43 protein-coding genes, 1 pseudogene and 1 riboswitch (1 of these 45 running past the window's edge) are annotated in these 43,639 nt (G+C 74.4%); of the genes and pseudogenes, 22 read left to right on the forward strand and 22 right to left on the reverse strand.

Annotation, left to right across the window (positions count from 1 at the left end; translation table 11 throughout):
- A protein-coding gene (locus tag V8J39_RS01650; RefSeq protein WP_336459129.1) for a CbiX/SirB N-terminal domain-containing protein crosses the window boundary here: on the forward strand, positions 1-200 show its 3' portion. It extends 550 nt beyond the left edge of the window; only the last 200 of its 750 coding nucleotides appear in the window; its start codon lies beyond the left edge, outside the window; its stop codon occupies positions 198-200.
- Between the two features lie 383 nt (positions 201-583).
- On the opposite strand, the gene arsC is transcribed toward V8J39_RS01650, so the two are convergent.
- From arsC to V8J39_RS01665, 3 genes are all read right to left on the reverse strand, one after another.
- Positions 584-1,006, reverse strand: a complete 423-nt coding sequence (arsC, locus tag V8J39_RS01655; RefSeq protein WP_336459130.1) for an arsenate reductase (glutaredoxin) — start codon at positions 1,004-1,006, stop codon at positions 584-586.
- Positions 1,003-1,701, reverse strand: a complete 699-nt coding sequence (locus V8J39_RS01660; RefSeq protein WP_336459131.1) for an MIP/aquaporin family protein — start codon at positions 1,699-1,701, stop codon at positions 1,003-1,005. Before V8J39_RS01660 ends, arsC begins: the two co-directional genes overlap by 4 nt.
- Positions 1,702-1,777: 76 nt before the next feature.
- Positions 1,778-2,125 (reverse strand): ArsR/SmtB family transcription factor, encoded by a 348-nt coding sequence (locus tag V8J39_RS01665; RefSeq protein WP_336460168.1) that lies wholly within the window; start codon positions 2,123-2,125, stop codon positions 1,778-1,780.
- Positions 2,126-2,431: 306 nt separating this feature from the next.
- Here V8J39_RS01665 and murD point away from each other — a divergent pair, with 306 nt between their 5' ends.
- Positions 2,432-3,844: a UDP-N-acetylmuramoyl-L-alanine--D-glutamate ligase gene (gene murD, locus V8J39_RS01670; RefSeq protein ID WP_336459132.1), complete on the forward strand. Its 1,413-nt coding sequence runs from the start codon at positions 2,432-2,434 to the stop codon at positions 3,842-3,844.
- 166 nt (positions 3,845-4,010) lie between these two features.
- On the opposite strand, the gene V8J39_RS01675 is transcribed toward murD, so the two are convergent.
- Entirely contained in the window at positions 4,011-4,886 is an 876-nt protein-coding gene (locus tag V8J39_RS01675) for a LysR family transcriptional regulator ArgP (RefSeq protein WP_336459133.1), read from the reverse strand.
- A 185-nt stretch (positions 4,887-5,071) separates the two neighbouring features.
- Here V8J39_RS01675 and V8J39_RS01680 point away from each other — a divergent pair, with 185 nt between their 5' ends.
- Both V8J39_RS01680 and V8J39_RS01685 read left to right on the forward strand, forming a co-directional pair.
- Positions 5,072-5,674 carry a LysE/ArgO family amino acid transporter gene (locus V8J39_RS01680; protein WP_336459134.1) on the forward strand — a complete coding sequence of 201 codons (603 nt, stop codon included), beginning with the start codon at positions 5,072-5,074 and terminating at the stop codon, positions 5,672-5,674.
- Between the two features lie 257 nt (positions 5,675-5,931).
- Positions 5,932-6,786, forward strand: coding sequence for a DMT family transporter (locus V8J39_RS01685; protein WP_442902558.1), 855 nt, complete (start codon positions 5,932-5,934; stop codon positions 6,784-6,786).
- On the opposite strand, the gene V8J39_RS01690 is transcribed toward V8J39_RS01685, so the two are convergent.
- The 10 genes and pseudogenes from V8J39_RS01690 to thiD all read right to left on the reverse strand — a co-directional run bounded on the left by V8J39_RS01690 (position 6,734) and on the right by thiD (position 14,777).
- Positions 6,734-7,534, reverse strand: coding sequence for an ABC transporter permease (locus V8J39_RS01690; RefSeq protein ID WP_336459136.1), 801 nt, complete (start codon positions 7,532-7,534; stop codon positions 6,734-6,736). The two genes, V8J39_RS01685 and V8J39_RS01690, sit on opposite strands and share 53 nt — an antisense overlap.
- Before the next feature lie 391 nt (positions 7,535-7,925).
- Positions 7,926-8,651, reverse strand: a complete 726-nt coding sequence (locus V8J39_RS01695; protein ID WP_336459137.1) for an ABC transporter ATP-binding protein — start codon at positions 8,649-8,651, stop codon at positions 7,926-7,928.
- Complete coding sequence (gene tenA, locus V8J39_RS01700) at positions 8,648-9,331, reverse strand: thiaminase II (protein WP_336459138.1); 684 nt, start codon at positions 9,329-9,331, stop codon at positions 8,648-8,650. Before tenA ends, V8J39_RS01695 begins: the two co-directional genes overlap by 4 nt.
- Complete coding sequence (locus tag V8J39_RS01705; RefSeq protein ID WP_336459139.1) at positions 9,328-10,299, reverse strand: ABC transporter substrate-binding protein; 972 nt, start codon at positions 10,297-10,299, stop codon at positions 9,328-9,330. The genes tenA and V8J39_RS01705 overlap by 4 nt, the downstream gene beginning before the upstream one ends.
- Positions 10,296-11,276, reverse strand: coding sequence for a HesA/MoeB/ThiF family protein (locus tag V8J39_RS01710; protein ID WP_336459140.1), 981 nt, complete (start codon positions 11,274-11,276; stop codon positions 10,296-10,298). The genes V8J39_RS01705 and V8J39_RS01710 overlap by 4 nt, the downstream gene beginning before the upstream one ends.
- 125 nt (positions 11,277-11,401) lie before the next feature.
- A pseudogene (locus tag V8J39_RS01715) lies at positions 11,402-11,995 on the reverse strand (thiamine phosphate synthase); the annotation flags it as partial.
- Positions 11,992-12,774, reverse strand: coding sequence for a thiazole synthase (locus V8J39_RS01720; protein ID WP_336459141.1), 783 nt, complete (start codon positions 12,772-12,774; stop codon positions 11,992-11,994). The pseudogene V8J39_RS01715 and the gene V8J39_RS01720, both read right to left, overlap by 4 nt.
- A gap of 1 nt (position 12,775) precedes the next feature.
- Complete coding sequence (gene thiS / locus V8J39_RS01725; RefSeq protein WP_336459142.1) at positions 12,776-12,973, reverse strand: sulfur carrier protein ThiS; 198 nt, start codon at positions 12,971-12,973, stop codon at positions 12,776-12,778.
- On the reverse strand, positions 12,970-13,932 hold the full coding sequence (locus tag V8J39_RS01730; RefSeq protein WP_336459143.1) for an FAD-dependent oxidoreductase: 963 nt from the start codon (positions 13,930-13,932) through the stop codon (positions 12,970-12,972). The genes thiS and V8J39_RS01730 overlap by 4 nt, the downstream gene beginning before the upstream one ends.
- Positions 13,929-14,777: a bifunctional hydroxymethylpyrimidine kinase/phosphomethylpyrimidine kinase gene (gene thiD, locus V8J39_RS01735; protein WP_336459144.1), complete on the reverse strand. Its 849-nt coding sequence runs from the start codon at positions 14,775-14,777 to the stop codon at positions 13,929-13,931. The genes V8J39_RS01730 and thiD overlap by 4 nt, the downstream gene beginning before the upstream one ends.
- Before the next feature lie 67 nt (positions 14,778-14,844).
- A riboswitch (TPP riboswitch) is annotated at positions 14,845-14,954 on the reverse strand.
- A 396-nt stretch (positions 14,955-15,350) separates the two neighbouring features.
- Here thiD and V8J39_RS01740 point away from each other — a divergent pair.
- The 3 genes from V8J39_RS01740 to V8J39_RS01750 all read left to right on the forward strand — a co-directional run bounded on the left by V8J39_RS01740 (position 15,351) and on the right by V8J39_RS01750 (position 18,823).
- Positions 15,351-17,336, forward strand: coding sequence for an oxidoreductase (locus V8J39_RS01740; protein ID WP_336459145.1), 1,986 nt, complete (start codon positions 15,351-15,353; stop codon positions 17,334-17,336).
- 509 nt (positions 17,337-17,845) lie between these two features.
- Complete coding sequence (locus V8J39_RS01745; protein WP_336459146.1) at positions 17,846-18,052, forward strand: cold-shock protein; 207 nt, start codon at positions 17,846-17,848, stop codon at positions 18,050-18,052.
- Positions 18,053-18,178: 126 nt separating this feature from the next.
- Positions 18,179-18,823, forward strand: coding sequence for an exopolysaccharide biosynthesis protein (locus V8J39_RS01750; RefSeq protein ID WP_336459147.1), 645 nt, complete (start codon positions 18,179-18,181; stop codon positions 18,821-18,823).
- A 60-nt stretch (positions 18,824-18,883) separates the two neighbouring features.
- Here V8J39_RS01750 and metG read toward each other — a convergent pair whose 3' ends face one another.
- From metG to V8J39_RS01770, 4 genes are all read right to left on the reverse strand, one after another.
- Positions 18,884-20,602 (reverse strand): methionine--tRNA ligase, encoded by a 1,719-nt coding sequence (gene metG, locus V8J39_RS01755; protein ID WP_336459148.1) that lies wholly within the window; start codon positions 20,600-20,602, stop codon positions 18,884-18,886.
- 193 nt (positions 20,603-20,795) lie between these two features.
- Positions 20,796-21,305 carry a VPLPA-CTERM sorting domain-containing protein gene (locus V8J39_RS01760; RefSeq protein ID WP_336459149.1) on the reverse strand — a complete coding sequence of 170 codons (510 nt, stop codon included), beginning with the start codon at positions 21,303-21,305 and terminating at the stop codon, positions 20,796-20,798.
- A gap of 389 nt (positions 21,306-21,694) precedes the next feature.
- Positions 21,695-22,918 carry an MFS transporter gene (locus V8J39_RS01765; protein ID WP_336459150.1) on the reverse strand — a complete coding sequence of 408 codons (1,224 nt, stop codon included), beginning with the start codon at positions 22,916-22,918 and terminating at the stop codon, positions 21,695-21,697.
- A gap of 645 nt (positions 22,919-23,563) precedes the next feature.
- Positions 23,564-24,490 carry a LysR family transcriptional regulator gene (locus tag V8J39_RS01770; protein WP_336459151.1) on the reverse strand — a complete coding sequence of 309 codons (927 nt, stop codon included), beginning with the start codon at positions 24,488-24,490 and terminating at the stop codon, positions 23,564-23,566.
- A 106-nt stretch (positions 24,491-24,596) separates the two neighbouring features.
- Here V8J39_RS01770 and V8J39_RS01775 point away from each other — a divergent pair, with 106 nt between their 5' ends.
- From V8J39_RS01775 to V8J39_RS01790, 4 genes are all read left to right on the forward strand, one after another.
- Entirely contained in the window at positions 24,597-25,106 is a 510-nt protein-coding gene (locus V8J39_RS01775; RefSeq protein ID WP_336459152.1) for a cupin domain-containing protein, read from the forward strand.
- A gap of 301 nt (positions 25,107-25,407) precedes the next feature.
- A complete protein-coding gene (locus V8J39_RS01780) occupies positions 25,408-26,448 on the forward strand; it encodes an aldo/keto reductase (protein ID WP_336459153.1) in 1,041 nt (346 codons plus the stop codon).
- Between the two features lie 395 nt (positions 26,449-26,843).
- Positions 26,844-27,158, forward strand: a complete 315-nt coding sequence (locus tag V8J39_RS01785) for a hypothetical protein (protein ID WP_336459154.1) — start codon at positions 26,844-26,846, stop codon at positions 27,156-27,158.
- Complete coding sequence (locus V8J39_RS01790) at positions 27,155-27,709, forward strand: lipocalin (protein ID WP_336459155.1); 555 nt, start codon at positions 27,155-27,157, stop codon at positions 27,707-27,709. The genes V8J39_RS01785 and V8J39_RS01790 overlap by 4 nt, the downstream gene beginning before the upstream one ends.
- Positions 27,710-28,413: 704 nt before the next feature.
- On the opposite strand, the gene V8J39_RS01795 is transcribed toward V8J39_RS01790, so the two are convergent.
- Positions 28,414-28,866 (reverse strand): VOC family protein, encoded by a 453-nt coding sequence (locus V8J39_RS01795; RefSeq protein ID WP_336459156.1) that lies wholly within the window; start codon positions 28,864-28,866, stop codon positions 28,414-28,416.
- A 534-nt stretch (positions 28,867-29,400) separates the two neighbouring features.
- On the opposite strand from V8J39_RS01795, the gene V8J39_RS01800 reads away from it, so the two are divergent.
- From V8J39_RS01800 to V8J39_RS01810, 3 genes are all read left to right on the forward strand, one after another.
- On the forward strand, positions 29,401-30,270 hold the full coding sequence (locus V8J39_RS01800; protein WP_336460169.1) for a fatty acid desaturase: 870 nt from the start codon (positions 29,401-29,403) through the stop codon (positions 30,268-30,270).
- Positions 30,271-30,580: 310 nt separating this feature from the next.
- A complete protein-coding gene (locus V8J39_RS01805) occupies positions 30,581-31,432 on the forward strand; it encodes an alpha/beta fold hydrolase (protein ID WP_336459157.1) in 852 nt (283 codons plus the stop codon).
- A 42-nt stretch (positions 31,433-31,474) separates the two neighbouring features.
- Positions 31,475-32,413 carry an EamA family transporter gene (locus tag V8J39_RS01810; protein WP_336459158.1) on the forward strand — a complete coding sequence of 313 codons (939 nt, stop codon included), beginning with the start codon at positions 31,475-31,477 and terminating at the stop codon, positions 32,411-32,413.
- On the opposite strand, the gene V8J39_RS01815 is transcribed toward V8J39_RS01810, so the two are convergent.
- Both V8J39_RS01815 and V8J39_RS01820 read right to left on the reverse strand, forming a co-directional pair.
- A complete protein-coding gene (locus V8J39_RS01815) occupies positions 32,410-33,159 on the reverse strand; it encodes an NUDIX hydrolase (RefSeq protein WP_336459159.1) in 750 nt (249 codons plus the stop codon). The two genes, V8J39_RS01810 and V8J39_RS01815, sit on opposite strands and share 4 nt — an antisense overlap.
- 2 nt (positions 33,160-33,161) lie before the next feature.
- Complete coding sequence (locus V8J39_RS01820) at positions 33,162-33,515, reverse strand: DUF983 domain-containing protein (RefSeq protein WP_336460170.1); 354 nt, start codon at positions 33,513-33,515, stop codon at positions 33,162-33,164.
- 532 nt (positions 33,516-34,047) lie between these two features.
- Here V8J39_RS01820 and V8J39_RS01825 point away from each other — a divergent pair.
- The 4 genes from V8J39_RS01825 (at position 34,048) to V8J39_RS01840 (ending at position 36,504) form a co-directional block, all read left to right on the forward strand.
- On the forward strand, positions 34,048-34,821 hold the full coding sequence (locus V8J39_RS01825; protein ID WP_336459160.1) for an EF-hand domain-containing protein: 774 nt from the start codon (positions 34,048-34,050) through the stop codon (positions 34,819-34,821).
- Positions 34,822-34,890: 69 nt separating this feature from the next.
- On the forward strand, positions 34,891-35,478 hold the full coding sequence (locus V8J39_RS01830; RefSeq protein ID WP_336459161.1) for an RNA polymerase sigma factor: 588 nt from the start codon (positions 34,891-34,893) through the stop codon (positions 35,476-35,478).
- Entirely contained in the window at positions 35,471-36,010 is a 540-nt protein-coding gene (locus V8J39_RS01835) for a hypothetical protein (RefSeq protein ID WP_336459162.1), read from the forward strand. The genes V8J39_RS01830 and V8J39_RS01835 overlap by 8 nt, the downstream gene beginning before the upstream one ends.
- The gene (locus V8J39_RS01840; RefSeq protein WP_336459163.1) at positions 36,007-36,504 is read left to right on the forward strand and encodes a periplasmic heavy metal sensor; all 498 of its coding nucleotides are present in this window, start codon (positions 36,007-36,009) and stop codon (positions 36,502-36,504) included. Before V8J39_RS01835 ends, V8J39_RS01840 begins: the two co-directional genes overlap by 4 nt.
- 1,283 nt (positions 36,505-37,787) lie before the next feature.
- Here V8J39_RS01840 and V8J39_RS01845 read toward each other — a convergent pair.
- On the reverse strand, positions 37,788-39,593 hold the full coding sequence (locus V8J39_RS01845) for a diguanylate cyclase (protein ID WP_336459164.1): 1,806 nt from the start codon (positions 39,591-39,593) through the stop codon (positions 37,788-37,790).
- Between the two features lie 340 nt (positions 39,594-39,933).
- On the opposite strand from V8J39_RS01845, the gene V8J39_RS01850 reads away from it, so the two are divergent.
- The 4 genes from V8J39_RS01850 to V8J39_RS01865 form a co-directional block, all read left to right on the forward strand.
- Positions 39,934-40,248 carry a DUF3572 domain-containing protein gene (locus V8J39_RS01850; RefSeq protein WP_336459165.1) on the forward strand — a complete coding sequence of 105 codons (315 nt, stop codon included), beginning with the start codon at positions 39,934-39,936 and terminating at the stop codon, positions 40,246-40,248.
- Positions 40,249-40,325: 77 nt separating this feature from the next.
- On the forward strand, positions 40,326-41,057 hold the full coding sequence (locus V8J39_RS01855; protein ID WP_336459166.1) for an HAD family hydrolase: 732 nt from the start codon (positions 40,326-40,328) through the stop codon (positions 41,055-41,057).
- A gap of 495 nt (positions 41,058-41,552) precedes the next feature.
- Positions 41,553-43,127, forward strand: coding sequence for a trimethylamine methyltransferase family protein (locus tag V8J39_RS01860; RefSeq protein WP_336459167.1), 1,575 nt, complete (start codon positions 41,553-41,555; stop codon positions 43,125-43,127).
- Positions 43,128-43,200: 73 nt separating this feature from the next.
- The coding region (locus V8J39_RS01865; RefSeq protein WP_336459168.1) for a heme NO-binding domain-containing protein at positions 43,201-43,639 on the forward strand (439 nt) is incomplete at its 3' end.

A 43,639-nucleotide genomic window follows, 5' to 3' on the forward strand; every position in this document is an offset into this window, starting at 1 on the left:
CGCAGATCTCGGGCGCCCGTGGCTGGCCCGAGCGCAGCCTGTGCCTGCCGTTCTTCGCCGCGAGCGGCGGCCATGTCGAGCAGGACCTGCCGCGCGCCCTGGCCGAGGCGCGCTTCCCCGGGCCCTGCCTTGCCCCGGTCGGGATCTCGTCCGAGGCGCCGGCGCTGGTGGCCGCGACCCTGCTGCGCGCGGCGGCCTGACCCGGCACGGCCCGCGGCTTTCGGCTCCTGCGCCGCGCCAGTACCGCTGGTCCAAGGGCCGCCCGCGGGAGGCAAGGAACCCGCCAATTCATCCTGCGGCCTTTCACCCGCCTGACCCCGCGCAAGCGCAAAGGCCGCACGGCGCCGGCAGCGCGCCGATCCCCCGATGCAAGGGAAGCGCCGGCCCCTGTCGATGGCACGGCGCTGCCGACGCGCCGGCGGCGGGGGGCGCGGCCGGTCCGGGACTTGGGCGGCCGGGCGGCGCTGGGCCTGACAGTCGTCACCTCGCCCGGCCGGGCCAGATCCGCGGCGCGACGGCCGTCCGGGCCGGCCGACCACCTAGCCGACTGCTCAAACGACCGACCTTTCAGCCGACGGGCCTCTCAGCCGACGGGCCGTCCCTCGGCGTCGAGGATCATCTCGCCGTCTTCCTTGTAGAGCGGCCCCTTCGGCGGCGTCTCGAGCAGGTCGAGCACCCGCTCGGAGGGGCGGCACAGCCGCACGCCCTTCGGGCTGCACACGATCGGCCGGTTCACCAGCACCGGGTGCGCGACCATCGCGTCGATCAGCGCATCCTCGGTGACGCCCGGCGCCGTCAGACCCAGCGCCTCGGCGGGGGATTTCGACACCCGCAGCGCCTCGTGCGCCGTCAGCCCGGCGGCGGCGAACAGGCCCAGAAGCTGCGGCCGGGTCCAGCCGGTCTGCAGGTACTCGACGATCACCGGCTCGGTGCCGCTCGCGCGGACGATCTCGACCACGTTGCGCGAGGTGCCGCAGGCCGGGTTGTGGTGGATGACGATGGTCATGCTCTCTCCGTCGGTGGCGCCGCGGCGGTCCCGGGCGCGAGAAGCCAGCCCGCGACGCCAAGGCCCAGCAGGGCCCCCGCGATCTCGGACAGGATGAAGGCGGGGACATCGGCGGGGCGGATGCCCGCGAAGGTGTCGGTGAAGGCGCGCGCGATCGCCACGGCGGGGTTGGCGAAGCTGGTCGAGGCGGTGAACCAGTAGGCGGCGGTGATGTAGAGCCCGACCAGCATCGGGATCTGCGCCGGCCGGTGCCGCAGCCCCGCGAGGATCACCGCGACCAGCCCGAAGCTTGCCACCCCCTCGGCCAGCCACTGCGCGCCGCCGGTGCGCAGCTTCTGCGAGATCTGCAGCATCGGCAGGTCGAACATCGCATGCGCGAGCAGGCTGCCGCAGATCCCGCCCGCGACCTGCGCGACGACATAGCCAAGCGCCAGCCGCCAGCCGATCTCGCCCCTGAGCGCGAAGACCCCGGTCACGGCGGGGTTGAAATGCGCCCCCGACAGCGGCCCGAGGCAGGTGATCAGCACCACGAGGATCGCCCCCGTCGGGATCGTGTTGCCCAGAAGCGCCACCGCGTCGTCGGGCGAAAGCGCATCGGCCATGATCCCCGAGCCGACGACCGTCGCCACCAGCGCCGCGGTGCCGATCGCCTCGGCGGCCAGCCGGCGGCAGGGCGTGACCACGGGCGCGGTCATCGCGCGCCCCCGGCGTCCGCGGCGGGGCAGGCAGACGGGCCCGCGCGCCGCGCGGCGCGGCCGGTCGCGGCGGCGCTCATGTCGCAGCCCCGGGGCAGCAGGGCGTCAGCTCGGCCAGCAGCGGCCGGCACTGCTCGGGCCGCCCGCCGCAGCAATCCTCGACCAGATAGGCGACGAGCGCCGCCATGCCCTCGACGGCGGCGAAATAGCGGATGCCGCGGCCCTCGCGCGCGCGGCGGATCATGCCGGCGTCGGCGAGGATCGCGAGATTGGTCGACAGCGTGTTCTGCAGCACGCCCATCTCGGCCGCGATCTCGCCGGCGAGCAGCCCCTCGGGGCCGGCACGCATCAGCAGCCGGAACACGTCCAGACGGCCCGCGTGGCCCAGCGCCGACAACGCGGCCAGTGCCGCCGCCTTGCCCATCGCGCCGCAGCCCTCCGCCCCGCTGCCGGGGGGCGCCCCGGTCAGCGTGCCGGTGTCCATCGCCGGGGCGGTCCCGGTCGTCTCCGTGCCTGGCCTTTGCACCCGCGCCTCCCGTCGTCACGTCGCGTCCCGCCCTGCGGCGGCTCGTCGAACTTCTGGATCAGTCGATCATACTTCTGGATTAGTCGATATGTTTTCCCGCGGCAATCCCCTGCAGGCTGCGGCCGCGCCACGCGCGAGGGCCGTGGACCTTTGCGCCCCGGCGGCGGTAAGACGGGGCCGGAACAAGCGACGGGGACTGCGCGGATGATACCGGTGAAGGGCGTCGAGGGGCGCAAGGTGGCGGTGCTGGGGCTGGGGCGGTCGGGCCTTGCGGCGGCGCGGGCGCTGGCGGCGGGCGGGGCCGAGACGGTGCTGTGGGACGACAGCCCCGAAAGCCGCGCGAAGGCCGAGGCCGAGGGCTTCGCCACCACCGACCTCGGGCGCGACGCGGCCTGGACGGGGATCGAGCTTCTGGTGACCTCGCCCGGGATCCCGCATCTCTACCCGCAGCCGAACCGCCACATCCTGAAGGCGCTCGAGCTTGGCGTGCCGGTCGACAACGACATCGGCCTGTTCTTCCGCAGCTGGGCCGACCGCGCCTGGGACGGGTTCGACGTGATGCCGAAGGTCGTCGCCGTCACCGGCTCGAACGGCAAGTCGACGACCACGGCGCTGATCCACCACATCCTCGAACAGGCGGGCCGCCCGACGCAGATGGCGGGCAACATCGGCCGCGGGGTGCTCGACATCGAGCCGGCGCAGGACGGCGAGGTGGTGGTGCTGGAACTCTCGAGCTACCAGACCGACCTCGCCCGCGCGCTCACGCCCGACATCGCGGTCTTCACCAACCTCTCGCCCGATCATCTCGACCGCCACGGCGGCATGGGCGGCTATTTCGCCGCCAAGCGCCGGCTGTTCGCCGAGGGCGGGCCCGACCGCGCGGTCGTGGGCATCGACGAGACCGAGGGGCTGTACCTCGCGGGGCAGCTGTCGATGGGGCCGGCCGACGACCGGGTGATCCGGGTGTCCTCGGCCCGCCGGATCGAGGGCGAGGGCTGGTCGGTCTTCGCGCGGAAGGGCTTCCTCGCGGAATGGCGCAAGGGGCGGCAGGTGGCCTCGATCGACCTGCGGCCGATCGCGGGGCTGCCGGGGGCGCACAACCACCAGAATGCCTGCGCCGCCTATGCCGCGACCCGGGCGCTGGGGCTGGCGCCGAAGGTGATCGAGGCGGCGCTCGCCTCGTTCGCGGGGCTGCCGCACCGCTCGCAGACCGTGGGCACCCGCGCGGGCGTGCGCTTCGTCAACGACAGCAAGGCCACCAATGTCGACAGTGCCGCCAAGGCGCTGCAGGCCTTCCCGAAGATCCGCTGGATCGCGGGGGGCTTGGGCAAGGACGGCGGGATCGCGGCGCTGTGGGAACACCTGGGCACCGTGTCGAAGGCCTATCTGATCGGGCATTCCGCGCGCGACTTCGCGCTGCAGCTCGGCGACACCCCGCACGAGATCTGCGAGACGCTCGACGTCGCGGTCGCGCGCGCGGCGGCCGAGGCGAAGGAGGGCGAGGTGGTGCTGCTCGCGCCCGCGGCGGCCAGCTTCGACCAGTTCCCGAACTTCGAGAAACGCGGCGAGGCGTTCATGGATCTCGTGCGCGCGCTGCCGGGGATCGCGCTGCCCTGAACGGCCGCGGCGCCGCCGGGGGGGCGGGGGCGGGCCCACGTCCCCTCGCCGCCGCGCGCGCCCGCCGAACCGCCGTTTCGGTGCCGGCGGGGATCGGTCTCTTCACCCGGCCTCCCGGCTCCCGGCCTCCCCGCTCCCGGCCTCCCGCTCCCTGCGCGGGGCCGACCTAGTCGGCAAGCAGCACCCGCGCGGCGGCGGCCCGCACCGCGCGGGTCAGCGGCGCCAGCGGCCCGGCCGCGCGGCGCGACCACTGCCAGTGCAGCGCGGTGTCGAACGACAGCTCGGGGCGCAGCGCGACCAGCCGCCCCTCGGCCAGCGCCGCCCGCACCAGGCACTCCGGGTTCAGCGCCCAGCCAAGCCCCAGCTCGGTCGCGCTGACGAAGGCCTCGGACGAGGCGATGCGATGCGCGGGCAGCGCGATCGCCTGCCCGGTCGCGGCGCGCGCCCAGTCGGCCTGCATCCGGTCCTTGCGGTCGAAGACCAGCGTCGGCGCGCGCGCCAGCGCCTCGGCGGTGACGCCCCCGGCGAACCAGCGCGCGGCAAAGCCCGGACTGGCGGTCGCGACATAGCGCAGCCGGCCGAGCGCGCGGGTGTCGCAGCCCTGCACCGCCCGCGCGTGCCCGCTCACCGCCGCCAGCACCTCGCCGCGCCGCAGCCAGTCGGCGGAATGGTCCTGGTCGTCGATCACCAGATCGAACAGCCGCTCGCCGGTCGCCGCCAGCGCCGGCAGGAACCAGGTGGCCAGGCTGTCGGCATTGACCGCGATCCGGATCACCGGCCAGTCGCCCCGCGGCGCCGCCGGGCCCAGCACCTCGGCCTCGAGAAGCCGCACCGTCTCGGCATGGGCGGCAAGCCGCGCGCCCTCGGGCGTCGCCGCCACCGGCGGGCCGCGTTCGATCAGCACCGTGCCCACCCGCTCCTCGAGCGCGCGGATCCGCTGCGACACCGCCGAGGGCGTGACCCCCAGCCGCCCGGCGGCGGCCTCGAAGCTGCCCAGCCGCAGCACCGCCGACAAGGTTTCCAGCTGCGCCGAGTCGAGCATGAAGATTTCCTTCACCGGGATAAGCAGGATGAGCTTTCCTAATCCGCCCCCAGGCCCTAGTCCACGCCCGGCCGCCCTCGACTTTGCCGAAATATCCCGGGGGAGCGGCGCAGCCGCGGGGGCGGAGCCCCCATCACCCGTCACCCGTCACCCGCCCCCCGTCACCTGCCAAGGACTGCCCCCCGATGTGGACCTCCGCCTTCTCCGGCCTCGGCCTCGGCCTCGGGCTCATCGTCGCGATCGGGGCGCAGAATGCCTTCGTGCTGCGCCAGGGCCTGCGGCGCGAGCATGTCTTCGCCACCGCCGCCTTCTGCGCGCTCGCCGATGTGGCGCTGATCACGCTCGGGCTGGCGGGGCTGTCGGGGGTGATCGCGGCGCAGCCCGGCCTCGGGCCGCTGCTGCGCTGGGCCGGGGCCGCCTTCCTCGCCGCCTATGCGCTGGTTGCGGCGCGGCGCGCGCTGCGGGGCGGCGAGACGCTCGATCCCGCCGGGGGGCCGCGCCGCAGCCTGCGCTCGGTGCTGGGGGTGCTGGCGGGGATCACCTTCCTCAACCCGCATGTCTGGCTCGACACCGTGGTGCTGCTCGGCGCGGTGGGCGCGCAGCACGCGGGGCACCGGCTGGCCTTCGGCCTCGGCGCGGCCAGCGGCTCGGTGCTGTTCTTCTTCGGCCTCGCCTATGGCGCGCGGGCGCTCGCGCCGCTCTTCGCGCGGCCCGGCGCCTGGCGGGTGCTCGACGCGCTGATCGCGCTTGTCATGGCCACGATCGCGGCCGGGCTCGTCACCGGCTGAGCGCGCGACGTGGCGCGGCGTCTTGCCTTCCCGCGCCGGGCGGGCGAGGTAACGCCATGAGCCCCGCGCGCGCCTCCCTCGCCCCGTCCGACGTTCCGGCAGCCCTGCCGCCCGTGATGCCACCCGTGATGCCTTCCGGCAGCCCGCCCGGCAGCCCGCCCGGCAGCCCGCCCGGCAGCCCGCCCGGCAGCCCGCCCGGTGGGCCGTCCGGTCAGTCCCCCGGGGGCGCGCTGCCGCCGGCGAACCCGTTGCGCGGGGTGCTGTGGATGCTGGCCTCGGGCCTTGCCTTCATCGGGGTGAACGGGCTGGTGCGGCACATGGGCACGGCGCTGCCCGCGACCGAAAGCGCCTTCCTGCGCTTCGCCTTCGGCCTTGCGCTGCTGCTGCCCGCCTTCGCGGCGCTGCGCCGCCAGCGGCTGCCGCGGCTGGCCTGGGGGCTGTTTCTCGGGCGCGGCGCGATCCATTCGGCGGCGGTGGTGCTGTGGTTCTTCGCCATGGCGCGGATCCCGGTCGCCGAGGCGACGGCCATCGGCTATCTCAACCCGATCGCGATGACGATCGGCGCGGCGCTGATCTTCGGCGAGCGCCTCGCCGCCCGCCGCATCGCCGCGATCGGGGTCGCGGTGCTGGGCGCGGCGGTGATCCTGCGCCCCGGCCTGCGCGAGCTGTCGCCCGGGCACCTGTCGCAGCTGGGGGCCGCGATCTGCTTCGCGGGCAGCTACCTCTGCGCCAAGCGGCTGACCGGGCTTGCGCCGGCCGGGCTGGTGGTGGCGATGATGTCGCTCGTCGTCTCCGTCATGCTCGCGCCCTTCGCCCTCGCGGTCTGGGTGGCGCCGGACGCGGGCCAGTACCTGTCGCTCGCGGCGACGGCGGCGCTGGCGACGCTGGCGCATTACTGCATGACCCGCGCCTTCCTCGCGGCGCCGGTCACGGTGACCCAGCCGGTGGTGTTCCTGCAGCTGGTCTGGGCCGCCGCCCTCGGCCGCGTCGTCTTCGGCGAGCCGATCGACCCCTTCGTGATCCTCGGCGGCACGATGATCATCGCCGCGATCAGCTACATCACCTTCCGCGAGGCGCAGCTGAAGCGGATCGCGGCCGCGCGCGGGCGCTGAGCCGCCGCTCGCCGCGCATCCGCGCCGCCGCCCGCCCCGCCAGCGCATCCACCGCCCGGTGCAGCGCCAGCGTCATCGCCGCCAGCACCAGAAGCGCCGCGAACATCAGGTCGGTCTTGGCCCGGCCGTTGGCCAGCAGCATCAGATAGCCCAGCCCGCCGGACGAGCCGACCCATTCGCCGATCACCGCCCCGATCGGGGCATAGACCGCCGCCAGCCGCAGCCCCGAGGCAAGCCCGGGCAGCGCCGCGGGCAGGCGCACGTGCCACAGGATCCGGCCCGGCGAGGCGCCCATCAGCCGCGCCGTCTCGATCCAGCCGCGCGGCGTGGCGAGGATCGCGTCGTGGAAGGCCGAGGTGACGGGGAAGAAGATCACCAGTACCGCCATCACGATCTTGGCGCCCATGCCATAGCCCAGCCACAGCGTCAGCAGCGGCGCCAGCGCGAAGACCGGGATCGTCTGGGTGAACACCAGCACCGGGCGCACCGCGCGCGCCAGCCGCGGCCAGCCGGCCATCGCGATGGCCAGCACCACCCCGCACCCGGTCCCGAGCACGAGGCCAAGCCCGATCTCGGCCGCGGTGATCGCGGCATGTTCGGCCACCAGCCCCCGCGAGGTCCAGAGCGTCCCGAGCACGCGCCCGGGCGGCGGCAGCAGGAAGGCGGGCAGCGCCAACGCCCACACGAGGCCCTGCCAGAGCGCGACGGCCAGCGCGAGCCCGAGGATCAGCCGCAGGATGCCCCTCATGCCGTCCCCGCCCATGCTGTCCGCCGGCCCGCCCGCGCCCGTGTCGCCGCCCGGGGCGGCGCGATCGCCGCTCCCGGCCGGGCGCCGCGTGGCGACGGCCCGCGGTCGGCCCGCGCGCCCGCGCGGGCGGCAGGCGGGGCCACCGCGCGCGAGCCCGCCGTATGCGAACCTGCCCCGCGCAAGCCCGCTGCGCCCGAGCGCGCTGCGACCGGCTCCGCCCCGCGCAAGCCCGCCGGATGCGCGCAAGCTGCGATGCCGCGCCACGGCGCCGGCCTGCGGGCGAGGGGGGAAGCCCTCCGCTCTCGGGGGACGGCGCCATAGCTCGGCCGGTCCCGGTCCGGTCGCGCCGGGGGCCGGGGCGCGGCGGCGTGCAGGGCCTTCGCGGATGTCATCAGGCCTCCTCCGCCATCAGCGCGCGCAAGAGGCGTGCCTGCGTCGCCAGCACCTCGGGGGCGTCGGGGGCGCGGGGCAGGGGCGTCGTGGGCGCCCCGAGATCCTCAAGCCCGCCCGCCGTCAGGTGCCAGATCCGCTCGCCCATCCGCGCGGCCTCGGCGGCGTCATGCGTCACCAGAAGCACGGTGCGCCCGGTCAGCACCTCGGCCGCCAGCGCCTGCATCCGCGCCCGCGTGCCCGCGTCGAGCGCCGAGAACGGCTCGTCAAGCAGCACCACGGGGCGGTCCTCCATCAGCACGCGCGCCAGCGCGAGGCGCTGGCGCTGGCCGCCCGACAGCTCGGAGGGCAGCCGCGCCTCGGCCCCGGCCAGCCCGACGCGCGCGAGCGTGTCGCGCGCGCGGTCGCGGTCGGGCCGGCCGCCGCGCAGCCGCGCGCCAAGCCCGAGGTTGCCCATCGCGTCAAGCCAGGGCAGCAGCAGGTCGTCCTGCGCCATCATCGCGAGCCGCCCCGCCAGCGCCCGCCCGTCGTCGGCCGCGACCGTGCCGTCGAACTCGGCCCCGGTCTCAAGCCCCGCGAACAGCCGCAGGATCGTCGACTTGCCGACGCCCGAGGGCCCGAGCAGGCAGGTCCAGCGCCCGGCGGGGGCGCTGAAGTCCAGCGGCGGGAACAGCGGCGCCGCGCCGAAGCGGGCCTGGCCCGTCAGGCGCAGCCCCGGCGCGGTCACGCGCCCGCCCCGCGCAGGCCCATGTCCCAGAACCGCGCCTCGAGCCGGGTGGCGGTGGTGAAGATCCCCGACAGAGCGGCCCAGCGCGGCGCGGCCGCGGGCGTCGCGCCGATGCGGGCCGCGACCGTGCGGTCGAGCAGCGCGCCCATCTCGGCGCACAGGCCCTGGTACTCGGCCCCGCCATAGGTCGCGATCCAGTCGCCGTAGGCGTCCGAGCCGGCGCGCGCCGCAAGGTCCGCGCCGATCTCGCCATAGCCCAGCACGCAGGGCGCCAGCGCCGCCAGCAGGTCGAGGAAATCGCCCGAATGCCCGCAATCCAGCACGAAGCGGGTATAGGCCACGCATTCGACCTCTTCCTCGGTCGCGGCGAGCGCGGCGGCATCGATGCCGGCCGCGGCGCAGGTCGCGACATGCAGCGACATCTCGTGCTCGACCAGCGCCTGCACCGTCGCCGCGCAGGCCCGCATCGCGGCCAGGTCCGGTGCCTTGGTCACCGCGAGCGCCCAGGCGCGGGCGAACTGCACCAGGAACAGGTAGTCCTGGCGCAGGTAGTGCAGGAAGGCCGCGCGCGGCAGGCTGCCGTCGCCCAGCCCCTCGACGAAGGCATGGCGGGCATAGGCCGGCCAGTGCGCCCCCGCCGCGGCGCGCAGGGCGGGGAAGGTGGCGCCGTAGCCGCTCACTCCGCCGTCTCCGCGCCAAGGTCGATGGCGATGTCGGACACCGGCCTGACCTCGGGGATCAGGCCCGCGTCGTGCAGGAAGGCCTCGAACCGGGCATAGCGGCCCTGGTCGAGCGCGGCGGGGCTTTGCGAGAACCGCGGCAGCGTGTCGGCCCAGGCCTTCTCGTTCAGCGCGTCCTTCAGCTCCGGCGCGGTGGAGGCGAACACCTCCCAGCCCTCCTGCGGGTGGTTCACGATCCACTGCGCCGCCCGTTCGGTGGCATGCAGGAACTTCGCGATCGCGGGGCGGTCCATCGTGTCGGGATTGGCGATGTAGATCAGCTCGTCATAGGTCGGAACGCCGTTCTCCTCGGGGTAGAGGCAGGTGCCCTCGACCCCCTCGAGCGCCATCTGGTTCAGCTCGAAATTGCGGTAGGCGCCGATGACCGCGTCGACCTGGCCCGACATCACCGCGGGCGACAGCGACCAGTTGACGTTGACCATCTCGATGTCGTCGAGCGTCAGGCCCGCGGGGGCGAGCATCGCGGTCAGAAGCGCCTCCTCGACCCCGGCGACCGAGAAGCCGACCTTGCGGCCCTTGAGGTCGGCGACCGACTGCACCGGCCCGTCCTTCATCGTCAGCAGGCAGTTCAGCGGCGTCGCGACCAGCGTGCCGACGCGCACCAGCGGCATTCCCTCGGCCACCTGCAGGTGCAGCTGCGGCTGGTAGGCGATGCCGATGTCGGCGCGGCCCGCGGCGACCATCTTCGGCGGGTCGGACGGGTCGGCGGGGGCGATCACCTCGACCTCCAGCCCCTCGTCGGCGAAGAAGCCCTTTTCCTGCGCGACGATGATCGGGCCGTGATCGGGGTTCACGAACCAGTCGAGCATCAGGCTCAGGTGCCGGGGCTCCTGCGCCGCGGCGGGGCCCGCGATCGCGCAGGCGACAAGGGCGGACAGCGTCAGCGAGGTCGGGCGGGTGGCAGTCATTCTTCGGTCTCTCCCATGAAATCGCCCATGGCCACGAGCGCGATGTCGCCCGGCCAGTGGGAATGCAGTCGTTCGGCGGCGGCCCAGGCGCGCTGGCCCGAGCGGCAGATCATCACGGCGCGCTGGCCGGGCGCGGGGTGCGGCCCGCCGGCGCCGAAATCGGCGACGCCCAGCCGCCGCGCGGCGGGATGGGCAAGGGGCGCCTCGTCGGCGCCGCGCAGGTCGACCAGGAAATCGCGCGGATCGAGCGTCGCGGGGTCGAGGAACCGCGGCGCGTGGCCGGGCTCGGGCGCGCGATCGAAGCGGAAGCCGCCGGTGCGGAAGCTCGCGCCGTCGAAGCTGACCACCCGGCCCAGCGGCGAGGGGGCCGCGCCCGTGGCCACCGCCAGCGCCATCTGCGCCTGCAGCGCCCCGATCACGCCCACGACCGGCCCCAGCACGCCGTCGGTGGCGCAGGAGCCCAGGCGCTGCGGCAGGTCCGGGAACACCGCCCGCAGCGAGGGCGCGCCGCCGCAGAACCCGCCCGCATAGCCGTCGGTGCCCACGACCGAGGCCGACAGGAACGCCAGCCCGCGCGCCAGGCACAGGTCCGACAGGATGTAGCTGACCGCGAAGCTGTCGGCGCAGTCCAGCACCAGCGTCACCCCCTCGGCCAGCGCCGCCGCATTGCCCGGGGTCAGCGCCGCGCGCACCGGCTCGATCGCGGTCGCGGGGTTCAGCGCCGCCATCCGCGCCGCCGCCGCCGCGACCTTGGGCTGGCCGACATCGGCTTCGGTGAAGATCGTCTGGCGGTGCAGGTTCGACAGGTCGACCACGTCGGGATCGACCAGCCGCACCCGGCCGATCCCGGCGCCCACGAGGTACTGCAGCACCGGCGCCGCCAGCCCGCCCGCGCCGACGACCAGCGCATGGGCCGCGGCCAGCCGCTCCTGCGCCGCGGGGCCGGTGACGGCGATCTGGCGGGCGTAGCGGCTCATCGCTTGCCCGACAGCCATTCGTCGGCCATGTCGGGGCCGTCGTCGTCCTCGTCGCCGCGGCGCCCCTCGTAGCCGGTGATCTCCTCCAGCGCCTCGGCCCCGTCGCGGTCCCCGCCCTCGGGGCCGCGGGTCGCGGCCAGCCAGTCGAGCACCTTCTGCTCGGGGTCCTCGTGCAGCGTGATGTCGGTCACGACCGAGCAGACATCGGCCCCGGCGGCGAAGGCCTCGGCCGCGCGCGGGATCGTCAGCCCGCCGATCGCCACCAGCGGCACCGCGCCGATGATCTGCTTCCACTCGGTGACGCGCTCCAGGCCCTGCTGCTCCCAGCGCATCTTCTTGAGCTTCGTGGGCCAGACCGGCCCCAGCGCGACATAGTCGGGATGCAGCGCCAGCACCCGGTCCAGCTCCAGCTCGTCATGGGTCGACACGCCAAGCCGCAGCCCCGCGCCGCGGATCTGGTCGAGATCGGCATCGTCGAGATCCTCCTGCCCCAGGTGCACCCAGTCGCAGCCAAGCTCGATCGCGATGCGCCAGTAGTCGTTGACCACCAGCGTGCAGCCATAGTCGGAACAGACCGCCTGCGCGCGCTCGATCTCGGCGCGCACCGCGGCCTCGTCGCGGTTCTTCACCCGCAGCTGCACCAGACGCAGGCCCAGCGGCACCATCGCCTCGATCCAGTCGGCATCTTCGAAGATCGGGTAGAAACGGTCGAGTGTCATGCGAGGAACGCCTTTCCAAGGACGGGGGTCGAGGGCGCGGCCATGTCGCGCGGCTCCATCGGGTCGGCCAGGTGGGCAAGCCGGCCCGCCTTCAGCGCCAGGGCGAACCCCTCGGCCATCGCCACCGGGTCGCCGGCGCGGGCGACGGCGGTGTTCAGAAGCACGGCGTCAAAGCCCAGCTCCATCGCGTCGGCGGCCTGGCTGGGCAGGCCGAGCCCGGCGTCGATCACCATCGGCACCTCGGGGAAATGCGCGCGCAGGCTGCGCAGGCCATAACGGTTGTTCAGCCCCAGCCCGGTGCCGATCGGCGCGCCCCAGGGCATCAGCACCTCGCAGCCCGCCGCCAGCAGCCGCTCGGCCAGGATCAGGTCCTCGGTCATGTAGGGAAAGACCTTGAAGCCCTCGGCCACCAGCGCCTTCGCCGCCTCGAGCAGCGCGAAGGGATCGGGCTGCAGCGTGTCGGCATCGCCGATCACCTCGAGCTTGATCCAGTCGGTGCCGAACAGCTCGCGCGCCATCTGCGCGGTCGTGATCGCCTCGCGCGCGGAATGGCAGCCGGCGGTGTTGGGCAGCACCCTGACGCCCAGATCGCCGATCAGCCGCCAGAACTCGGCGCCCGCCTGGCCGCCGCCGGCCTCGCGCCGGACCGAGACGGTGGCGATGCCCGCGCCCGAGCGGCGGAACGCCTCGGCCAGCACCTTGGGCGAGGGGTATTGCGAGGTGCCGAGCATCAGCCGCGAGCCGACCTCGGTGCCGTAGAAGGTGACGGGATCGGACATCTCAGCCTCCTTGCCGTGCGGTGACGACCTCGATGCGGTCGCCGGGAGAGAGGGGGGTGGCGGCGCGGGCGCCGGCGGGGACGAACTCCTCGTTCACCGCGGTCGCGACCCTGGCCTCGCCATAGCCGGCGGCGGCCAGCGCCTCGGCCAGGGTGGCGCCGTCGAATTCGAGCGCCTCGCCGTTGAGGAAGACTTTCACAGCATCAGCTCCGGTTTGCGGGTTCCGGTCAGGTGATCGGCGGCCATGCCCGCGATCACCGGCGCCATCAGGTAGCCGTGGCGGTGCAGCCCGTTGAGGTACAGCACCCCGTCACGCTCCACGAGATGGGGAATGTTGTCGGGGAAGGCCGGCCGCGCGTCGCAGCCGATCTCGACGATCTCGGCCTCGCCGAAGGCGGGGTCGAGCGCATAGGCGCTGCTCAGCAGCTCCATCACCGAGCGCACGCTGGCGGGGCCGCGGGCATCGCTTTCGATCATCGTCGCGCCCAGCATGAAATGGTTGTCGCCCCGCGGCACCAGGTAGACCGGGATCCGCGGATGCAGCAGCCGGATCGGCCGGGCATAGTCGATGTCGGGCGCGTGCAGCGTCACCGCCTCGCCGCGCACCCCGCGCAGCGAGGGCAGCGCGTCGCGGGCGGCCAGCCCGCGGCAGTCGATCGCCCGCGCGTCGCGCGGCGCGGCCCCGGTGAAGGCGACGCCCATCTCGGCCGCGCGCCGGCGCAGCCGCGCCAGCGCCTTGCGCGGGGTCAGGTGCGCCTCGGTCGGGAAGAACAGCGCGCGGTCGTGGCGCCCGGCCAGCCCGGGCTCCAGCTGCGCGAGGCCCGCGCCGTCGCGCCATTCGTGCCCCTCGGTGCGGCGGGCGAAGCGCGCCAGCTCCTGCCGGTCGCGCCCGAGCGCGAGCACCAGCGTGCCGCCCTGCGTGACCTCGACGCCCGCGTCCCGCCACCAGCCGGCGGCGCGCTGGCCAAGGCGCACGACCGGCTCCTCGGCGGTCTCGCCCTCGCAGAACGGGGCGAGCATGCCGCCCGCCCACCAGCTGCAGGCATGGGGGCCGGGGGCGGGGGCGGGATCGTGCAGGCTGACCTCGATGCCGCGCCCGGCAAGCTCGACCGCCGTGCACAGGCCCATGACGCCGCCGCCCAGGATATGCGCCTTCATCGCCGCTCTCCCGCCAGCCGGGGCCAGAGCGCGTGGAAATGGTGCACCGGCCCGTGGCCCGCACCGATCCCCAGCCCGTCGGCCTGCGCGATCGCGCCCTGCAGCCAGCCATGCGCCCGCTCGACCGCGTCGTGCAGCGCAAGCCCGTGCGCCAGCCCCGCCGCCACCGCCGAGGACAGCGTGCAGCCGGTGCCATGGGTGTTGCGCGTGGCCAGGCGCGGGGCATGCAGCGCCAGCGTGCCGCCGGCCTCGACCAGCAGGTCGGTGCAGGTCGCGCCCTCGGCATGACCGCCCTTCATCAGCACCGCCGCCGCCCCCATCGCCCGCAGCCGCCGGCCCTGCGCCTCGGCCGTCGCGGCGTTCCGCGCCGGCGCGGCCCCCAGCAGGCGCGCGGCCTCGGGCAGGTTCGGGGTCAGCAGCGTCGCGCGCGGCAGAAGCGTCTCGGCCAGCGCCTCGACCGCCGCGTCGGCCAGCAGCGCGTCGCCCGATTTCGCCACCATCACCGGGTCCAGCACCACCGGCCCGTCATAGCCCCGCAGCGCCCCGGCCACCGCCGCGATCACCTCGGGCGTGGCCAGCATGCCGATCTTGACCGCGTCGACGCGGATGTCGTCCAGCACCGAGCGGATCTGCGCCGCGACCATCGCGGGCGCGATCGCCGCCACGCCCTGCACGCCCACGGTGTTCTGCGCGGTGATCGCTGTCACCGCCGAGGCGCCGTAGACGCCCAGCGCCGAGAAGGTCTTGAGATCCGCCTGGATCCCGGCGCCGCCGCCGGAATCCGACCCCGCGATCGTCAGCGCCACCGGGGCGCCGCGGTCGGTCGTGCCGTTCTTGGCTGCCATCTGCCGCCTCCTCTGCGGCGGTCGTGGCGGCGAAGGGGGGATCGGCGCGGTCCGCCCCCGCCGGGGGGCCTTGCGCGCATCCGTTCCCTCCGCCGGTACTGACCGGATCAGGTTCGATGGGTTGGCGCCTCGGCCTCTCAGCCCCGGCACGCGGCAGGGGCACCCCAACGGATGAAGTCCCTCGCTACCTAGTCCCGGCACCGCCGTCGCGCAAGGGGGAAGGCGGGGGATGGGGCGGGGGACGGGCGGGAGGCTGGGCGCGAGATGCCTGCATTCGCGCCTGCACGGCCGGGCGCGCGACGTGAGGCGGGTGAGGCGACGGGCGGCGGGACGATGCCGGGACGATGCCACGGCGGGGCCGGGATTGGGCCGGGGTGGGGCCAGTCGGTGGCGCCCGCGAAACGGGCAGCCCCGGCGAAAACGGGCCGTGCCGTGCGAAAGTCCTTTGCAGGCGAACGGTCGCGGCGTCTGATCGGGCCACCGCTCGCCAAACCGGCCCGCCGAACCGGCCCGCCCGACCCGCGCCCCCGCGACCCCGACCCGCGCCCCCGACTGCCCGCGAAGGAGCCCGACGTGACCGACGCCCCCCGCTATCCCCTCTCCGCCCGGCCGCTGACGATCCGGGGCCGGCAGCTGCGCGCGCGGGTCTACCTGCCCGCGCACCAGCCCGGCCTGGCCGAGGGCGGCCGGCCCGGCGCGCGCTACATCGCCTATCACCGCGCCCGCGCCGCGGCGGGGCTGGGGATGCAGATCACCGGCGCCACGCCCGTCATCGCCTCCGAGGTCTGGGCCGACGGCCGGACGCTCGTCAATGTCGACGACGGCATCATCCCCGGCTACCGCGCGCTGGCCGCGGCGGTGCGCGACGAGGGCGGGCTGATGCTGGCGCAGCTGGCCCATGTCGGCGGGATGGAGACGGCGGGCGAGCACATCGTCTCGGCCTCGTGGGAACGCTCGGAGCTGACGCAGCGCATGAGCCGCGAGGCAAGCCGGGACGAGCTTGACTGGATCACCGCGCGCTTCGCGGCCGCGGCCGCGCGCTGCCGCGCGGGCGATCTCGACGGGGTCGAGGTCTCGCTCGCGCACGGGATGCTGCTGGCAAGCTTCCTCAGCCCCGCCACCAACCGGCGCGGCGATGGCTATGGCGGCGATCTCGCCGCGCGCTGCCGCTATCCGATCGAGGTGCTGGCGGCGGTGCGCGCGGCGCTGGGACCCGACCGGATCCTCGGCATCCGCATGGCGGGGGACGAGTTCATCGAGGGCGGCGTCGATCCCGACGAGGCCGGCCGCATCGCGGTCGAGATCGCGCGCACGGGGCTCGTGGACTATGTCAGCGTCACCGGCGGCAACAACCTGCGCAAGATGGCCCGGGTCGATCACTGGCCGCCGACGCCGGCCGCGCCCGCGACCTTCCGCGCCGCCGCCGGCACGGTGCGGCGGGCCCTGCACGCGGCGGGCTTCACCGCGCTGCCGGTCGCGGTCGTGGGGCGCGTGACCTCGGTCGCGCTGGCCGAGCAGATCCTCGCGGCGGGCGAGGCCGACCTCGTGGGCATGGTGCGCGCCAACATCGCCGACCCGCGGATCCTGCCGCTGTCGCAGGCCGGCCGGGCCGCCGAGGTGCGCCCCTGCATCGGCGCCAATGCCTGCATCAACGCGCTGATGGCGCACGAGGGGCTGACCTGCATGGCCAGCCCGGACTTCGGCCCCGGTTTGGCGCATGGTCCCGCCCGCCTCGCGCCCGGCACCTGCGTCGCGGTGATCGGCGCCGGGCCCGCCGGGCTCGAGGCCGCGCGGCGGGTGGCGCTGGCGGGCGGGCGCGCGGTGCTGTTCGAGGCCGGCAGCGCCGTCGGCGGGCAGATGGCCGTCTGGTCCGACACCCCCTCGCGCGTCGAGTTCCGCCGTCTGATCGACTGGTGGCAGGGCGAGATCGGCCGGCTCGGGATCGAGCTGCGGCTGGGCGCGCCGGCGACGGCGGCGGCGGTCGCGGCGCTTGGCCCGGCGGCGGTGCTGCTGGCCACCGGCTCGCGCCCGCGGTTCGTGCCGGTGCCGGGCGAGGGGGCGCAATGCGGCCCCTACGACCTGCCCGCGCCGCGGGCGGCGGGGCATGCCGTGGTGCTCGACCGGTTCGGGCGGCTCGCGGGGATGCTGACGGCCGAGCGGCTGAAGGCGGCGGGCTGGGGCCGGGTCAGCTTCGTGACCTCAAGCCTGCACCCGGGCGAGGGCGAGGGGCTCACCACCGCCTATTCGCTTCTGCGGGGCCTCGCGCGGGCGGGGGTGACGATCGTCGACCGGGCCGAGGCGGTGTCGCTGTCGCAGGGCCGTCTGGTGCTGAAGGGCGTCTTCGACGAGCCGCGCCCGGCGCTTGGGGCGGTGGATCTGGTGGTCCATCTCGACCGCACGATCAGCGAGACCGGGCCCGAGGCGGCGCTGCGCGCGGCGGGGCTGCGGGTGGTGCGGATCGGCGATGCCAACCTGCCGCGCGGCGTGACCGAGGCGGTGCAGGACGCGGCGACCGCGGTCGCGCAGCTGGCCGTGCCAAGACCGGCGGCGGCGGAATAGGCCCGCAGGCGCCCGGTGGCGCTCCCCCGTGCCGCTCCCCCGTGCCACTCCCTCGTCCGCGCCGTGGCCCTCGGCCTCGACCCCGGCGCGCAGTACGACTGCCCGGTCCGAATTCCCGATACGAATGCCGGTACCAATGCCGGTGCGAATCACGCAATCGCGCCCCTTCGCGCGCGGTGTCCGGAGCGGTCTCCGGTGCCGCAGGACGGCGGGCCGCCGGGGCCGGCGCCGGGCCCGCGCGGTGCTGGAATCCCGGTTCCAGAATGCCGGATCCGGTGCCGGATTTGATGCCGGAATCAGGCGCTTGCGGCAGGTGGCGGGCGGCGGTGCGGAACCTTGCCGGACTGCGACATTCTGCGCAGGCAAAGGCTTGCCAGATGCCTTCACCGCGTTCATACCATTAGAGGCTACGTGCCTGTCGATCCTGTTACCCACTGGCTGCAGTTTTTCGAACACGTCATGCCGGGCCGCCGCAATACCGCGGGCGGCGTAACAGAGGAGAGAGACGCATGGCTAGCGGCAGCGTCAAATGGTTCAACGCCACCAAGGGCTACGGCTTCATCGCCCCCGATGGCGGCTCGAAAGACGTCTTCGTTCACGTCACCGCCGTGCAGCGCGCGGGCCTGACCGAACTGAAGGACGGCCAGAAGGTGACCTTCGACATCCAGCCGGGCCGCGACGGTCGCGAATCCGCGATCAACCTCGCGCTGGCCTGAGAATTCAGCGAAGGGCGTCCCCCCGGGGGCGCCCTTCCGTTTCCCGGGACCCGCGGCGCTGCTTGACGCGTTGCGCCTGAACCGGCCGGGCACTCGGGCCGGCCTCGTCATCCGGGACCCCGACACATGACCGCCGACCCGCATTTCGCCGATACCGACAGCGGGTTCGCCGCCGCGCTCGACAGCACGATTCGCCGCATCGACGGCGACAGCATCACCCTGCGCCGCCTGATGGCCATGATCGGCGAGCAGGGGCTGCTGATGATCTCGGGCCTCGCCTCGCTGCCGTTCCTGCTGCCGGTGTCGATCCCGGGCGTCTCGACCGTGTTCGGGCTGGCGATCGTGCTGATCGCGCTGGCGATCACGCTCAACCGGATGCCCTGGCTGCCCGAGCGCGTGTTGGACCGCGACCTGCCGGCCGCGAAGCTGCGCGCGGCGCTGGAACGCGGCGCGGGCATCGTCGCGCGGGTCGAGCGCTTCGTGAAGCCGCGGCTGACCGGGCTGACGACGCCGGGGGCGGTCGCGCGCTGGAACGGGGTGATGCTGATGCTGGCGGGCATCCTGCTGATGGCGCCCTTCGGCTTCGTGCCGTTCTCGAACACGCTGCCGGGGATCGCGGTGCTGCTGCTGTCGCTGGGCATGATGCAGCGCGACGGCGCGATGGTGATCGCGGGCTATGCGTTCAACGTGATCACGATCGTCTACTTCGGCGCGCTGATCTGGCTGGCCTGGGTCGCGGGCACCGGCATCGGCGACAGGATCGCCGGCTGATCAGCCGCTTGCATGGCGACCTTCACGCATCGCGCGAAGGTCGCCCGCCGGCGATCCCGCTCAGGTCCGCACGCCCGAGAACTGCGCGGCCCAGTCTTCGCGCTGCTCGTCGGTGATCTTGCCGAACAGCACTTCGGGCGTCTCGAAGGCATGGCCGGCCGGCAGCACCGACAGCGCCTGCGCGACATCGCCGGGCCAGCTGCGATCGTCGGTCTTCATCGCCGCCAGCATCGTCGCCGCGGCATCGGGGATGAAGGGCTCGGACAGCACCGCGTAGAGCCGCACGAGGTTCAGCGACAGCCGCACCATCGCCGCGGCGCGCTCGGGCTCGGTCTTGATCACGGTCCAGGGCGCGGCCGATTGCAGGTACTCGTTGCCCGCGACCCAGATCGCCCGCAGCTCGGAGGCGGCCTTGCGCACCTCCATCGCCTCCATGAAGCCCTCGTAGGCGCGGATCCGCGGCCCCAGCTCGTCGATCAGCTGCTGTTCGCGCTCGCCCCACGCGCCGCCCTCGGGCAGGGCCTCGCCGAATTTCGAGCGGCAGAACTTCGTGATCCGGCTGACGAAATTGCCCAGCACATCCGCGAGGTCCTTGTTCACCGAGACCTGGAAATTCTCCCAGGTGAACTCGCTGTCCGAGCTTTCGGGCGCGTGGCTGAGCAGCCACCAGCGCCAGTAGTCGGCCGGCAGGATCGACAGCGCCTGATCCATGAACACGCCGCGCCCCTGGCTGGTCGAGAACTGGCCGCCGTCATAGTTCAGGTAGTTGAACGACTTGATGTAGTCGACGAGCTTCCAGGGCTCGCGCGAGCCCATGATCGTCGCCGGGAAGCTCAGGGTGTGGAACGGCACGTTGTCCTTGCCCATGAACTGGACATAGCGGACGTCCTCGGCGCCCTTGTCGGTGCGCCACCAGCGCTGCCAGGCCTCGGGGCCCTGGCCGGTCTTCGCCGCCCATTCCGCGGTCGCGGCGATGTATTCGATCGGCGCGTCGAACCAGACGTAGAAGACCTTGCCCTCCATGCCCGGCCAGTCCTCGGTCCCCTTCTTCACCGGGATGCCCCAGTTCAGGTCGCGGGTGATGCCGCGGTCCTGCAGGCCGTCGCCGTCATGCAGCCATTTCTTCGCGATCGAGGTGGTCAGGACCGGCCAGTCCTTCTGCGCGTCGATCCAGCCGTCGATCTCGCCCTTCAGCGTCTTCTGCTTGAGGTACAGGTGCTTGGTCTCGCGCACCTCAAGCTCGGTCGAGCCCGAGATCGCCGAGCGGGGATTAATCAGGTCGGTCGGGTCCAGCTGCTTGGTGCAGTTCTCGCACTGGTCGCCCCGGGCGCGGTCATAGCCGCAGTTCGGGCAGGTGCCCTCGATGTAGCGGTCGGGCAGGAAGCGGCCGTCGGCGATCGAATAGACCTGCTTTTCCGACACTTCCTCGATGAAGCCGTTGGCGGCCAGGGCGCCGGCGAAGCCCTGGGTCAGCGCGTGGTTCTCGGGGCTCGAGGAGCGGCCGTAATGGTCGAAGCTCAGCCGGAAGCCGCGCGCCAGTTCGGCCTGCACCTCGTGCATCCGCGCGCAGTAGTCGGCCACCGCCTCGCCGGTCTTGGCCGCGGCCAGCTCGGCCGGGGTGCCATGCTCGTCGGTGGCGCAGATGAACATCACCTCGTGGCCGCGGTCGCGCATGTAGCGGGCATAGAGGTCGGCGGGCAGCTGGCTGCCCACGAGGTTGCCCAGATGCTTGATGCCGTTGATGTAGGGCAGGGCCGAGGTGATGAGGATCCGTGCCATGAACGTCCCTTGCGCGGTGTCTTGAATGTCTGGCGCCTGCTTTAGCGCAGCCCAGGCTGAAGGGCCAGCGGCAGCACGTGGCCGCGTCCGGGTGGGCGGCGCCGCGGCGCGGCGAGGGCGTGCGGGACCACGGAGCGCGCAACGAAAAAGGGGGCGCGACTGGCGCGCCCCCTTCCGATCATGTCGCCGAAGCTCAGGCCTTGCGGCGCAGACGCTTCACGCCGGCGAGACCGCCGACGCCCGCGAGCAGCAGCAGGCCAGCGGCCGGCAGCGGCACCGGCGCCGGGGTGTCGGCGACGGTGGCGGTGAAGGTGTAGTTCGCGAACGCCGGCTGAGCGCCGTCGTACGAGAAGCTCAGGGTGATGTTCTGATCGGTGGTGAAGCCCGAAACGAAGCGGGTGCCGTTGGCAACGGTCGTGCCGCTCGCGGGGTCGAAGGTGTAGAGGTTCGCGCCCGACGCATCGGTGATCGTGAACGACAGCTGGTTCAGGTTGCCGGCAAAGCCGTTGGCCGTGAACGAGAACTCGGCGATGTCCCAGGTCAGGCCGCCGGTTTCGTAGGTGATCGAGTAGGTCTCACCGGTGGTCAGCACGCTGTCGCCGGTCGAGTCGGCGAGCCCGTAGTTGTACGGCGAGATGGTCGCGGCGCCGGCCGCGGTGGACAGTGCGACGACGGCCGCGCTGGCGAGTGCAAGAGTCTTCAAATCCAATTCCTTTCGAGACGCGTCATGTGTGGGGAGGCAACATGCAGACGCACCCTCGGCACGCGTGCGAAACTCACTACTCATAACACCGCGATGGTAGCTAGCTTACCGCATCGCGTACGGGCGGAACGCAGCTGACGCCCGATTGGATCCGCTGTCATCCGAATTAAGTTCTACCCGCCATATTCTTGCCTTTCAATGGGCCCGTTCCCGTCACCTTAAAGGGAAATTCAGTGTTTCCTGCACATTGCAGGCGGAACTTTTCGCGCCGAGCCTATTCCTTGGATATCTTGATGGAACCTGCCCTGAGTTGATCACCTCACGGTTGATCGGCGGCCGGATCACGCCGCCCGGCGCGGGTTCGGCCGCAGGGGGAGGCGGCCCGCCGCTCAGCGGTGATGGCGCCCGAGCAGCCGTCCGATGGTGAACGAGGTCCGCGGCACCCAGGCATAGGCGGTGCGGGTGCCGACCTCGGGCGCCGGGCGGGCGCGCATCCGGGTCAGGGCGAAGGCGACGGTCGCGACATGGATCAGCGCGATCGCGGCGAACATCGCCGTCGGTCCGAAGCGTCCGATCAGCCACGAGGCCCCGACCGGCGAGGCGATGGCGCCGACGGCGTACAGGAACATCAGCGCCGCCGACAGCTCGACCCGCTCGTGGGTCTCGGCGAAGTCGTTGGCATGGGCCGAGGCCACGGAATAGAGCGTGAGCGTGGCAAAGCCGAAGATCGCGGCGGCGGCGAACAGCGGCACCGCGCCAAGCTGCGCCGCGCCGACCACGAGGCCGGAAGCGAAGAGCGTGCCGATCGACAGGCCCAGCAGGACGCTGCGGCGGTCGAAGCGGTCGGCCAGCCAGCCGACCGGGATCTGCGCGACCCAGCCGCCCGCGACATAGGCCGCAAGGAAGATGCCGATCTGGTCGAGCCGCAGCCCCACCGCCGCGCCATAGACCGGCCCGACGAAGCGGAAGGCGGCGCCGGTCAGCCCCGAGACCACGACCATCACCGCGGCCAGCGGCGACATCCGCCACGCCAGCAACGGCCGCAGCCGCGGCGCCGAGGGGGTGGCGGGCTGCTTGGCCTTGGTCAGCGCCATCGGCAGCAGCGCCGCGCAGGCGAGGATGGCGAGCAGGTTGTAGGAGGCATAGGCCGAGGGTTCGAGCACGCCGATCATCAGCTGCGCGGCGAGCGAGGCGCCGACGTCGACGACCCGGTAGGTGGCCATGGCCCGGCCCCGCGTCTCGTTGGTGACCGAGGCCTGCAGCCAGGCCTCGACGATCGTGTAGCAGCCCGCGACCGACAGGCCGGTCAGCGTGCGCATCAGCGCCCAGGCGTTCGGCTCGACGATCATCATGTGCGCGGCGATGCCGATCGTGCCCATGGCGGTGAAGGCGGCGAAGGCGCGGGAATGGCCGACCGAGCCCATCAGCCGCGGCGCCCACCAGCAGCCGGCGAAGAAGCCCAGGAAATGCGCCGAGCCCAGCAGGCCGACCTGCGCCGTGGTGAAGCCGAGCGCCAGCCCCGACACCGCGTCGAGCGGCGCGACGCCGCCGGCACCGAGTTGGGTGAAGATCACGGACAGGAACAGGGCGGTGAAGGAGATCAGCAGGCGCATGGCGGGGGCACCCTAGCCGATTCTGCGCCGTTGTCCCGGCCGTTTGCGCCCCGCCGGCGGTTGTTTGCGCCCCGCTGCCGCAACGGCAGCGCGCACCCGACGGGGGCCGGGCCTGCCCGGACAGCCGCGGTGCACGGCCCGGCCGCGCGCCCTTCGCCGGCTGGGTGGGGGCCGGAGGGGCCGGGCCTGCCCCAACAGCCGCGGGGCGAGGGGCACCGGGCCCGGCCGCGTTTCCCGCGCGGGCCGGAGGAGGCCGGCGGGGCTTTCCCGGGCAGCCGCAAGGGGGGGGTGGCGCCGGCCCGGTGGCATAGCCCGACGGTGGCCCGACGGTGGCCCGGCGGCATCCGGGATGCCGTCCGCGAAGAGGCCATCGTCACAAGGGCTTGGCCCGGGGACGCTGGCCAGCCCGCATCCCGCCTCGCCCCCGGTCCGGCGCAGGGCAGCGGGGCGGGCGGGTGACGCCGAGATCGTTGCGTACGCGCGCGTCCCGCGGTGGGGGGGGCGAAGGCCAAGGCGTACGGCCCGGGATGGGCGGGGCGGGGCCGCGAGGGGACCACGCCCGCGGCGGGTCCGGCGTCGCGCCGGTGCCGGGGGCGGCAGGCGGGGGCGTCATGGGGCGGGGGCAAGACGGGGCGCGCCGCGCGGTCACGCCCCGCCGATCTCGCGCCGCAGGTCGGGCTCGGCGGCGGCCTTGCGCGCGAGAAAGCCCACGAAGGCGCGCACCCGCGCCGCGATCAGCCGGTTGTCGGGATAGACGGCGTGCAGCGGCACCGCCCCCGCGCTCCAGTCCGCCAGCACCTCGACGAGCCGGCCCGCCCGGATCTCGTCGCCGACGACGAAGGCCGGCAGCTGGCAGATCCCGCCGCCCATCAGCGCCGCCCGCATCAGCCCCGTCCCGTCGGGCAGCGCCAGCCGCGGCGCGATCGGCACCTCGACGACCTCGTCCCCCCGCGTCATCGTCCAGATCCGGCCCCGCCGCAGCGGCGAGAAATGCAGCAGGTCGTGCCGCGCGAGATCCGCCGGCACGGCGGGCGCCCCCGCCCGCGCCAGATAGCCCGGCGCGGCGCAGGTATAGAAGCGCGACTGCCCCAGCGCCCGGGTGATCAGGTTCGGCGCCACCTCGATCACCCCGCGCACGGCAAGGTCGAAGCGCCCCTCGATCAGGTGGCGCGTCTCCGATGAGACGTCCATTTCGATCTCGATGCCCGGATGCCCCGCAAGGAACTCGGTCGCCCAGGGCACAAGGAAGCGATGCGCGAAATCGGGCGGCGCGGTCAGCCGCAGCCGGCCCTCAGGCGCGCCATGCTCGGCCCGCGCCGCGCGCTCGGCGGTGGCGACGCGCGTCTCGAGATCGGCGAGATGCGCGCGATAGGCCTCGCCCGCCGGGGTCAGCCGCACGAGCCGGGTCGAGCGGTGGAACAGCCGCACCGCCAGCCGCCGTTCCAGGTCGGCGACCTGCGCGCTGACCGTCGCGCGCGACAGCCCGAGGTCCTCGGCCGCGGCGGTGAAGCTTTCCCGTCGCGCCACGGCCAGGAAGGCCAGGACGCCATGCAGCGGATCGACCGTTTTCATCTGTCAGCTCATCAAGACAGTGCTGCCGGGTGCACCGGCTTTATCGGCAACCTGGGCGTGAGTATACCCACCGCACTTGAGTACGATAGTTTTGATGGAGTGACAGATGAAACCTTTCGATACGGCTGCCTTTTCCCCTGCCGGCGCGGGTCGCCTCGCCACCGGCTTCGGCCCCCACATGATCCGCATTTCGGCGGAGCAGACCGGCGGGCGCCTTGGCGTGTTCGAGGCCGAGGTGCCCCCGGGCGAAGGCCCGCCGCTGCACGTCCACGACCGCGAGGACGAGTTCTTCCGCGTGCTGTCGGGCCGCTTCGCCTTCTGGTGCAACGGCACGCGGGTCGATCTGACCGAGGGCGGGGTGATCGTGGTGCCGCGCGGCGCGGTGCACCGGTTCCAGAACGTCGGCACCACGCCGGGCGCGATCATGACCGTCGTCACCCCCGGCGGGTTCGAGGGCTTCTTCGCCGCGGTCGAGACCGAGCGCCCCGCAGGCCCGTTCGAGATCGACGCCCTTGCCGAGCGCTTCGCGCTGCGATTCGTGCCCCGGTTGTCCGAGGCGCTGATGCCGCCGCCGGCCGCGGTGGCGCCGGGCCGGGACGCGGTCGCCCGCGGCTGATCCCGGGGCTGACCCCCCGAACTGAGCCCCGACGCCGACCCCGGCGCCCGCGCAGGGTCTGACCCGGGGAATTGACCCCCGGGGCGCAGGCCCCGACGCCGGCCACGACGCCGGCGCCTCCGCTGACGGGCCGCCGGCCCCGGTCCCGGCGCCGGCCGCGGTGCGACCTGCGCGCGGTGGCGGGCCGCACCGCGACCCCCGGGGACGCGCGGGGGGCTTGAGCCTTCCGCGCGCTTGGCTACTGTGCCCGCCGCCGGCCCCTCCCGGCCGGCAGCGACGACAGCGACAGGAAGGCTCCCCCATGAAGCGCGTGAAGCTCGGACCCGACGGGCCGATGGTTTCGGCCATCTGCCTTGGCACCATGACCTGGGGCACCCAGAACACCGAGGCCGAGGGCCACGAACAGATGTCCTGGGCGCTCGACCAGGGGGTCGACTTCTGGGACACGGCCGAGATGTACCCGACCAACCCGGTCTCGAAGGAGACGATCGGCGGCACCGAGGAGATCATCGGGTCGTGGTTCGCGGCCACGGGGCGGCGCGACGAGGTGGTGCTGGCCACCAAGATCGGCGGCAAGGGCGGCCTTGCGCGCGGCGGCGAGGAGATCACCCCGGTCTCGATCCGGCGCGCGCTCGACGCCTCGCTCAAGCGCCTGCGCACCGACCGCATCGACCTCTACCAGTTCCACTGGCCCAACCGCGGCAGCTACCACTTCCGCCAGATGTGGGGCTTCGATGCCAGCAAGCAGGACCGCGCCGCGACACTGGCCAACATGGAGGACTGCCTCGGCGCGCTCTCGGACCTCAAGGCCGAGGGCAAGGTGCTGAACTGGGGCACGTCCAACGAAAGCGCCTGGGGCATGTCGGAATGGATCCGGCTCGCGGGGGAAAGCTATGGCCCGCGCCCGATCGCGATCCAGAACGAATATTCGCTGATGTGCCGCTACTACGACACCGACCTGGCCGAACTGGGGGTGAACGAGAAGCTGACGCTGCTGGCCTATTCGCCGCTCGCCGTCGGGCTGCTGACCGGCAAGTACCATGGCGACGCGACGCCCGCGGGCTCGCGCCGGTCGCGCACGCCCGACCTGGGCGGCCGCGTCGCGCCGCGCGCCTTCGCGGCGGCGGATGCCTATGTCGACCTCGCGCGGGTGCAGGGGCTCGACCCGGCGCAGATGGCGATCGCCTGGACCATGGCGCGGCCGTTCCCGGTGGTGCCGATCATCGGCGCGACCTCGATGGAGCAGCTCAGGACCGCCGTCGGCGCGGCCGATCTGACGCTGGCACCCGAGGTGATGGCCGCGCTCGACCGCATCCACCGCCAGCACCCGCTGCCGTACTGATGCGCGCGGCGCCCCTCCGCGGCCCGGCCCTCGTGGCCCTGGCCGGCGCGCTGCTGCTGGCGGGCTGCCAGCTCGGCCTGCCCGGGCGGGGGGGGGCCGCGGCGCCCGACGCGGCCATCGCGCCCGGGATCGAGACCGAGGCGATCGTGGCCACGGCGCTGCCGGAGCCGGGGGCGGCTGCGGGGGCGGTTGCGGGGGCGGCTGCGGGCAAGGCGTCTGCCGAGACCGCGGATGCGGGGGCGAAGGCACCCGGGACGGCCCCGGAAAAGACCCCGGCGAAGACACCGGAGGCGGCCTTGGCGAAATCGCCGGCGGCGGCGGCGAAAGCCGCACCGACATCCGCGGAGCCGGCGACGACCTCCGCGACGCCAGGCACGGGGACGGCAGCCTCCAGGGTGGCCCCGCCCGCCAATGCCCCCCCTGTCAATGCCGCGCCCGCCAATGCCGCACCGCCGGTGCCGCCGGCGCTGGCCACGCTCGCCGCCACCTGCCGCCGCCAGGGCGGCAGCTTCGCGCCGCGCCGGCCGGGATCCTCGCTCTGGACCTGCTTCACCCGGCCGCGCGATGCCGGGCGCAGCTGCCGGAAGGCCTCGGACTGCTCCACGGCCTGCCTCGCCGCGAACCGGACCTGCGCCCCGGTGGCGCCGCTTCTGGGCTGCCACCCGGTGCTCACTGACCGCGGGGAGGCGGTCACCCAATGCATCGAATGATCCCGCGCCCCCGGGCGATCCCCGCGCTCGCCGCCCTGGCCGCGCTCGCCGCGCTTGCGGGCTGCGCGGCGCCGCCCGCCCCGCCGAGCCTGCCGCCCGGCGCGCGCGACCCCGGCGTGATGATCGCCTCGCAGGCGCTGTTCGACCCGGCGCGCTTCGCGGGCACATGGTATGTCGTCGCCGATCTGGTGCCGCCGGGCCGCGCCCCTTGCGCGATCACGCGCGAACACTGGCAGGGCGGGGCTGCCGGCTTTGCCGTCACCGGCACCGCCTGCGGCCCGCGCGGCCCGGCGCCGCTGGCGATGACGGCGGGGATGGTCGGCCCGGGCCGGATCGGCCCGCTGGGCGAGGGGCGCCCGGACTGGGGGACCGAGCCGATCTGGGTGCTGTGGATGGACGCCGACGCGCGGGTTGCGGCGCTGGGCACGCCCTCGGGCCGGTTCGCGGCGATCGTGTCGCGCACCCCCTCGGCGCGGGGCGATCTCGTCGCCGCGGCCGAGGTGGCGCTGGCGTTCAACGGCTACGCCCGCGGCGCCGTGCGCCCCCGCTGACCCGGCAGGGCGCGGCCGTCGCGGCCCAGCCCGACCGAGATCGCGCATCGCCGCTCCGTGCCACAACGGCCGCGCCGTGCGCCTTGGCCGACACGTCTGCACCGTCCTCCGGCGCCCGCCCGTGGCGCCGACCCGCCGAGGCCGCAACCCCTGTCCACGGTCTCTGTCGTTGGCAAGGTGGCGTCCGTGACGGGACGCATATGAACTGTCCGGTCGGGTACCCCGGGGCGGCTATGGATGCCGGAATTGCATGGAGTGGGAAGGGTAGCGTCGCGTGCATGGGCGCCGCGGTGTTCGCAGGACGGGGCGACGGCAAGCACCTGCCCCTCGCCACGGGGGCGGAGCGCCCGGGCCACGGCCCGCGGGAGGCGCCCGATAAGGGGGGCCGTGGAAGCCATTGACGCCGCGAGGACACGGAGGGGACGACGTCGGGCTGCGTAAGCTGGCGGTCCGGTGTCGGCGGGGGAGGGACAGGCGCCTCGCCGCTCCGCCGACGCTCGCCGCACGGAGGCCGCGGCACGCCCGATCCGCGCGGTCGCGTGTCCGGTGGGGCCGAAGGGTGCCGGGCCTACGGCCGGGCGGCGGGGCGGGCTGGGGCAGGCCGAGGCGGGGACCGCCTGCCGGGACCGCCTGCCGGATCGCCGCCGGGGGCCGGGGGGGGCTGGCCGGAGCGGGGGCGGTGGGCGGAAGGGCCGCGCGGGCGGTCAGGTCCAGGCGGCGTTCTGCAGGACGGTGCGCCAGCCCTCGGGATCCTCGAAGCTGCGCCCGCGCCGGTCCCAGTAGGGGTTGAAGGCGGGCACCGGCGGGAAGCCGGCGGCGCGCATCCGCGCCACCGCCGCCTCCCAGGCCGCCGTGTCGGGAAGGTAGAGCACCAGCAGGTTGTCCGCGCTCGGGGCGCGCACGGCGGCCTGCCCGGCATGGTGCGTGAACTCGAGGTGCCAGCCCGCGCCCGCCAGACCCAGCATCAGCCCGTCGAACCCGTCGTGGTCGCGAAACGACCCGATCTGCCGCAGGCCGAGGCCGTCGCGGTAGAAGGGCAGCAGTGCCCAGGGATCGGCGCTGGGCCGGGCGATGCGCAGCGCCTGCGGGGAAGGCTGGGGGGCAGGTTGCGGGGAAGACTGCGGGGCAGGCTGGGGGGCGGGGGGCGGCAGGGTCATGGCAGGCTCCGGTCTGGGTCGTCGCGCCGCTGGTCCGATCCGCGCCGATCCGCTCCGGCCCGGGGCGGGGCTTGGGGCGCGGGGCGGGGACCGCTCCGTCCGTCGGTCCAGGGTCCGGTCCAGGGTCCGGTTCCGGGTCCGGGTGTCATTCCGGTCCGGGGGCCGGTGCCGGTGCCGCGGACGGCCCGGGTGGGCACGGCGGACCGGGCGGAGAGGGCGGGCGGGGCGCAGGGCCGACCCTGCCCTGCGCCGCGCGAAAATGGGAGTCGCGATGGGCAACCCCGGCACGCGATGCCCTGAATCCGGGCAGATGCCTGAAATCGACGCATTCCGCGTCGTCGGCGCGATTGCGCCGCGCCCGGATCGCGGGCACAGCCTGACCCGGGGACAATCGACAGGGGGAAGACGGTGGCGAAGGACACGTCGATCGCGCCGGGGCCGCGCGAGCAGGAGGCGCGGATCGCCGCGGAGACCGGGGCGCAGGTGGTGGCCGGCCGCCATGACACCGGCACGGAATGGCCGACGCTGGGGCTGATGGCCGCGTGCTACCTGGCCTGGGGGATGGGCACGACCTGGGCCTGGGACGGCTTCGCGCCGCTGGGCGCGGTGCTCACCGGGCTGGCGATCGTGCTGCACTCTTCGCTCCAGCACGAGGTGCTGCATGGCCACCCGTTCCGCCGGCCGCGCCTGAACGAGGCGCTGGTCTTCGTGGGGCTGGGGCTGATGTATCCCTACCGGCGCTTCCGCGACACCCACCTGGCGCATCACTTCGACGAGAACCTGACCGACCCCTACGACGATCCCGAAAGCAACTACCTGCACCCGGCGCGCTGGGGGCGGCTGCCGCGCTGGGCGCGCCGGCTGCTGCGGTGGAACAACACGCTGGCGGGGCGGATGGCGTTCGGGCCGGCGATCGGGGCCGTCGTGTTCTGCGGCGACGACCTGCGCGCGATCCTGCGCGGCGACCGGGTGATCCGGCGCGACTGGGCGCTGCACGCGCTGGGGCTGGTGCCGGTGGCGCTGTGGCTGTGGTCGGTGGCCGAGATGCCGGTCTGGGCCTATCTCGGCTGCGCCTACGGCGCGATGTCGGTGCTGAAGATCCGCACCTTCCTGGAACACCAGGCGCACGAGCGCGCCCGGGGCCGCACCGTGATCGTCGAGGACCGGGGGCCGCTGGCGCTGCTGTTTCTCAACAACAACCTGCACTCGGTGCACCACACCCACCCGACCGTCGCCTGGTACCGGCTGCCCGCGCTCTACGCCGCGCGGCGCGAGGCGTTCCTGGCCAAGAACGAGGGCTATCGCTACGGCTCGTACGGCGAGGTGTTCCGCGCCCATCTCTGGCGCGCCAAGGACCCGGTGCCGCATCCGCTGCGCCGCGCCCTGCCGCCGCCCGGCCCGTAGCGCCGCCTTGCCCGCGCCCCCCTCGCGGGCCTAGCCTGTGGGCGGGGAAACGGGGGAGGCGACGATGGCGAGGTTCGGAACGACGGCCGCGGGATCCGCGGGGGACATGGCAGGGACCGGGGCAGAGGCCGGGGCAGGGACTGGGGAAGACACCGGGTCCGGCGGCGCAGCGGCCGGTGCAGTGGCCACAGGGCTGCCGACACCCGCAGGCGCCCCGCCGGACAGGCCGGCAGGCGCGGCCACCGGTACGGCCACCGGTACGGCCACTGGTACGGCCACGCACCGGACGGTCGAGGCGGGCGCGCTGAACGTGGCCTACCGCGAGTTCGGCCCCCCCGACGGGCCGCCCGCGATCCTGCTGCACGGCTTTCCCTACGACGTGCAGGCCTTCGACGCCGCGGCGCGGGCGCTGGCGGCGCGGGGGTTCCGCTGCCTCGTGCCCTGGCTGCGCGGCTACGGGCCGACACGGTTCCGCGCGCCCGGCACGATGCGCTCGGGCCAGCAGGCGGCGCTGGGCGCGGACCTTCTGGCGTTCATGGACGCGCTGGGGATCGAGCGGGCGCACCTGGGCGGCTTCGACTGGGGCGGGCGCGCGGCCTGCATCGTCGCCGCGCTCTGGCCCGCGCGCGCGGCGGGGCTGGTGAGCTGCGGGCAGGGCTACAACATCCAGGACATCGCGAATGCGGGCCGGCCCGCCGCGCCCGAGGTCGAGGCCCGGTACTGGTACCAGTACTACTTCCACTCCGAGCGCGGGCGCCGGGCGCTGGAGACCGGGCGACGGGCGCTGTGCCAGCACATCTGGCGGCTGTGGTCGCCGACCTGGGCCTTCGACGCGGCCACCTTCGACGCCAGCGCCGCCGCCTTCGACACCCCCGACTTCACCGAGGTCGTGGTGCATTCCTACCGCCACCGCTTCGGGCTGGTCCCCGGCGACCCCGCCTTCGACCCGATCGAGGCGCAGCTTGCCGCGCAGCCCGCGATCGCGGTGCCGACCGTGGTGCTGCTCGGGGCCGATGACGGCGTCGACCCGCCGCCGGCGACGGACCTGACCCGCGCCCGCTACACCGGGCATTACGAACGGCGGATCGTGCCGGGCGCGGGCCATGCCCTGCCGCAGGAGGCGCCCGAGGCATTCGTCGCGGCGATGCTGTCGCTGGCCTGAGGGGGCTTCCGCTCGCCCGCGGCGCGTGGCAAGCAGCGAGCCATGCCGATCTGGATCGCCGTCACCCTTGTCTCCGCCGCGCTGCAGACGCTGCGCTTCATGCTGCAGAAGCGGCTGAAGGGGGCCGGCCTGTCGACGGGCGGCGCCACCTTCAGCCGGTTCCTGTTCGGCGCGCCGCTGGCGCTGGCGGGCACCGCGCTGGCGCTGGGCCTTGGCCTTGGCGGCGGGCCGCAGGCGGGGGGCACCGGACTGGCCACCGGACTGGCAACGGCGCCGGGGCCCGCGTTCTGGGGCTTCGTCCTCGCCGGCGGCGCGGCGCAGGTCTGCGCGACCTACATGACCGTCGCGCTGTTCAGCCTGCGCAATTTCGCCGTCGGCGTGGCCTTCACCAAGACCGAGACGGTGCAGGTCGCGCTGTTCTCGGCGGTGCTTCTGGGCGAGGGCGTCTCGGCCGCCGGCATGGGCGCGATCGCGGTCGGGCTGGCGGGGGTGCTGCTGCTGTCGCGCGCCCCGGCGGGGGCCACGGGCGGCGGGCTGCTGTCGCGCGCGACGCTTTACGGCGTGGCCGCGGGCGGGCTCTTCGGGCTGTCGGCGATCTGCTACCGCGGCGCCACGCTCGAGCTGATGCCGGGCCCGGCGGCCTTGCGCGCGGTGGCGACGCTGGCCGCGGTCACCACCGCCCAGAGCCTTGGCATGGCGGCCTGGCTGGCCTGGCGCGAACCCGGCGAGCTTGCGCGCGTGGTCCGCGCCTGGCGCCGCACGGTCTGGGTGGGCGTCACGGGGATGCTGGGCTCGCTGGGCTGGTTCACCGCCTTCGCGCTGCAGAACGCGGCCTATGTCCGCACGCTCGGCCAGGTCGAGATCGTGTTCACGCTGATGGTCTCGGCGCTGGTCTTCCGCGAGCGGCTGACCCCGCGCGAACTGGCGGGCACCGGTCTCGTGGTGGCGAGCGTCGTGCTGCTGGTCGCGGTGATCGCCTAGGCGATCCGGCGGAACCGGCTGACGGCGCCGGAATTGTCGAAGAACGGCACGCCCGCCGGGCGCGGGATCGGCCCGTTGCCGGCGGCGGCCAGCGCCGCGCTGACCTCGGCCAGTACCACCTCGGTGATGAAGGGCAGGTCCAGCGCCCGGGTCTCGGCCAGCGGCACCCAGGCCAGGTGCGACAGCTCGTCCGTCGCGCGCGAGAAATCGTCGGGATCGCCGTCGAGATCGGCCGCGTCGATCAGCAGGAACCGCGCGTCGAACCGCCGCGGCCGGCCGCGCGGCGTGATCGCGCGGAAGATGAAGCGCAGCGGCAGCGCGTCGGGCCGAAGCCCGGTCGCGGCGAAATCGGCCCAGTCGGCGGGCGGGTCCTGCCAGGCGCCCGGGCGCCCCAGCCGCAGGCCGGTCTCCTCGAACAGCTCGCGGATCGCGGCGCCCGCCAGCGTCGCCGCCGTGGGCCCCAGCCGCGCGGCGCAGGCGGTCTCGAGCGGGCGGGCGAAGGGCAGGCCGGCATCGCCCGGATCGGCGGCGCCGCCGGGGAAGACGAATTTCGACGGCATGAACGCCGCGCCCGCGCCGCGCTGGCCCATCAGCACCGCCGGGCCGCTGCCCGTGCGCCGCAGCGCGATCACCGTCGCCGCGTCGCGGATCGGAAGCGGCGCCGCGTCGGGGCCGGGGGCCGTGCCGGAGACCGGGTTGGAGACGGGGCTGGAGGCGGACGTGGCGTCGGGCCTGTGGTCGGTCATGGTCACACCCCGTCCCGCGGCGCCTGGCCGAAGCCGTGCATCCGCTTGGCCCATTGCATCGCGATGAGCGCGCCCTTGATCCGCGGCAGCAGGTACAGCGACAGCGCCACCGTGCCCACCGACAACAGCGAGGCCATCACCATCGGCTCGGGCCGGAACGCCACCCACAGCCACAGGATCACCGGCGCCAGCAGGTGCCCGACCACCAGGATCGTCAGATAGGCCGGCCCGTCGTCGGCGCGCTGGTGGTGCAGCTCCAGCCCGCAGACCGGGCAGCTTTCGCGCACCGCGAGATAGCCCTGGAACATCGGCCCCGATCCGCAGGACGGGCAGCACCGGCGCCAGCCGCGCTGCAGGGCGAGCGCGAGCGACCGCTCGGGCTCGGGGCCGTCGCCCTGCGGCCGCCCGGGACCGGCGTCCGGCTCGGGATGCGTCTCGGCGGGCCGCCCCGCGTCCCGTGCGCCCGGGCCCGTGGCGGGGCCGGTGCTGGCGCTTGTGCCGGGGTCGGTCTGGGCCTGCGTCTCGATCCGCGCTTCGGCCCGGACCTGTGGCCGGACCTCTGCGCGAAGGTCTGGCCGTCCCTCGGCCCTCGTGCCGATCCTCGTCTCGGTCCTGATCATCGCCCGCGGGCCGGCCGACGGCACCGCCGACCGGCCAGGGCCGGGGGCGTGGGTGATAAGCTCGGTCATCGTCTCTCCCTCGCGGTCCGCGGATCATCTGGGATGGCCCGGTCGCGTCTCGCAGCGACTATGGCGCGGGCCGCCGCGCAGGGAAAGGGCGCGAGGTGGTCCCGGGCCGCGACGGAATGTCCGGGGGGCCACGTATGACGGGGGACTGGCGCGGGAAGCCTTCCCGGGCCGGCACAAGGACCAAAACAGGAGAGACCCCATGAACGGCAAGGTTTCGAGCAAGGTTTCGGGCAAGGTTTCGGGCACCGCTGCGGGCGCCGCTGCGGGCAAGGTCGCGGGCGTCACCCGGGCGCGGCTTCTGGGCGGGGCGCTGGTCGCGGCCCTCGGCGCGGGGGCGCTGGCCGTGCCCGCATTCGCCGATCGCGGGCCGGGCGACGGTCATCGCATGGGCGGCCACCACCAGCGGATGATGGGCGCCATGATGGACATGATGCCCGCGTTCGAGGATCTCGACGCCGACGGCGACGGCTCGGTCACCCCCGAGGAGCTGCAGGCCTTCCGCGACGACCGCATCGCGGTCGATACCGACGGCGACGGCAAGATCAGCGAGGATGAGCTGGTCGCGCACGAGATGGCCCGCGCCGAGGCGCGGATCCGGGCGCAGGTCGCGCGGCGGATGGCGGCGACGGATGTCGACGGTGACGGCCTGATCGATGTGGACGAGGCGCTGGCCCGGCCGATGCCCTCGGCCGAGCGGATGTTCGAACGCGCCGACACCGATGGCGACGGCGCCGTCTCGGCCGAGGAGTTCGAGGCCGCGCACGAGCGCATGCGCGAGCGGATGGACGAGATGCACGGCCGGATGGAGGGCCGCATGGAGGGCCGCATGGACGGCCGGATGGAGGGGCGCCACGGCGATCGCATGGGCGATCACGGCGGCCGCATGGGGCGGATGATGCCGCCGCCGGCCAATGCCCCCGATGCCCCCGATGCCCCCGCCGACGCGCCGGAGGCCGCGCCTTCGGGCAACTGAGGCGCCGGCAGGCACTGCCCCGGTCCGCCCCGGTTGCGGGCGGGCCGGATCGGCACTAGGGCTTGGGGAATGGGAATGCCGCTCGATCTAGAGACCGAGGCCTCGGACGAGGCGTTGCTGGCGCGCTACGCCGCGGGTGACCCCGCCGCGGCGCGGGCGCTGACGCTGCGCTTCGCGCCGCTCGCGCTGCGGGTGGCGCAGGCGCGGCTGCGCGATCAGGCCGAAGCCGAGGACGTGGCGCAGGAGGCCATGCTGCGGCTGTGGCGCATCGCGCCCGACTGGCGCAGCGGCGAGGCCAAGGTCTCGACATGGCTCTACCGGGTGACGGCGAACCTCGCCGTCGACCGGCTGCGGCGGCGGGGCCGCTCGGTGCCGCTCGAGGCGGTGGCCGAGCCCGAGGACGACCGGCCGGGGGCCGAGGCCGGCATGATCGCCGACGAGCGCGAGAAGGCGCTGTCGGGCGCGCTTGACCAGTTGCCGGACCGGCAGCGGCAGGCGGTGATGTTGCGGCATATCGAGGGGTTGTCGAACCCCGAGATCGCCGAGGTGATGGAAATCGGGGTCGAGGCGGTCGAGAGCCTGACCGCGCGCGCGAAACGGGCGCTGGCGCGGCTTCTCGCCCCGCGGCGCGCAGAGCTGGGATTTGGCGATGACTGATCGGAGCATGGGATGGCCCGGCGGACGCCCGGACGAGCGGGCGGATGACGCGGTCGATCCGCGCGACCTCGCGCTGGTCGACGCGCTCTTCGCGGCGCGCGCGGGCACGGGTGTCGGGGAGGGGGCCGGGATCGGCGCCCCCGGAATCGGCCGGGCCGGCGAGGACTTCCTCGCCCGGGTTCTGACCGATGCGCTGGACGAACAGGACCGGATCGCGGCCGCGCCGCCGGCTCTCGCACAGCCCTCGGGCCCGGTCCGGGCGCGGCGCGGACCGGCCGCCCTTGCCGGGGCGGTCCTGGACACGCTGCGCGGCGGCTGGCAGGTCGCGGGCGGGCTTGCGACGGCCGGGCTCGCGGGGCTCTGGCTCGGCTTTGCCGCGCCGGGTCTCGCCTCGGGGCTGACGGCGGCCACCAGCGACGAGGCGCTGGCGCTGATCCCGTCCTACGAGGTCGCGACGAATTTCCTCGACCCGGGCGCGATCGACGCGGCGGGCGGCTGGGATGGACAGGCACTGGGGGCGGACGGGCAATGACGGTGACGCGGGCGACGCCGCGCTGGCTGCGGCCGGCCTTCTACGCCTCGGTGGCGCTGAACCTGGCGCTGGCCGGGCTGATCCTGGGCTCGGCGCTCGGCGAGCGCCACCGCGCTCCGCCGCCCGACGCGGGCTTTGGCCCCTACGGCGCTGCGCTGACCCGCGACGAGCGCCACGAGCTGCGCGCGGCCTTCCGCGAGCGGGCCGGAGAGCTGCGCGGCCTGCCGCGGCGGATGCGGGGCGAGTTCGACCGGCTGCTGGGGCTGCTGCGGGCCGAGCCCTATGATGCCGAGGCCGCCGGGGCGCTGATCCTGGCCCAGCAGGAACAGGTCGGCGAGGCCTTCCGCCTGGGCCACCGGCTGCTGGTCGAACGCCTGGCCCAGATGAGCCCCACCGAGCGCCACGCCTTCGCCGACCGGCTGGAAAAGGTGCTGAGCGGCCCGCCCGACCGGGGCGAGCGCAAGGACGGGCCGCCCGAACCTGACGACGGCTGAACCGGTGTTCCGCGGCACCGCGCGCGGTGCCACCGCCGCGGCGAGGACCGGCCCGGGAAGACGCGCGCCCCGGGGTCCACCCACCCCGGCGACAGGCCCGGCCCCGGCACCCGAGGCTCTGCCCATCCCCCGCCGCGACGAACGCCGGCGGTCCCGGTCAGCACCCGGCGCGCGTCTATGCCAGTAGTCTGTCTTGACCCCCGCCGCGGGGTTTGGCGCAACCGGGCGCGGCGCTTGCGCCAGATGCCCGTCGTCGCAGCCCTGTGCGCGATCCCGGGCCCCTCCGGGCAGGTCGGGCCGCCCGCCCGTCGCTCTGCTGCGACGCCGAAGACAACCCGACGAGCTGTGCCCGCAGTCGGCCCGTTCCGGCCCATCGCCTCCTGTCCCGCGCCGCCTTCGCCCTCAGGCATCGCGGCGGCGTTGCGGGCATCCGCGCGCGCCAAGAGGGCGGTCGTTCTCCCGCGGCGTCCGAGCCGCGAACGTCGTGCGCTCCGCGCCGGCACGCCTTACCCCACTCTCGGTGAGCGCGGCCCGGCCGCGCGCCGGGTTTCGGCCCGTGGTGGCCCGGATGATCCCCGTCGCCGCAGTCCGCAGATGCCGCCGCCGGCCGCGCGGGGTCGGCCGTCGCGCCGGAAGACGCCGCCACAATGGCCCGACGGATCGCGGCCCGTGACCTCTCGTCCCGCGTTGCAAGTCCGCATCCGACAGGCGCCGGGTTCCGGCCGCGGTGTCGCTCGGCACTGCCGGGCGGCCACACCGCCCGTTTCAGGCGTCGCCGCACGCCGCCATCACGCGCCGGTCTGCGGCTGCCCGGCACTGGCCGCGGTGTCGCTGGGCACTGCCGGTGCGGCTAGGCGTCGCCGCACGCCGCCATGACGCCCCGGTCTGCGGCTGCCCGGCACCGGCCGCGGTGTCGTGCGGCACTGCCGGGGCGGCCGCACCGCCCCCTTTAGGCGTCGCCGTACGCCGCCGTCGCGCCCCCGTCAGCGGCTGCCCGGGACTGTCTGCGGCGCCGCGTCGCGCCCTGCCATCCCGCCTGCGTAGGCGCGGTCAGCGGCAGTCCCCGGATCGCCCCTGGCCCCACGGTCTAAGGTCATCGCCGGGGCCGCGCCGAGGGGGCCGCGCCGCGGCGACGCTGTCGATCCGCCCGGGACGCCGTCCACCTTCGACGCCCTCGGTGCTGTGGCTGAGGATCGCCGTCCGGATCGGGACATCGATGGCGACAGGTCCGGGCGTCCGCAGCGGGCCTGGCCTGCGGGGCGCGCTGCACAGGGCGGCCGGGGTCAGAATTGCCCGGGCATCGCGCTGCGTCGGCCGCCGGGATCGAGGCGGCGCAGCTCTGCGGGCGCGGCGCGGGCGGGAAAGTCGGGCGGCACCGCGATCTCCGGGCGGGTCCCGGCCGCCGGGTCCGGAGCCGGCGCCTCGCCGCCCGCCGGGCCCGGCGCGGACCGCTCGAACGCCGGCGGCGCGGGGGCCGGGTGGGGCACCGGCTCGGGGCGGCCCGCGCGCGCTGGGCGCTGCGACAGGTGCGGCGGCAACGGCAACGGCACCGCGCCGGGCGCGCGGATCTCTGGCCCGACTGAGGAGAGCGTGGCGGAAAGGCCGGGGGCAGGGGCGAAGGGCAGGATCGTCGCCCGCTCCGGGCGCTCGGGACGCTCCGGACGTTCGGGGCGCACGGGCGTGGCAAGCTGGCCCAGCGGTCGCCGCTCGCCCGGCGCCGGGCCCATGGCGGCGTTCGGGAAGGCCCGCCACGGCGGCGGCGCCAGCATCAGCCGGTTGCGGCCGGCGGTCTTGGCGCGCAGCAGCGCGGCATCGGCCCCGGCCAGCGCGGCCTCGGGGCCGGGCAGCCCGCCCGGACCGCCGACCAGCGCGAGCCCCAGCGACAGCGTCACCCCGACCTGAGCCCCGCCCGCCACCCGGATCCGGCGCCGCGCGATCGCGGCGCGCAGCCGCTCGGCCACCGCGCGCGCCGTCGCCGGGTCGCAATCGGGCAGCACCACGAGGAATTCCTCGCCGCCGATGCGCGCCAGCAGGTCCTGCGGCCGCAGCTCGGCGGCCAGCGCCTGCGCGATCGCCACCAGCACCGCGTCGCCGATCCCGTGGCCGAACCGGTCGTTCACCGCCTTGAACCGGTCGATGTCGGCCAGGATCACCGCATAGCCGCGCCCCGGGTCGGACCGGGCGATGCGCTGCAGCTGCGGCAGCGCGTAGCGGCGGTTGTGCAGCCCCGTCAGCGGGTCGGTGATCGACTGGCGCAACCCCTCGCCCACCGCCGCGCGCAGCCGGTCGGCCGCGCGCTTGCGCCGGACCTGGCGCGCGAGCCTCAGCGCGATCTCGGCCGGGTCGGCCGCGAGCGGCAGCGTCTCGCTGACCCCGCGGTCGAGCGCCGGCCCGATGCAGAGCGCCAGCTGCTCGCTCGCCGTCGCGCCCGCGGCCGCCGGCAGCCCGATCGACAGCGCCGCCCGCCGCACCGCCGCCTGGCTGCGCAGCTCGGACAGCAGCGACAGCTCGCGCTCGCGCTCGGCCGGGTCGATGCACAGCACGACCGCATCCGCCGCCTCGATCTCGCCCGCCAGCGCCGCATCGCGCCCGGTGACGATCACCCGCGCCTCGAGCCGGCAGCGCATCGGCCCGATCCAGGACGGCGCCGGCAGGCCCGGCGCCGGAATCACCACCAGCGTCGCCGGCTGCACGAAATCGGGCGCCGCCTCGGCCAGCCCCGGGCCGGGGCTGCCGTCGCCGCCGATCTCGGCCAGCTCGGCCCGCGCGGCCAGCAGCCGGCGGATCCGCGCCGACAGCTCGCGCCCGTCGGGTGCGCCCTCGATCACCTCCTCGGCCCCGGCCGCCAGCGCCGCGATCCGCCGCGCGGAGGCGCAGGGATGCGCGCCGGTGCAGGCGATGACCGGCACCGCGCCGCCCTGCGACAGCCGCCGGCACAGGCCGAGCCCCGCCGGGTCATCGATCGCCACCAGCGCCAGATCGACCTCGGAGCGGGTGGCGAGATCGGCCGCCTCGGCCGCGCTCGCGGCCCAAAGCGCGTGGTGCCGCGTCTCGCCCAGAAGCGCGCGCAGCAGGATGCGTCGGGTCATGTCGGGTTCATGGACGAGGAGGCGCGCGGGCACGGAGAGGCTCCCTGAAACTCGTTGGCTCGCAAATCATCGCGGTCGGTCAGAGACTCGTGCCGGAATGGTTAAATATTCCTTTCAAATCCGGTAACGGGCGGGCAGGACCGGCGGATCTGCGCCGGTCGGGGGCCGGTCGTTGACCCGTCGGACGGCAGGTTGCACCACAGGAGGCACGACGGGGTTTGCGGCAGGTCGCGCCGCGCGGATTTCGGCGCGATTTGCGGTGGGGTGCCGGGCGCGGTACAGGGCGGGGTGAGGGGCAGGCCCGGCGCGGCCGGCGCGGCGCAACGAAGGGGACGCAGGGATGGCACGGGACAGGTCGGACGAGGGCGCCGGGGCCGCCCAGCGGGCGGCGGCGGAATCGCTGGCGGTGGCGGCGCTCGGATGGCTCGCGGGGCAGGGCGATCCGCTGCGCGACTTCATGGTCGCGACCGGCTCCGGCCCGGACGAGATCCGCGCCCGCGCCGCCGATCCCGAATTCCTCGCGGCGGTGCTCGACTTCCTGATGCAGGAGGATGGCTGGGTGCTGGGCTTCGCCGCCGACCACGGCCTGCGGCCCGAACAGGTCGCCCAGGCGCGGGCGCGGCTGCCGGGGGGTGATCAGCCGTATTTTACCTGATATTGCCGCGGCGCGGCGGAAGCCGCGCTTGCGCCACTGCCCGCGATGGGCGAGTGTTCCGGCCCAGGGAGAGCGACATGACCGACATTCAGGGACTGATCTTCGACAAGGATGGCACCTTGTTCGACTTCGCCGCGACGTGGAGCGCCTGGGCCCGCAGCCTGCTGCTCGACCTTGCCGGACAGGAGGGCGAGCGCGCCGCCGAGCTGGGGCGCGCGATCGGCTATGACCTCGTTGCGGGCCGGTTCGCGCCCGACAGCCCGGTGATCGCCGGCACGCCCGGCGAGATCGCCGAGGCGCTGCTGCCGCATGTTCCGGGCGCCAGCCCGCTGACGCTGGTCGCGCGGATGAACGCGCTCGCGGCCGAGGCACCGCAGGTCGCCGCCACCGACCTGCCCAAGCTGCTGGGCGCGCTGCGCGAGCGCGGGCTGCGGCTTGGCCTTGCGACCAACGATGCCGAGGGTCCGGCGCGCAGCCACCTCGCCACCGCCGGGGTCGAGGACATGTTCGACTTCGTCGCGGGCTTCGACTCGGGCCACGGGGCCAAGCCGGCGCCGGGCCAGCTGCTGGCCTTCGCCGACCGGATGGGCATCGCGCCGGCCCGTGTCGCGATGATCGGCGACAGCCGCCACGACCTGCACGCCGCCCGCGCCGCAGGGATGCGCGGCATCGGGGTGCTGACCGGCCTTGCCCTTGCCGCCGATCTCGACCCGCTGGCCGAGACCGTGCTGCCCGACATCGGCCACCTGCCGCGCTGGCTTGACGGGCTGTCGGCCGACCGCAGCCCTGCCGAGGTCGACGCCGCCTGAGGCCTGACCCCGGCGCTGCGGCGGCGGCAGGCCCCGGACCTGCGCCGGAGTTTGCTCCCCGCCGGGTGCGTGGGGGGGCGGACTCCGCCGCGGGCCGTGGCGGCATTGTGAGGGCAGTGCCCAAGACCATGCCCGGGACAGTGACGCAGACCGCTCCGAAAGTCGTGCCGGACACCGCGCGGCATCCCGCGACCCGGCCGGTGATCCGGGTCTTGGCCTCGCTGCGCCCGGACCTGCAGCGCCGCGGCCCGTCGGCCGACCTGCGCCGCGACCCTGCGGCCCGACTGGCGGGCTGGCCGCCGGCTTGACTGGCGGCCCGACCGAAGGCCCGGTCCCGGAACCGCCTCGGTCCGCGTCCGGGGCCGCATCGTGGCCGCTCCCGCGCCGGTGCCTGCCCGAAAACGACATTCCCATGTCGCCCGTCGCCGCGAAGCCGCCGGGTCCCGTGCCAATCCTGTCCCCCGAGGCCCGGGACGTGGCCAAGGAGGGCAGGCGATGACGGAAGCGGTTGCGGAACAGGGACAGCGCCGCCGGCGCGCGGGCGGGCGTGCGGCCGGGCGCGGCGGGGCCGCCGGCCGCGCCCATGTCATCGACCAGATGCCCTGGCGGATCCCGATCAACCAGGACCGCCCGACCGAGCCGCTGGGCCCCGAGGGGATCGAGGCGATCCACAAGGGCGCGATGCGGATCCTGCGCGACATCGGCATCCGCTTCCTGCACGACGAGGCGCTGGCGCTGTTCGCGCGCGCCGGCTGCACCGTCGAGGGCAACCTCGTGAAGATGGACGAGGATTTCGTGATGGAGATGGTGGCGCGCGCCCCGCGCACCTTCACCGTCATCCCGCGCAACCCCGACCGCGCGCTGCCCTTCGGCGGGCGCGAGATCCTGTTCGGCAACGTCTCCTCGCCGCCCAACTACTGGGATCTCGAGACCGGCAAGGTCTCGGGCTTCATGGGCGGGTTCGAGACGATGATGAAGCTGACGCAGTACTTCAACTGCATCCACTTCGCCGGCGGCTACCCGGTCGAGCCGATCGACGTCCACGCCTCGGTCCGCCACCTCGACTGCCTGCACGCCAAGCTCACCCTGACCGACAAGGTCTGCCACGCCTATTCGCTGGGCGCCGAGCGGATCGAGGACGCGATGGAGATGGTGCGCATCGCGGGCGGCCTCACGCCCGATCAGTTCCGCGCCGCGCCGCGGATGTTCACCAACATCAACTCGGTCTCGCCGCTCAAGCACGACCAGCCGATGATCGACGGCGCGCTGCGCTGCGCCCGCGCAGGCCAGGTCGTCGTCGTCACCCCGTTCACCCTCGCGGGCGCCATGGCGCCGGTGACGATGTCGGGCGCCGTCGCGCTCTCGCTGGCCGAGGCGCTCTCGGCGATCGCGCTGCTGCAATACGCCGCGCCCGGCTCGCCGGCGATGATCGGCACCTTCACCTCGAACGTCGACATGAAGTCGGGCGCCCCGGCCTTCGGCACGCCCGAATACATGCGCGCGACGCAGATGACCGGGCAGATGGCGCGCTTCTACGGGCTGCCGCTGCGCTCCTCCGGGACCTGCGCGGCCAACGTCCCCGACGGCCAGGCGATGTGGGAGACGTCGAATTCGCTCTGGGCCGCGGTGCAGTCGGGCACGCACATGGTCTATCACGCCGCCGGCTGGCTCGAGGGCGGGCTGATCGCCAGCCCCGAGAAATTCGTGATGGACTGCGAGATGCTGCAGATGATCCAGCGCTACATGGAGCCCGCGACCTTCGCCACCACCCCCGAGGACATCGCGATCGAGGCCGTGGCCGAGGTCGGGCACGACGGCCACTATTTCGGCTGCGCCCACACCCAGGAACGCTACACCACCGCCTTCTACCAGCCCATCGCCTCGGACTGGCGCAACTTCGAGGCCTGGCAGGCCGATGGCGGGCTGTGGTCGGCCGACCGCGCGCACCGGATCTTCAAGGCGATCCTGGCCGAGTTCGAGCCGCCGCCGATGGACGTCGCGATCCGCGAGGAGCTTGACGCCTTCGTCACCCGCCGCAAGGCCGAGGGCGGGGCGCCGACCGACTTCTGACGCCCCCGGGGCGGCGTTGTCGCTTCGTTAAGGACGCCCGCCCTATCGTCGTTCCAGGCGCGAGGGGCGGGCGATGCACGGGCTGGTGAACAGATCACTGCAATGTTTCCTGCGGGATGCCTATCCGCCGCGGGTCTGGCACGACATCGCCGGCGATCTCGCCATCGGCCCCGACGGGTTCGAGGCGATGCTCGACTATCCCGAGGCCGCGACCCACCGCTTCCTGTCGCGCGCCGCGCGCCGTCTCGGCAAGCCCGAGGCGACGCTGCTCGAGGATCTCGGGGCCTATCTCGTCGGGCGCGAGTCGCTGCGCCGGCTGCTGCGGTTCGGCGGCGGCACCTATCCCGATTTCCTGCTCTCGCTCGAGGATCTGCCCGACCGCGCCGCGATCGCGCTGCCCGAACTGCGGCTGCCGCCGATCGCGGTGGCGGCGCTCGAGGGCGGGCACTATCGCCTCGCCATCACCGAGGCGGCGGCGCCGCGCCCGGGGGGCGGGCCTGCGCCGCCGCACG

Source organism: Frigidibacter sp. MR17.24, assembly GCF_037095655.1.
In the GTDB taxonomy this organism is placed as follows: domain Bacteria; phylum Pseudomonadota; class Alphaproteobacteria; order Rhodobacterales; family Rhodobacteraceae; genus Frigidibacter.

Bases quoted from the DNA above. Each gene is read 5' to 3' on its own strand.
- arsC (WP_336459130.1), bottom strand. From the start codon at position 1,006: ATGACCATCGTCATCCACCACAACCCGGCCTGCGGCACCTCGCGCAAC.
- V8J39_RS01660 (WP_336459131.1), bottom strand. From the start codon at position 1,701: ATGACCGCGCCCGTGGTCACGCCCTGCCGCCGGCTGGCCGCCGAGGCG.
- V8J39_RS01665 (WP_336460168.1), bottom strand. From the start codon at position 2,125: ATGGGCAAGGCGGCGGCACTGGCCGCGTTGTCGGCGCTGGGCCACGCG.
- murD (WP_336459132.1), top strand. From the start codon at position 2,432: ATGATACCGGTGAAGGGCGTCGAGGGGCGCAAGGTGGCGGTGCTGGGG.
- V8J39_RS01675 (WP_336459133.1), bottom strand. From the start codon at position 4,886: ATGCTCGACTCGGCGCAGCTGGAAACCTTGTCGGCGGTGCTGCGGCTG.
- V8J39_RS01680 (WP_336459134.1), top strand. From the start codon at position 5,072: ATGTGGACCTCCGCCTTCTCCGGCCTCGGCCTCGGCCTCGGGCTCATC.
- V8J39_RS01690 (WP_336459136.1), bottom strand. From the start codon at position 7,534: ATGAGGGGCATCCTGCGGCTGATCCTCGGGCTCGCGCTGGCCGTCGCG.
- V8J39_RS01705 (WP_336459139.1), bottom strand. From the start codon at position 10,299: ATGACTGCCACCCGCCCGACCTCGCTGACGCTGTCCGCCCTTGTCGCC.
- V8J39_RS01710 (WP_336459140.1), bottom strand. From the start codon at position 11,276: ATGAGCCGCTACGCCCGCCAGATCGCCGTCACCGGCCCCGCGGCGCAG.
- V8J39_RS01720 (WP_336459141.1), bottom strand. From the start codon at position 12,774: ATGTCCGATCCCGTCACCTTCTACGGCACCGAGGTCGGCTCGCGGCTG.
- V8J39_RS01730 (WP_336459143.1), bottom strand. From the start codon at position 13,932: ATGAAGGCGCATATCCTGGGCGGCGGCGTCATGGGCCTGTGCACGGCG.
- thiD (WP_336459144.1), bottom strand. From the start codon at position 14,777: ATGGCAGCCAAGAACGGCACGACCGACCGCGGCGCCCCGGTGGCGCTG.
- V8J39_RS01745 (WP_336459146.1), top strand. From the start codon at position 17,846: ATGGCTAGCGGCAGCGTCAAATGGTTCAACGCCACCAAGGGCTACGGC.
- V8J39_RS01750 (WP_336459147.1), top strand. From the start codon at position 18,179: ATGACCGCCGACCCGCATTTCGCCGATACCGACAGCGGGTTCGCCGCC.
- metG (WP_336459148.1), bottom strand. From the start codon at position 20,602: ATGGCACGGATCCTCATCACCTCGGCCCTGCCCTACATCAACGGCATC.
- V8J39_RS01765 (WP_336459150.1), bottom strand. From the start codon at position 22,918: ATGCGCCTGCTGATCTCCTTCACCGCCCTGTTCCTGTCCGTGATCTTC.
- V8J39_RS01770 (WP_336459151.1), bottom strand. From the start codon at position 24,490: ATGAAAACGGTCGATCCGCTGCATGGCGTCCTGGCCTTCCTGGCCGTG.
- V8J39_RS01775 (WP_336459152.1), top strand. From the start codon at position 24,597: ATGAAACCTTTCGATACGGCTGCCTTTTCCCCTGCCGGCGCGGGTCGC.
- V8J39_RS01780 (WP_336459153.1), top strand. From the start codon at position 25,408: ATGAAGCGCGTGAAGCTCGGACCCGACGGGCCGATGGTTTCGGCCATC.
- V8J39_RS01790 (WP_336459155.1), top strand. From the start codon at position 27,155: ATGATCCCGCGCCCCCGGGCGATCCCCGCGCTCGCCGCCCTGGCCGCG.
- V8J39_RS01795 (WP_336459156.1), bottom strand. From the start codon at position 28,866: ATGACCCTGCCGCCCCCCGCCCCCCAGCCTGCCCCGCAGTCTTCCCCG.
- V8J39_RS01800 (WP_336460169.1), top strand. From the start codon at position 29,401: ATGGCCGCGTGCTACCTGGCCTGGGGGATGGGCACGACCTGGGCCTGG.
- V8J39_RS01810 (WP_336459158.1), top strand. From the start codon at position 31,475: ATGCCGATCTGGATCGCCGTCACCCTTGTCTCCGCCGCGCTGCAGACG.
- V8J39_RS01815 (WP_336459159.1), bottom strand. From the start codon at position 33,159: ATGACCGACCACAGGCCCGACGCCACGTCCGCCTCCAGCCCCGTCTCC.
- V8J39_RS01825 (WP_336459160.1), top strand. From the start codon at position 34,048: ATGAACGGCAAGGTTTCGAGCAAGGTTTCGGGCAAGGTTTCGGGCACC.
- V8J39_RS01830 (WP_336459161.1), top strand. From the start codon at position 34,891: ATGGGAATGCCGCTCGATCTAGAGACCGAGGCCTCGGACGAGGCGTTG.
- V8J39_RS01835 (WP_336459162.1), top strand. From the start codon at position 35,471: ATGACTGATCGGAGCATGGGATGGCCCGGCGGACGCCCGGACGAGCGG.
- V8J39_RS01840 (WP_336459163.1), top strand. From the start codon at position 36,007: ATGACGGTGACGCGGGCGACGCCGCGCTGGCTGCGGCCGGCCTTCTAC.
- V8J39_RS01845 (WP_336459164.1), bottom strand. From the start codon at position 39,593: ATGACCCGACGCATCCTGCTGCGCGCGCTTCTGGGCGAGACGCGGCAC.
- V8J39_RS01850 (WP_336459165.1), top strand. From the start codon at position 39,934: ATGGCACGGGACAGGTCGGACGAGGGCGCCGGGGCCGCCCAGCGGGCG.
- V8J39_RS01855 (WP_336459166.1), top strand. From the start codon at position 40,326: ATGACCGACATTCAGGGACTGATCTTCGACAAGGATGGCACCTTGTTC.
- V8J39_RS01860 (WP_336459167.1), top strand. From the start codon at position 41,553: ATGACGGAAGCGGTTGCGGAACAGGGACAGCGCCGCCGGCGCGCGGGC.